67 protein-coding genes and 2 pseudogenes are annotated in these 55,616 nt (G+C 41.4%); 47 read left to right on the forward strand and 22 right to left on the reverse strand.

Features of this window, described 5'->3' with window-relative positions; genetic code table 11:
- From L4D09_RS19650 to L4D09_RS19670, 5 genes and pseudogenes are all read right to left on the reverse strand, one after another.
- A pseudogene (locus L4D09_RS19650) lies at window positions 1-354 on the reverse strand (hypothetical protein); the annotation flags it as partial.
- Between the two features lie 14 nt (window positions 355-368).
- Window positions 369-716: an antibiotic biosynthesis monooxygenase family protein gene (locus L4D09_RS19655; RefSeq protein WP_428459227.1), complete on the reverse strand. Its 348-nt coding sequence runs from the start codon at window positions 714-716 to the stop codon at window positions 369-371.
- Window positions 717-1,257: 541 nt separating this feature from the next.
- Window positions 1,258-1,785, reverse strand: a complete 528-nt coding sequence (locus L4D09_RS19660; protein ID WP_428459228.1) for a cytochrome b — start codon at window positions 1,783-1,785, stop codon at window positions 1,258-1,260.
- Between the two features lie 891 nt (window positions 1,786-2,676).
- Window positions 2,677-3,466 (reverse strand): annotated as a pseudogene (locus L4D09_RS19665) (helix-turn-helix domain-containing protein); the annotation flags it as partial.
- A 159-nt stretch (window positions 3,467-3,625) separates the two neighbouring features.
- Window positions 3,626-3,877: a transcriptional regulator gene (locus L4D09_RS19670; protein ID WP_428459229.1), complete on the reverse strand. Its 252-nt coding sequence runs from the start codon at window positions 3,875-3,877 to the stop codon at window positions 3,626-3,628.
- 145 nt (window positions 3,878-4,022) lie between these two features.
- Between L4D09_RS19670 and L4D09_RS19675 the strand changes: the two genes are divergently transcribed.
- The 25 genes from L4D09_RS19675 (at window position 4,023) to L4D09_RS19795 (ending at window position 18,154) form a co-directional block, all read left to right on the forward strand.
- A complete protein-coding gene (locus tag L4D09_RS19675; RefSeq protein WP_428459230.1) occupies window positions 4,023-4,259 on the forward strand; it encodes a hypothetical protein in 237 nt (78 codons plus the stop codon).
- Window positions 4,256-4,528 (forward strand): hypothetical protein, encoded by a 273-nt coding sequence (locus L4D09_RS19680; protein WP_428459231.1) that lies wholly within the window; start codon window positions 4,256-4,258, stop codon window positions 4,526-4,528. Before L4D09_RS19675 ends, L4D09_RS19680 begins: the two co-directional genes overlap by 4 nt.
- Window positions 4,525-4,737 carry a hypothetical protein gene (locus tag L4D09_RS19685; RefSeq protein ID WP_428459232.1) on the forward strand — a complete coding sequence of 71 codons (213 nt, stop codon included), beginning with the start codon at window positions 4,525-4,527 and terminating at the stop codon, window positions 4,735-4,737. The genes L4D09_RS19680 and L4D09_RS19685 overlap by 4 nt, the downstream gene beginning before the upstream one ends.
- Window positions 4,730-5,143 (forward strand): hypothetical protein, encoded by a 414-nt coding sequence (locus tag L4D09_RS19690; RefSeq protein WP_428459233.1) that lies wholly within the window; start codon window positions 4,730-4,732, stop codon window positions 5,141-5,143. The genes L4D09_RS19685 and L4D09_RS19690 overlap by 8 nt, the downstream gene beginning before the upstream one ends.
- Window positions 5,143-5,298, forward strand: coding sequence for a hypothetical protein (locus tag L4D09_RS19695; protein WP_428459234.1), 156 nt, complete (start codon window positions 5,143-5,145; stop codon window positions 5,296-5,298). The genes L4D09_RS19690 and L4D09_RS19695 overlap by 1 nt, the downstream gene beginning before the upstream one ends.
- Complete coding sequence (locus L4D09_RS19700; RefSeq protein ID WP_428459235.1) at window positions 5,285-6,946, forward strand: rolling circle replication-associated protein; 1,662 nt, start codon at window positions 5,285-5,287, stop codon at window positions 6,944-6,946. Before L4D09_RS19695 ends, L4D09_RS19700 begins: the two co-directional genes overlap by 14 nt.
- Window positions 6,947-6,961: 15 nt before the next feature.
- Window positions 6,962-7,126, forward strand: a complete 165-nt coding sequence (locus L4D09_RS19705; RefSeq protein ID WP_428459236.1) for a hypothetical protein — start codon at window positions 6,962-6,964, stop codon at window positions 7,124-7,126.
- A complete protein-coding gene (locus tag L4D09_RS19710) occupies window positions 7,119-7,577 on the forward strand; it encodes a hypothetical protein (protein WP_428459237.1) in 459 nt (152 codons plus the stop codon). Before L4D09_RS19705 ends, L4D09_RS19710 begins: the two co-directional genes overlap by 8 nt.
- A gap of 24 nt (window positions 7,578-7,601) precedes the next feature.
- Complete coding sequence (locus L4D09_RS19715) at window positions 7,602-8,093, forward strand: hypothetical protein (RefSeq protein ID WP_428459238.1); 492 nt, start codon at window positions 7,602-7,604, stop codon at window positions 8,091-8,093.
- 59 nt (window positions 8,094-8,152) lie between these two features.
- Complete coding sequence (locus tag L4D09_RS19720) at window positions 8,153-8,755, forward strand: ATP-binding protein (RefSeq protein WP_428459291.1); 603 nt, start codon at window positions 8,153-8,155, stop codon at window positions 8,753-8,755.
- Between the two features lie 9 nt (window positions 8,756-8,764).
- Window positions 8,765-9,094: a hypothetical protein gene (locus L4D09_RS19725; RefSeq protein WP_428459239.1), complete on the forward strand. Its 330-nt coding sequence runs from the start codon at window positions 8,765-8,767 to the stop codon at window positions 9,092-9,094.
- A 369-nt stretch (window positions 9,095-9,463) separates the two neighbouring features.
- On the forward strand, window positions 9,464-11,629 hold the full coding sequence (locus tag L4D09_RS19730; protein WP_428459240.1) for a hypothetical protein: 2,166 nt from the start codon (window positions 9,464-9,466) through the stop codon (window positions 11,627-11,629).
- A 268-nt stretch (window positions 11,630-11,897) separates the two neighbouring features.
- The gene (locus L4D09_RS19735) at window positions 11,898-12,731 is read left to right on the forward strand and encodes a major capsid protein P2 (protein WP_428459241.1); all 834 of its coding nucleotides are present in this window, start codon (window positions 11,898-11,900) and stop codon (window positions 12,729-12,731) included.
- Window positions 12,732-12,740: 9 nt separating this feature from the next.
- A complete protein-coding gene (locus L4D09_RS19740; RefSeq protein WP_428459242.1) occupies window positions 12,741-13,016 on the forward strand; it encodes a hypothetical protein in 276 nt (91 codons plus the stop codon).
- Entirely contained in the window at window positions 13,016-13,168 is a 153-nt protein-coding gene (locus tag L4D09_RS19745) for a hypothetical protein (RefSeq protein WP_428459243.1), read from the forward strand. The genes L4D09_RS19740 and L4D09_RS19745 overlap by 1 nt, the downstream gene beginning before the upstream one ends.
- Window positions 13,165-13,371 carry a hypothetical protein gene (locus L4D09_RS19750; RefSeq protein WP_428459244.1) on the forward strand — a complete coding sequence of 69 codons (207 nt, stop codon included), beginning with the start codon at window positions 13,165-13,167 and terminating at the stop codon, window positions 13,369-13,371. The genes L4D09_RS19745 and L4D09_RS19750 overlap by 4 nt, the downstream gene beginning before the upstream one ends.
- Window positions 13,371-13,790, forward strand: coding sequence for a hypothetical protein (locus L4D09_RS19755; RefSeq protein ID WP_428459245.1), 420 nt, complete (start codon window positions 13,371-13,373; stop codon window positions 13,788-13,790). Before L4D09_RS19750 ends, L4D09_RS19755 begins: the two co-directional genes overlap by 1 nt.
- 3 nt (window positions 13,791-13,793) lie before the next feature.
- Window positions 13,794-14,066, forward strand: coding sequence for a hypothetical protein (locus L4D09_RS19760; protein ID WP_428459246.1), 273 nt, complete (start codon window positions 13,794-13,796; stop codon window positions 14,064-14,066).
- Window positions 14,066-14,620, forward strand: coding sequence for a chemotaxis protein (locus L4D09_RS19765; protein WP_428459247.1), 555 nt, complete (start codon window positions 14,066-14,068; stop codon window positions 14,618-14,620). The genes L4D09_RS19760 and L4D09_RS19765 overlap by 1 nt, the downstream gene beginning before the upstream one ends.
- Window positions 14,617-15,369 carry a hypothetical protein gene (locus L4D09_RS19770; RefSeq protein ID WP_428459248.1) on the forward strand — a complete coding sequence of 251 codons (753 nt, stop codon included), beginning with the start codon at window positions 14,617-14,619 and terminating at the stop codon, window positions 15,367-15,369. Before L4D09_RS19765 ends, L4D09_RS19770 begins: the two co-directional genes overlap by 4 nt.
- Entirely contained in the window at window positions 15,366-16,541 is a 1,176-nt protein-coding gene (locus L4D09_RS19775) for a hypothetical protein (protein WP_428459249.1), read from the forward strand. Before L4D09_RS19770 ends, L4D09_RS19775 begins: the two co-directional genes overlap by 4 nt.
- Window positions 16,542-16,549: 8 nt before the next feature.
- Window positions 16,550-17,074, forward strand: coding sequence for a virion protein (locus tag L4D09_RS19780; RefSeq protein ID WP_428459250.1), 525 nt, complete (start codon window positions 16,550-16,552; stop codon window positions 17,072-17,074).
- A 94-nt stretch (window positions 17,075-17,168) separates the two neighbouring features.
- Window positions 17,169-17,369: a hypothetical protein gene (locus L4D09_RS19785; RefSeq protein ID WP_428459251.1), complete on the forward strand. Its 201-nt coding sequence runs from the start codon at window positions 17,169-17,171 to the stop codon at window positions 17,367-17,369.
- A gap of 9 nt (window positions 17,370-17,378) precedes the next feature.
- The gene (locus L4D09_RS19790) at window positions 17,379-17,570 is read left to right on the forward strand and encodes a hypothetical protein (protein ID WP_428459252.1); all 192 of its coding nucleotides are present in this window, start codon (window positions 17,379-17,381) and stop codon (window positions 17,568-17,570) included.
- Between the two features lie 113 nt (window positions 17,571-17,683).
- A complete protein-coding gene (locus L4D09_RS19795; RefSeq protein WP_428459253.1) occupies window positions 17,684-18,154 on the forward strand; it encodes a hypothetical protein in 471 nt (156 codons plus the stop codon).
- Window positions 18,155-18,204: 50 nt separating this feature from the next.
- Here L4D09_RS19795 and L4D09_RS19800 read toward each other — a convergent pair whose 3' ends face one another.
- From L4D09_RS19800 to L4D09_RS19810, 3 genes are all read right to left on the reverse strand, one after another.
- Complete coding sequence (locus L4D09_RS19800; RefSeq protein ID WP_428459254.1) at window positions 18,205-18,669, reverse strand: phage protein; 465 nt, start codon at window positions 18,667-18,669, stop codon at window positions 18,205-18,207.
- Between the two features lie 530 nt (window positions 18,670-19,199).
- Window positions 19,200-21,305 carry an ATP-binding protein gene (locus L4D09_RS19805; protein ID WP_428459255.1) on the reverse strand — a complete coding sequence of 702 codons (2,106 nt, stop codon included), beginning with the start codon at window positions 21,303-21,305 and terminating at the stop codon, window positions 19,200-19,202.
- A 3-nt stretch (window positions 21,306-21,308) separates the two neighbouring features.
- Entirely contained in the window at window positions 21,309-22,487 is a 1,179-nt protein-coding gene (locus L4D09_RS19810; RefSeq protein WP_428459292.1) for an FIST signal transduction protein, read from the reverse strand.
- A 154-nt stretch (window positions 22,488-22,641) separates the two neighbouring features.
- Between L4D09_RS19810 and L4D09_RS19815 the strand changes: the two genes are divergently transcribed.
- Window positions 22,642-23,364 carry an SDR family oxidoreductase gene (locus L4D09_RS19815; RefSeq protein ID WP_428459256.1) on the forward strand — a complete coding sequence of 241 codons (723 nt, stop codon included), beginning with the start codon at window positions 22,642-22,644 and terminating at the stop codon, window positions 23,362-23,364.
- A 69-nt stretch (window positions 23,365-23,433) separates the two neighbouring features.
- Here L4D09_RS19815 and L4D09_RS19820 read toward each other — a convergent pair whose 3' ends face one another.
- On the reverse strand, window positions 23,434-23,877 hold the full coding sequence (locus L4D09_RS19820) for a hypothetical protein (RefSeq protein ID WP_428459257.1): 444 nt from the start codon (window positions 23,875-23,877) through the stop codon (window positions 23,434-23,436).
- 274 nt (window positions 23,878-24,151) lie between these two features.
- Between L4D09_RS19820 and ccoN the strand changes: the two genes are divergently transcribed.
- The 10 genes from ccoN to uspE all read left to right on the forward strand — a co-directional run bounded on the left by ccoN (window position 24,152) and on the right by uspE (window position 33,266).
- Window positions 24,152-25,579, forward strand: coding sequence for a cytochrome-c oxidase, cbb3-type subunit I (ccoN, locus tag L4D09_RS19825; protein ID WP_428459258.1), 1,428 nt, complete (start codon window positions 24,152-24,154; stop codon window positions 25,577-25,579).
- An 11-nt stretch (window positions 25,580-25,590) separates the two neighbouring features.
- On the forward strand, window positions 25,591-26,202 hold the full coding sequence (gene ccoO / locus L4D09_RS19830; RefSeq protein ID WP_428459259.1) for a cytochrome-c oxidase, cbb3-type subunit II: 612 nt from the start codon (window positions 25,591-25,593) through the stop codon (window positions 26,200-26,202).
- Window positions 26,203-26,211: 9 nt separating this feature from the next.
- Entirely contained in the window at window positions 26,212-26,394 is a 183-nt protein-coding gene (locus L4D09_RS19835) for a cbb3-type cytochrome oxidase subunit 3 (protein WP_428459260.1), read from the forward strand.
- Complete coding sequence (gene ccoP, locus L4D09_RS19840) at window positions 26,391-27,371, forward strand: cytochrome-c oxidase, cbb3-type subunit III (protein WP_428459261.1); 981 nt, start codon at window positions 26,391-26,393, stop codon at window positions 27,369-27,371. Before L4D09_RS19835 ends, ccoP begins: the two co-directional genes overlap by 4 nt.
- A gap of 119 nt (window positions 27,372-27,490) precedes the next feature.
- Window positions 27,491-27,982, forward strand: a complete 492-nt coding sequence (locus tag L4D09_RS19845; RefSeq protein ID WP_428459262.1) for a FixH family protein — start codon at window positions 27,491-27,493, stop codon at window positions 27,980-27,982.
- Entirely contained in the window at window positions 27,979-30,372 is a 2,394-nt protein-coding gene (locus tag L4D09_RS19850; protein ID WP_428459263.1) for a heavy metal translocating P-type ATPase, read from the forward strand. Before L4D09_RS19845 ends, L4D09_RS19850 begins: the two co-directional genes overlap by 4 nt.
- A complete protein-coding gene (gene ccoS, locus L4D09_RS19855) occupies window positions 30,365-30,553 on the forward strand; it encodes a cbb3-type cytochrome oxidase assembly protein CcoS (RefSeq protein ID WP_428459264.1) in 189 nt (62 codons plus the stop codon). The genes L4D09_RS19850 and ccoS overlap by 8 nt, the downstream gene beginning before the upstream one ends.
- Complete coding sequence (locus L4D09_RS19860; RefSeq protein WP_428459265.1) at window positions 30,553-31,230, forward strand: sulfite exporter TauE/SafE family protein; 678 nt, start codon at window positions 30,553-30,555, stop codon at window positions 31,228-31,230. Before ccoS ends, L4D09_RS19860 begins: the two co-directional genes overlap by 1 nt.
- A gap of 74 nt (window positions 31,231-31,304) precedes the next feature.
- Window positions 31,305-32,060: a fumarate/nitrate reduction transcriptional regulator Fnr gene (fnr, locus tag L4D09_RS19865; RefSeq protein WP_428459266.1), complete on the forward strand. Its 756-nt coding sequence runs from the start codon at window positions 31,305-31,307 to the stop codon at window positions 32,058-32,060.
- Between the two features lie 264 nt (window positions 32,061-32,324).
- A complete protein-coding gene (gene uspE, locus L4D09_RS19870; RefSeq protein WP_428459267.1) occupies window positions 32,325-33,266 on the forward strand; it encodes a universal stress protein UspE in 942 nt (313 codons plus the stop codon).
- 71 nt (window positions 33,267-33,337) lie between these two features.
- Here the strand turns inward: uspE and L4D09_RS19875 are convergent, their stop codons facing one another.
- The 3 genes from L4D09_RS19875 to L4D09_RS19885 form a co-directional block, all read right to left on the reverse strand.
- A complete protein-coding gene (locus L4D09_RS19875) occupies window positions 33,338-33,685 on the reverse strand; it encodes a hypothetical protein (RefSeq protein ID WP_428459268.1) in 348 nt (115 codons plus the stop codon).
- 159 nt (window positions 33,686-33,844) lie between these two features.
- Window positions 33,845-34,120: a hypothetical protein gene (locus tag L4D09_RS19880; RefSeq protein ID WP_428459269.1), complete on the reverse strand. Its 276-nt coding sequence runs from the start codon at window positions 34,118-34,120 to the stop codon at window positions 33,845-33,847.
- A 166-nt stretch (window positions 34,121-34,286) separates the two neighbouring features.
- Window positions 34,287-35,207, reverse strand: coding sequence for a LysR family transcriptional regulator (locus tag L4D09_RS19885; protein WP_428459270.1), 921 nt, complete (start codon window positions 35,205-35,207; stop codon window positions 34,287-34,289).
- 397 nt (window positions 35,208-35,604) lie between these two features.
- Between L4D09_RS19885 and L4D09_RS19890 the strand changes: the two genes are divergently transcribed.
- A complete protein-coding gene (locus L4D09_RS19890; RefSeq protein ID WP_428459271.1) occupies window positions 35,605-36,315 on the forward strand; it encodes a hypothetical protein in 711 nt (236 codons plus the stop codon).
- A gap of 51 nt (window positions 36,316-36,366) precedes the next feature.
- Here L4D09_RS19890 and ttcA read toward each other — a convergent pair whose 3' ends face one another.
- Window positions 36,367-37,260 (reverse strand): tRNA 2-thiocytidine(32) synthetase TtcA, encoded by an 894-nt coding sequence (gene ttcA, locus L4D09_RS19895; protein WP_428459272.1) that lies wholly within the window; start codon window positions 37,258-37,260, stop codon window positions 36,367-36,369.
- A 205-nt stretch (window positions 37,261-37,465) separates the two neighbouring features.
- A complete protein-coding gene (locus L4D09_RS19900) occupies window positions 37,466-38,635 on the reverse strand; it encodes a serine hydrolase (protein WP_428459273.1) in 1,170 nt (389 codons plus the stop codon).
- Window positions 38,636-38,962: 327 nt separating this feature from the next.
- On the opposite strand from L4D09_RS19900, the gene L4D09_RS19905 reads away from it, so the two are divergent.
- Window positions 38,963-40,450 carry a carboxypeptidase M32 gene (locus L4D09_RS19905; protein WP_428459274.1) on the forward strand — a complete coding sequence of 496 codons (1,488 nt, stop codon included), beginning with the start codon at window positions 38,963-38,965 and terminating at the stop codon, window positions 40,448-40,450.
- Window positions 40,451-40,591: 141 nt separating this feature from the next.
- On the forward strand, window positions 40,592-40,870 hold the full coding sequence (locus tag L4D09_RS19910) for a hypothetical protein (RefSeq protein ID WP_428459275.1): 279 nt from the start codon (window positions 40,592-40,594) through the stop codon (window positions 40,868-40,870).
- A 59-nt stretch (window positions 40,871-40,929) separates the two neighbouring features.
- Here L4D09_RS19910 and L4D09_RS19915 read toward each other — a convergent pair whose 3' ends face one another.
- The 3 genes from L4D09_RS19915 to pepT form a co-directional block, all read right to left on the reverse strand.
- Window positions 40,930-41,625: an RES family NAD+ phosphorylase gene (locus tag L4D09_RS19915; protein WP_428459276.1), complete on the reverse strand. Its 696-nt coding sequence runs from the start codon at window positions 41,623-41,625 to the stop codon at window positions 40,930-40,932.
- Complete coding sequence (locus tag L4D09_RS19920; protein WP_428459277.1) at window positions 41,626-42,030, reverse strand: MbcA/ParS/Xre antitoxin family protein; 405 nt, start codon at window positions 42,028-42,030, stop codon at window positions 41,626-41,628. It lies immediately after the preceding gene.
- 182 nt (window positions 42,031-42,212) lie between these two features.
- Window positions 42,213-43,442, reverse strand: a complete 1,230-nt coding sequence (gene pepT / locus L4D09_RS19925; protein WP_428459278.1) for a peptidase T — start codon at window positions 43,440-43,442, stop codon at window positions 42,213-42,215.
- 393 nt (window positions 43,443-43,835) lie between these two features.
- On the opposite strand from pepT, the gene L4D09_RS19930 reads away from it, so the two are divergent.
- A complete protein-coding gene (locus tag L4D09_RS19930) occupies window positions 43,836-44,237 on the forward strand; it encodes a hypothetical protein (RefSeq protein WP_428459279.1) in 402 nt (133 codons plus the stop codon).
- A gap of 74 nt (window positions 44,238-44,311) precedes the next feature.
- Here the strand turns inward: L4D09_RS19930 and L4D09_RS19935 are convergent, their stop codons facing one another.
- From L4D09_RS19935 to L4D09_RS19945, 3 genes are read right to left on the reverse strand one after another with little or no spacing between them, the layout of a single operon-like run.
- Window positions 44,312-44,983, reverse strand: a complete 672-nt coding sequence (locus tag L4D09_RS19935; RefSeq protein WP_428459280.1) for a DUF2987 domain-containing protein — start codon at window positions 44,981-44,983, stop codon at window positions 44,312-44,314.
- 3 nt (window positions 44,984-44,986) lie between these two features.
- Window positions 44,987-45,835: a glucosaminidase domain-containing protein gene (locus L4D09_RS19940; RefSeq protein WP_428459281.1), complete on the reverse strand. Its 849-nt coding sequence runs from the start codon at window positions 45,833-45,835 to the stop codon at window positions 44,987-44,989.
- The gene (locus L4D09_RS19945; protein ID WP_428459282.1) at window positions 45,832-46,638 is read right to left on the reverse strand and encodes a hypothetical protein; all 807 of its coding nucleotides are present in this window, start codon (window positions 46,636-46,638) and stop codon (window positions 45,832-45,834) included. Before L4D09_RS19945 ends, L4D09_RS19940 begins: the two co-directional genes overlap by 4 nt.
- Before the next feature lie 387 nt (window positions 46,639-47,025).
- Here L4D09_RS19945 and potA point away from each other — a divergent pair, with 387 nt between their 5' ends.
- The 5 genes from potA to L4D09_RS19970 all read left to right on the forward strand — a co-directional run bounded on the left by potA (window position 47,026) and on the right by L4D09_RS19970 (window position 52,301).
- Window positions 47,026-48,144, forward strand: a complete 1,119-nt coding sequence (potA, locus tag L4D09_RS19950) for a spermidine/putrescine ABC transporter ATP-binding protein PotA (RefSeq protein ID WP_428459283.1) — start codon at window positions 47,026-47,028, stop codon at window positions 48,142-48,144.
- Complete coding sequence (gene potB / locus L4D09_RS19955) at window positions 48,128-48,985, forward strand: spermidine/putrescine ABC transporter permease PotB (RefSeq protein ID WP_428459284.1); 858 nt, start codon at window positions 48,128-48,130, stop codon at window positions 48,983-48,985. The genes potA and potB overlap by 17 nt, the downstream gene beginning before the upstream one ends.
- Window positions 48,985-49,755: a spermidine/putrescine ABC transporter permease PotC gene (gene potC / locus L4D09_RS19960; RefSeq protein ID WP_428459285.1), complete on the forward strand. Its 771-nt coding sequence runs from the start codon at window positions 48,985-48,987 to the stop codon at window positions 49,753-49,755. Before potB ends, potC begins: the two co-directional genes overlap by 1 nt.
- A 114-nt stretch (window positions 49,756-49,869) precedes the next feature.
- A complete protein-coding gene (locus L4D09_RS19965; protein ID WP_428459286.1) occupies window positions 49,870-50,901 on the forward strand; it encodes an extracellular solute-binding protein in 1,032 nt (343 codons plus the stop codon).
- Window positions 50,902-51,278: 377 nt separating this feature from the next.
- The gene (locus tag L4D09_RS19970; protein ID WP_428459293.1) at window positions 51,279-52,301 is read left to right on the forward strand and encodes an extracellular solute-binding protein; all 1,023 of its coding nucleotides are present in this window, start codon (window positions 51,279-51,281) and stop codon (window positions 52,299-52,301) included.
- A gap of 60 nt (window positions 52,302-52,361) precedes the next feature.
- On the opposite strand, the gene L4D09_RS19975 is transcribed toward L4D09_RS19970, so the two are convergent.
- Entirely contained in the window at window positions 52,362-52,709 is a 348-nt protein-coding gene (locus L4D09_RS19975) for a hypothetical protein (protein ID WP_428459287.1), read from the reverse strand.
- 552 nt (window positions 52,710-53,261) lie between these two features.
- Window positions 53,262-54,140, reverse strand: a complete 879-nt coding sequence (locus L4D09_RS19980; RefSeq protein ID WP_428459288.1) for a LysR family transcriptional regulator — start codon at window positions 54,138-54,140, stop codon at window positions 53,262-53,264.
- Window positions 54,141-54,239: 99 nt separating this feature from the next.
- Here L4D09_RS19980 and L4D09_RS19985 point away from each other — a divergent pair, with 99 nt between their 5' ends.
- Window positions 54,240-54,662, forward strand: coding sequence for a PACE efflux transporter (locus L4D09_RS19985; RefSeq protein WP_428459289.1), 423 nt, complete (start codon window positions 54,240-54,242; stop codon window positions 54,660-54,662).
- A gap of 332 nt (window positions 54,663-54,994) precedes the next feature.
- The coding region (locus L4D09_RS19990) for a winged helix-turn-helix domain-containing protein (protein ID WP_428459290.1) at window positions 54,995-55,616 on the forward strand (622 nt) is incomplete at its 3' end.

The following is a 55,616-nucleotide window of genomic DNA, read 5'->3' on the forward strand; positions in this document are numbered from 1 at the left end:
CTTGGTGCCAATACTACGTACTTGATTAACACTTACAACATTATTTTCAAAGAACGGGAGTGGTTCAAGGCGTTTCAACACCTGATCTGCTGAATCGGCTTCCATAACAAAATTGATAATTGGAAACTGTTTATCGTTCACAGTTGAGTGTCTAACATACAAGTCATGTATGATGCCTTCTTTAACTAAGTCCGAAAACGCAGCTCGTTGGGCATTCATACCTTCATATATGATTTGATCGTCATCTGTTTTCCATTCAAGGCTTACTCCGTAAGCGGCACTATAAGCATTAGTGGCCGTCATCAGTAACCCTAGTGATAGTGTTAGGCATTTTATAGCTTTTCTCATCTTCATTTCAGCACTCCTTATTAGTTTCGAATTACTTCATATAATGCAGGGTAGTTTTCAACACCACTTACGCGAAGGGGGGCTACGTTTGTTTTCATACCCATAATTGCCGCTTTGAAATAATCTTCTGACTCCCACTTTGCAACATTGATGTACTGAAACTGGCTATCTGGCTGTATTGTGCGGTGTAAGCTAGTTGATATGTATCCAGGTTGAGTTTGAAGGTAGTCTCTTGCTTGTTCCCAATATTTGAGAACCGTATCGCTGTGCTCTTCAGGTACAACGAAAGGATTAATTAGGGTAACTTCTGCTGTTGTAGGCGCAGCAAAAACCGCTAACAAAAAGGCTGACAGAACTTTGTTAGTCATTGTGTATTCCTTGTTTTATTGTTGTGACGAAAACTATCACAACCGTAAAAAAGAAAACGGAGTTAGATAATTAATTAATATGAATTATCTAACTCCGTTCTTAAGTGTTTGATAAAAAGCGGTTAGTTATTTCCAGTAATAGCAATTAAAGGATGTTTGCTTATTGCTAGTGCACCATAATTTTATGTCTTTACAGACAAATACAATATGCACAGTGGTGATTAAATGTAAAAGAAATAATCATCTTTAAATCGTAACGTTGATGGGGGAAGCTAGTTGTACATCTCAATAAGGCTACATTAGATCGTAAGAGAGGTTGGTATTGCTCCTATGGGATGCTAGTCCGAATAAAGCCAGCAGGGAGGAGTGGTTAGTGACGCTGTAACAAGGGGGTTGAGAGGGGGGAAGGCATACCACCATGAGAGTTACGATGTCCTTTACGACAATGCAGATAGAAAGATAAATTAAAGCGGCCTATGAATGACCGCTTTTGAAAGAAAATAGCTGTTGAATAATTTCCCTTAGTGTACTTTTAATTACTTTATTGTAGGCTTAATATACGGGTTACACTACCATCTTTGTCTATAAATTGGTGCTTTAACGCCGCTAATATATGCAGAGCAAGCGCAGCAATTATTATATTTATTGATTGCACGTGAATAAAGTTACCAAGGCTACTTAACCATTCAATCTTTTCAGTTGCTGGAATTAGTACAATGCCAAAAACGTCAGTCGCTCTATCACCACCGATATTCATCATTAACCCCGAAATTGGCATTGCTATGGTTGCGAGTAGTAATGAAAAATGGATAACTTTGGAAAGAAGCTCTTGCCATTTTTTCAATTTAGATAAGCTCGAGATTTGACCTTCTTTAAGACGCCAGAATATTCTAGCTGTTGCTATAAATAAGACAACGATGCCTAAAGATTTATGCGTTCCAAGTAGCTCAAATTTTTCTGGGCCTCTTGGCAAGCTTCCTATATAAAGCCCAAATCCTAAAACTGCTAGAAACATTAGGCCTGTTACCCAATGAAAAAGGATGGTTGCTTTTGACAAATTCGTACTCATGTAGATAGCCCTATTTGGTTATGGATTTGTGGTAATTTTTGTTGAAATTTTGAGGTGGATGACGGTAAATTGTTAGTCATCACGTGCCCCTTGTTTGATTGTTGTAGCGAAAACTACCATAACCCAAAACAATAAAACGGGATGAGGTGATTAATTAATATTAATTATCTCATTAACAACTTAAGCTCATGATAAATATAATGTTATATGGCTCTGGCTGCTTTTTATATTACCGGCTTAAACACCTTGATTGGCTGGTGTTAAGGTATCAATCTAGGTGACTACGAAGGCTAGAAGTACTATCAAAATATACATCACTGTCTAAGGTTATATAGTCAATAGCTCATTGGTTTGGTATCTAAACTAATAAGCTTTATCCGGTTAGAATCGGAGAAAAGAATTTCTTACCCTGCTTAAGTTGCCATCTCAGGATCTCAAGTAAAAAGTCGTGATTATAAAAGACTATGATGTGCGGACTATGTAGCATATTTTTCTATTTGAGACATAACAACCATCATTCTTTGGATAAGATTTGAGAACAGACAAGCGGTAAGAGTATATACAGTTACGCTTCTGTTAACTAAACCCGTAAAGTCGTTATGATTTTTGCCTGTAAATTAATCTCTACATGAGTGATTTCGTCGGTGTTGATTACTTCGTCACGCTGTAACACTTTAATAAAGTGAGTTTAGAATAAGTCCGTATCCGTGCGCTATAGTCTACGCCAGTGAATGTGACCGTAGGTACATCACCCGTACAGCATAGAGTTAAAAATATGTTCGCTGCTGCGGTTGTCCAGTTCCCAAGGAAAATAAAGGCTAGGGGACTTAGGTGGATGTTGACCCAAACAAACGAGGCTACCGGTTTTCTTTCCCTCGTTTATCACAGTGTCACTTCTTTTGGTTCATATGCTGGATTAGTAAAGCCGGCGGTTGAAACCAGCGATGAAGTCGGGGAGCCAAGCATTCGCTTGTTCAATGGTACCAATGTGTTGTAATCGCATTTCTTTTACTAAGCGATCCTGTAACGTTTTATTCGCACGTTCAACACGACCTTTGGGCCTGTGAACTATTCGCACAGATGAGCTCGATGTTTAGATTTTTGAGTACACGACCAAACTGGGTTAGCCGTTCGGTTTGTGCGTCACGTTTACTGACATGGAATACCGCGTGACGATCACTGTAAAAGGCTGACGGTTTTCCGACTTGTCGCTGTGACCTTCAAACCAATCATGATGGGAGCTATCGATTTGAATTAATTCACCCCGACAATCTCGGCGATGACGTGGCTGGTAAATCCGAGGTTTGCGTTTAACGTAAGGTACCCACAAGCCATCTGCAATCATCCATTGCCGGAGAGTTTCAACGGCAACGTGGATACCATGAAGCTCCGTCAGTTTTTCGTGAGCGAGTGTCGGCCCAAAGTCAGCATACAGCTGATGGAGCAATGCCAGTGTTTGTAATTTTAGTTTGTCATCATGACGGTGGTTGCCAGGCTGACCGCGCTTACGTGAAATTAAACCCGCAGAGCCCAATTCAGTGAAACGTCGGGCCAATCGATAAACTTGCCGTGTGCTAAGTTTTAGCAAACGGGCCGCTTCAACACCAGTGATCCGTTTATCACAGATATCTTGGACGAGCTTGATTCTCATTAATTCATTGTCAGTCATGGTCAATAACATCCACAGGCTCCAAACACGGCAAAACAAAGGTGCTTAGAGGCTAGTTCAACATGACATTTCAATCTGGCTCAAACATGACACTTCTAATTAGTTCTTACACCCCTCAGTACGCATTATGTATAGTGTGGTAAAACAATAACTTACGTGTAAATAAGGGGGTTATTTACATAACGCATTGATTAGGCGGGGGTTTTCGTACTTATCTTTGAGTAATCCATGCACTACAATCTGATCATCAATTTCAAGTAAATCAGCAACTTGGAACGCCATATCCCAGTCCATAGAGTTTAGCTCTTTTCGCCATTTATACAAACGCGAATCATGGACACCTAATTTCTGAGCCAGCTTATACTCTGAGGGCAGGTTGTACTTGGCTTTCACCTCGTTCAATAGCTCATTTGTGTAAGTCATTAATAGCCCCAGAAATTCTTTAAGTTGTTAAATAATAAGCGATCAAAATGATATTTCCCATCCCCATGGGTGGGTTGTATACATCTGAAAGTTGGTTAATCCTATATATGCACATGCATTTACTTGCTTATAGGGATACTAGCAGATGAACACATTGATCGTTACACCGAGCAGCCCAATACATCGACCTTGCCCAGATATGGCTGGATGCTCCAACCCGAATCCAGAACTAACCAAGAATTCACTAAGCATTGTTCGCCAACTTCGTAGCAAGTTTGGTTTCAAAACCACCGAACAACGCACCAAGCAGCATAGCCAATACCTCAAAGATTTAGCCGCCTACCAATACAAGCGTGATTTGATGGTTGGAGGTGCACGATGAAATTTCATTCAATGCGAGAGCTATATAAAACCTTCTATGGGCTTCAACGTGCCAGCTTTAAAGGTAACTTTTGTTACGGTAACTACTCGGAATTGACTGGTTTAATCGGTAAAGCTTTTTGCTATCGCCGTGAAGTAGATACCATCGCTTTGTTATTTCACGCAGATTGTGCCGCAAATTCCGTAATGATAAATCGACGCCAAGCTAATTTACCGCAATCACCAAAACTACAGGCCGCCTTAGCGAAATTTCATAAGGGGGCTGCATGAGCATTGTAATGAACTGCCAGTCTTGTAATGAGCCTGATGCATGCCATGAGCATCAAACCGATGATTCAGTTATTTGGATGTGTGACGGTTGCGCAAGTGAATCAACAAAGTGTACCAGTTGTGGCGTTATCACTGATTATTACGATCACGACGAAATGGGTTTTATAACATGCCATGACTGTTTGGGTAAGGAGGCAATACATGAATAATCTTGTACTTTGCCAAGACTGTCTAGCAGTGAAATCTTTTACAGCAGCTCGTCATAACGCTGATGAACAATGTAAGTGTGGCGGTGACTTTTGTGGTTGCGACCATTGCCAAGAGCAAGCTAAACACACTCGAATCCCTAAGCAAGTGACCAACGCCCCCAAGTTGGGGGCGGCGGTTTCTTCCATGCCATTGCATGAAGTAACTATTCCGTTAGATAAGTCGGTTACTGCCGATTACATGGCAAACCATGCTCGTAACGAGTGGTGTCAAGCCATGACGTTAGCACGACATAATCGCCTAGACGGAGATAGTGAAGGTGCAGCATTTTTCCTTAATGATGCCGCAGAGTATCGTCGTATCTTCATGGCTTTTCGTCAGGCGATCAATGTGATGGGAGGCTTGTAATGGCCTTAATGATTGTTCGTGTGTATCAATGCAAACGATGCCATCACGTTGATGATAAAGCGGTTGGGGCATTTGCATCACCGCCATTATTCGCAGTTTGTGAAAACTGCGGAGGTCGAGCAAATCTACTGGGGGATGTTGATGATCTCAACTAACGATTTGCTCTATGTGGCTGGTTCCGTCCAGCCACATGACCGCACTAAAAAGAACCTAGCCAGCTATGAAGCTGGTTTTTTAGGTTCCGATTTCGAGCAATGGGCAAAATATGAACAGGAAAAACTTCATCATCATGCTCAACGCCACTATGTGCACACCAAAGACATTGACACCGAACACGCCCGCGAAGCGGCGGCACGAAGTGACGAAAAGAGTAGTCTCGTCCAAGGCTGCAAAAGTCCGACACGCCCGAAGGTGGTTAGTTTATCGTCCAGAATCAGCCAGCTAAAAGCCGCTAAGCGACGACCGACAGAGTTAGGTAGTACCGAGGCTTTCTTTAATCACGATGCCTTGTACGATCTTGCAGAGCATCCAAGTGACAAGCGGTTATCCACAGTTCGATTGATGCACCGCGAATGGTCGGGGACTTATCGGCTAATTCACCATACACAAACCCGCCCAAGTGACGCGCCAGAGCCACAAAGTGGTGAACGCTATACCGAGAAATTAACCCAACGTGCCGTGACCAAAATATTTGAGTCGGGTGCATACGTTGCTTCGTGTGAAGGTGGCTTTACCACGTTCTTGACCCTGACGTTTACCGAGCAACAACGGTTAGCCGTATTTGGTGGTGAAAGTACCTTGGGCAAAGAAGTATCCCGTTTCTTAGATGGCATCAAAAAGATGTATCAGCGTGGCTGGCAAGGTGTCGACCAAGACGGTGAACTGTTTGAGCTTGAACCCGTTGAAAATCCCTTCCATTACATTTGGGTAGCAGAGTGTCCAGCCAATGAAGACGGTGAACCCAATCCACATGTGCATTTACTCATGAACTGGAAAGTTGAAAAGCAGCACTTCAAAGCATGGGCTGAACGGTTAGAGAATATCTGGGGTAACGGGTTCGCGCACTTAGAGCGCATCCGTGAACCGAAAGCCGCAGGCACATACATTATAAAAGCCGTGGGTTACGCCGCGAAAGGTGATAACGCTGATCAAGGTTTGATTAAAGGAAACCGTTACAACATTGCCCGTTGTAGCCGCGCACCAGGTTGGGATTGTTTAGCCAATTTTGAATCGCATAACATGGCCGCGATCATCAAAGAATTTGGCTATTTATTGGAGCAGTGGAAAAAACCGTTAAACCGAAGCCTTTATCGCCTTGAAAAGCAAAAGGCTCAAACCATTAAGGCCAAAGCGATAGCGAAAAAAGCTAACAAACCAAAGTCCGCGATTTATAAGCTCAATGCCCGTCTAACAAGGCTTGAAGCCGAACAGAAAGCCATTAATGACCAAATAAAAAACCGAGGTATTCATGCCTCGACGAAGAACCGCTTTTGTATCTCCTTTGATGGCGAATTAGCCGAAGACAAAGCCTATGATTTTCTGCTTTGGGCGGCTGGGGCTAGAGGGTGGTCCATGCAACCCAAAGGCGATGATCCTGACTACTTACAGTCAGTATCCGAAGCGAAAGAAATCGCACAAGAAGAATACGCCAATAGCTACCAACGTTTTTTACTTAAACGTGAATACTGGAAACACGTATTAAGTGATCCGCTTATTAAACCCAATGAAGAACCTACCGAACTGGAATGGTCAGCACATATGGCCGACCGAGAAGATTACGCAAACCTGCAATTAGCAGCTTAAAGGACTGGAACATTAATGGAACTAGACAAAATCACGGCGGAATTAAAAGCCGAACTCGATAAGGCCAAAGGAAATATGTTCATCAACAAGGTGCTTGCACCATTGCGGTTGGTACTGGTTTGGATGAATGGCGTTAACCAAAAACTCATTGAATTAGAGCAAAGGGGGAAACATGGCTGATGTAATGCCCGTTCGTACCTCAACCAACAAGGTTGAAGGCATAAACCGATGTGAGTGTGGCAATGTTCGCACCATTCACCGCGCAAGGGGAAAGCGGTCTAAATACCTGTATTCGATTTGTGATGATTGCGGGACTAACCAGCAAACAGGCCAATTTTGGCAGTCACGATTTAAAGTGAATTTTGCCACTTTGGAAGAATTGCATCAAAGCGAACAACCCGCAGTGGAACAGGCTTTAGAACCCGAAATGCTACCCGAATCTGATACGGAAGTTGAACCACAGCAAACCGAAATCATAACCGAACAGGTGGAGCCACAAAGTGAACCTGAAACCCAAACCAATAGTGAACAAACCGAACCCGTAGCCGAAAAGAAACCGAGTGCATGGCGTGCCGTTATTGCTGGCCTTGTGCTTGGTGGCTTAACAGGCGGTTTAATTACCCGATTTTAACCAAAACAAACCAAAGGAAATGGAATGAATACCGAAACACAAGCCGCCAATGATGGCGAGATACATGATCAACTTGAAAGCCATACCGAGCAAGATGAAAGCACCTTTGTTAATAGCCTTGACGGGGAAGATTTCGACCCAACAGCCGTCGATAATCAAGCCGAACAGCAAGCGTTAGAAGTGGAAGCCGCCGCAGGTATCGTCTTTGTTGGCCTAATGACCATTGAACAGACCATGAAAACAGTAGTGCACCATAACTTTGCATTTGATCCCCAACAATCAGAGTCCGTTGCTACTAAAGTTGCGCCGCTTATCGTGAAATATGGCGGTAATCCGCCACCGTGGTTAGCTAAATACATGGATGAGCTAATGGCCGTTGCTGCCATTGGGATGTTAGGTATTTCCAGCTATATGCAGGTAAAGAAGTTAAACGCGGATGATATTGCCGCAGCCAAAGAGAAAACCAAACAGGCCGCGAATGATGATCACCATAAAACCGTGGGAGCCGCTGCGTGAACCTTCAACCTATCAACCAGAACAACGCGCTAGATAACAATCATGCGTATGCGGTTGGTATGTCAGGCTGCGGGAAAACTTCCGCAGCCAAGAAGCTGTTTGTAAAAGCCACTGACCAAGTGGCTATTTTCGACCCGCTCAGTGACTACCAAGGCAAATTAGCAGGGCGCGTAGTTCGCACCTATACCAGTTTGAAAGAGTTTGCCAAGGCATTGATTGCCGGACGCAAAACCAACCAAGGTTTTAAAATCGCCTATAGCCCCAAGCACGAAACTACCGAAGAAGACTTTGATAAATTCTGCATGGTGGTTTGGGGCGTGGGGAACGGCAAACATAAAAAGTCATTAAAGGTGATCTGCGAAGAAGTGGCCGAACACACCAATACCGCAGGTAAAGCAACTGGGTACCACGGCAAGATTTTGAGGCTAGGCCGCAAGTATGGCCTACACTCAATCAATATGTTCCAGCGTGGGCAAGAAGTGTCGAAAACCATCATTGATAACTGTCAGTTCGCGTGTGTCATGATGCAAAAAGCCGATGACAGTGCCCGTTATTTACAACAAAAAACAGGGATACCAGCTAGTGAGATAATCCCGTTGAAGAAACTCGAGTACATCTTGCAAGATGGTAAAGAGTGGAAAAAGGGAGTTATTCGCTGGTAGTGTAAAGCCATGATTAAGCCAATTATTACTAGTGAGTTTATGCAGTTTTACAATAGCCAAATGGAAGAAAAACAGGCTATTGAATATGGATACAAACTACTAAACTCACTGGATAATATTGCCAATATTCTCAAACTTGAGGTGGGTGAAGAGGGACTTGAACTGTTAACGTCTTATCATTCAACCCGCTGGGCGTTACTTCGCTATTTATCTTACCTTGAACAATCAAACGAAATGCTTACTGTCCTAGACGCTGAAATATTTGCGACCTACTTGTTCACCAATTTACGTGATTTGGAGCAGTTAATTGATGACGAATTCAGCGAATATGGATTTTGATTTAGGAACAAGTCTCAAAAAATTAATACAGACAATATTTTCTGTTAACAATACTGGTATAACGAAATTAATGTTTATTGCTTCTGGTTGCATATGGTTATGTTGTTTGAACCCCGGATTGTATTTAAGCCATGTCCTGAATGTGGTCAGGACGAAGACTTTTGGATTGATGAAGAGCTACAAACAGTTACATGCAAATGCGGTGAAATTATCACCAAGCCTATCTACCATTAATTAAGTTAGAATAGTTTGGGAACAAAGAATTGACTAAATCACAAATATTAAAATCAATATTAACTTACGGACTGAGCACCTAGCTGCTTATGGTACACTTATGATCGCCTTTCTTTATAATTTTGGTGTACTAAGATGAGTGAGTTAACCGTAAGATTTGAAAATTGTTATGGTATAAGTAAGTTAGATGAAAAGTTTGATTTTTCTGTGAAAGGACGCTCAAATAAGGCATATGCCATATATGCACCAAATGGCTTAATGAAGACATCTTTTACTAGAAGTTTTGAAGACATATCCAATGGAAATATACCCACTGAAGAGCGCTTTGGTCGATCTAGTGATTTTGATGTTAAGTTGAATTCAACAGAAATAGATGCAACTAAAATTTATGTTCTCAGATCAGAAATAGATTTAAACTCTGATGATGTCTCAGTATCAAACTTATTGATAAATAGAGAGAGTAAATCTAAATATGACACTCTAATGAATGAAGTTGAGAAACATAAATCCAAATTGATTTCGTCACTACAAAGAGCTTCTAAGGTTAAAAAAAACGATATCGAAAGACAGCTCATAAAAGACTTCAATGCAAAAGACTTCATTGATGCTATATACAAAGCGAAGAAAGATGAAAAACAATATAATTATGATAAATTTTATTATAATGAATTGTTTGACCCAAAAGCCAGCGACATATTTAATAGCCGAGAATTTATTTTAAAGGCAAGGGAATTTGTCGATAGATATGATGAAGTTTTTAATGAGTGTGGTGGACTATATATAAAAGGTGTATTTAATCCAACTAAGGCTAATAATAGCTGTACTGCACTAGAGAAAAACTCATTCTTTCAAGCTGGTCATTCTATTCAAATTAATGGTGATAGTAATGTCATTGGTTTGGATGAATTTAAAGGGAAAATGAATGACATTAATAAAAAAATTGATAGTGATACCCAACTAAGTACCCTTAAAAAGTCATTATCAAAAAATGCACAAACACTGACTATTCAGCAGCTATTAGAGAATTGTACTTCAACTGAAGTCGATACGTTAATTAGCCGTGTAAACCCAAGTAATCAATCTTTATTTAGGCAGGAATTATGGTCTTTCTACCTTAACTCATCTAATGAAGCCGCTGATTACTTATCTTCATGGGATGAAAATAAGGCCGAAATAGAAAAGATTGAAAAAGAGGCGGCTGAAGAAGCTCCAAAGTGGGCCGATGCGATAAAGCTTTTCAATTCTAGATTTGTTGATATGCCTTTTAAGTTATCTCTGTTTAACCAATCTGATGCGGTGTTAGGTAAGGCAAGAGCAGAACTAAAGTTCATTTTTGAAGATGGGCAAGATAAAAGTGAATGTACTCGCTCTGAGATCAAAGCTTTGAGTCAGGGGGAAAAACGAGCTTTATACTTATTGAATTTTATTTTTGATGTTGAGAATAAAATTCAAAAAAATGAAGAGACCCTATATATCATTGATGATATAGCAGACTCTTTCGATTATAAAAATAAGCATGCTATTCTTCAGTACTTAGAAGATTTAACATCGATAGACAACTTCTATCAAATAATATTAACTCATAACTTTGACTTCTATCGTTCACTATCGCAACTATTTGTGAATAGAAATCGGTGCTTAATGGCAAATAAAGATGTTGATTCCATTAAGCTGGTTCCTGCAGAGGGTGTTAATAACATATTCATAAAGTTATGGAAAGGGAAGGTTAATAAGGATGATTCAATTTTATATTCCTGTGTCCCGTTTACTCGAAATTTAATTGAGTACATTAAAGGCGAAGATGATGCTGGTTATTTAAAGCTGACTAAGTTGTTACATTGGAAAAAGGAAAGTAATACAATAACTAAAGGTGATTTCTTTAAAGTTTACAATGAAACTTTTAATACAACTCATGATGAAACAAGTAGTGAACAACTTTTAGATATCCTTTTTCAGACAGCAGATAAAATAGTTGGATTAAATAAGTTTGAAGGCATAAACTTGCAAGATAAAGTTTTAATGTCAATTGCAATTAGGATTAAGGCTGAGAAATATATAACTGAACAACTTAGATTAATAAAAGGGGATGTTTCATATTGGAGTGACAATAAAATGTTTGGTCGGCTTCTAGGTGAGTATGAAAGTGAAGTTTCAGGTGTAACTCCTGCATTGATAAGTTTGAAAAAAGTTAGCGTAACTGTCAGTTCTAACATTCATTTAAATTCTTTTATGTATGAGCCTATCTTAGACTTATCAATTGTTCATTTGAATGAATTGTATAAGGAGATAAGTGCACTTTAGCTTTGTTAGAGTTTGACTTAGGTCAAACATAGAGTAGCCCGCTAACCTATAGCTTTAGCGGGCTTTTTTGTGCTTGCCTTAAAACCGAATCACTTGCTTTTCTATTGGTGAATTACTCACATTCACTAATAGAGAGCAAACTACATGAGTGCAAAAACGAAAGGCTATGTGATCACAGGTGTGATTGCGGTACTGGCTGCGGGGCTAGTTGTCTGGGCATCAAATAATGTTGATGCCGTTGAAGACGCGATTGGTTAAGGGGTAGAGCATGGAACTACTTCAAACCAAATTCGCTCCGCGCCCTAAAGAACTCGATCCCGTTGAAGGCGTGGGTTGGGGCAACCGCGCTTCACTGCGTTTGGTATCGGGTCCCACTTATCACAGCATTGAGCTAATCACCGATATTACCGACGCAAAAGACATTGAACGTGTCGAAGTCTCCTTAAATGGGTCGGCTAAAATCAGCGTTAGCGGTGAAACACTGGTTAAGCTGCAAGCCCACCGCAAGAACTACGCCGAACAAGGCCGCTACATTCTTTCATTTGGTGATCCAACACTCCGCACTAAAATCGGGGTACGCCAAACCGACCTTGTTACCCTTGGTGGTGAAATCTGGTTTATTCATATCACCTTGAAAGCCAAAGATGGTGACGTAGCAACGCCAACCATTCGTGCCCGCGCACATGTTCTGCCAGCACAAGCAACGCGTTACTACATGCCGCGTATTTATGAAATCACTTGGTTCGCTGCCGCCACAGGTCGAACGCCATTTGATTTTGCTGAGCGTAGTCCAGCCTTAAACCTTAAGCGCATTCACTTCTTAGATGATTCAATTGATCGTATTCGTGTAGTGCGTGACACCTTCGAAGAAATCAACGTCACCAAAATTGATAACGCCTTTGACTTAGCCCAATCGAAGAAAGAACAAAACCAAGGTTGGTTTAGCCTCGACTTCATCCGTTACGGCTTTGGCGCTGATGGCATGTTGAATACTGCTGCCCGTAGCCAACTGACTTTTGAGCTAGATAAAAACAAAGTCGGTAGTGTGCCGGTGATTGTTGAAGCCGTTGAACAAGTGAACGCCTTACCAACTAAGGCATAAGGGGAAGCCATGGATCTATTCGATAGTATCGGTGAAACCTTGGGTGGTGTTTGGGATTCTGCCAGTGTTGGCGGTGAGCAATGGTTAGATTCTTGGTTTGATCACGAAGCTGAAAAAGTGGCTTCGGCAGCACCCGAAGAAAATCGAGTGCCGCAGAGGCAAGAGCCTGCGAAACAGCCAACCGGACAGCCGATTTATACAGGTTCGAACAACCAAACCATGATGATTGGTGGCGGTGTTGTGGTCGTCATGATGTTTATGTTTTTGATGATGCGGGGTAAATAATGCCATTACTTTTTTGGCCGTTATTGGCTGGCACTGTTGGATACATATCAGGCTTATTTACCAGTGAGAAAGTCGGGCAGACCTTGCGCGTGTTGGTCACGGTGCTGATGGGATTGTGGTTGTACGACATTGTTTGGGGGAAGAAAGCATGATGGAGATACCAGGTCTCACCAACAATGGTTCAATGCCGATTAATGCGGGGGGCGGTGCTGCCGCTCCCTCGGGGGTAAATGCCAGTAATGAATCTGGTTTCCGTATTGGTAGCATCAATATGGGCGGCGGTTCGCTGCCCACTTGGTTAACCGTGATGCTAGCTGTTGGTGTGTTGTGGTTTGTGGTTAAAAAGGTGGCCTAATGCATTTTCGATTAATCCGCCCAAATGCACCCGACTTTCATGCCCACTTATCACTGATTAAGCCTGCTTTTTCGGGGTCGGATATGCCCAAAGCTGAACTGGAAGAAGTGAAAACCTTGGTGTGTGAAGGCCAAGCCAGCTTTTATCTGTTAACAGGCAAAGGCATCAAACTTTGGTTTATTAGCCGAGTAGATGGAGACCGTTATCACATCATTGCTATGACTGGGCGCGGTTTGGTGGAGGCGGCTAACCATATTATTGAGCGTGTCATCGACTGCGGTTATCAGTCAATTAGCTATCACACGTATCGCAAAGGCATGCGCCGCATATTGGATCAGTTTGGTTTCAAGCAAGTCGAGCAAATTAGGGAGTTCGACAGCAAGCAAGAAACCGTTCACCAATTGGCGTTAAGGGAGTAACCAATGGGAAAGAGCAAACCTACTCAGAACAAAGGCAAAGGTAAATCCGGTGGTGGCGGCAAAGGATTTAACCCACATAAAAGCGGTACCTCAACCCGAAAAGTAAAACCGACCAAGCCGAATCCAACGAACAAGGTGCGTGGGAATTTATCCAAGCCTCAAAAAGTGAAACGGCATCCATCTGCGGTGATGAATAAACGCGCAGAAATGGGCGAGCTGAAAGCAACCAGCGTTCAGCGGCGTAGTGGTGGCAAATCTGGCGTGAGGAAAGGTTAATGGGTAAAGGTGGCAGCAGCAAAAGCAGCAATAAAACCACGAACACCAATACCAGCGGTCAGAATGCCATTGATGGTGACAACCTTGGCGTTGCCATTTCGGGTGTGAATGATTCAAGTATCAATGTGACCATGACCGACCACGGTGCCATGGAACGCGCCAGCGAATTAAGTGAATTGGCATTAATCACAAATGCAGACGTTTCTATGGCCGCTTTGGAAATGGGCGAAAGTTCAGTTAATTCCGCCATGGACTTTGGCAGGGATGCCATCACCGATGCAATGGATTTTGGCCGTGATGCGCTACTGGCAAACAGTGAAGTATCAACGTTGGCGATTGAAGAAGTCAGCCAAGCCCACGGCGAAAACCTGCAAATGTTGGCGGGGCTAGCTGGCAATCAAGCCAGCCAGAATACAGAAAACTTGGAGAAGATTTCCGAACTGGCCGCGATGAAAGTCGATGGCGGTCAGGTCGCAACCTCTAAACAAATGACCATTGCGGTTGGCATGGTGATGGCGTTCTTAGCCGTAATGATGATGAAAGGGAAATCATGAGTTTTTACCAAATGATGCAGCCCCGACAACGTGCGCAATTTCAGGCAGTCGGTGAATTTCTGTATATCGAGAGCTGTAGTGGTTCGGTCAATGTGACTACCGAGCGCGGCGATTACAAGCTTAGGGAAGGCGCGCAGATCATTGACCCGCAATTGGCTGGACGCATAACGGTTGAAAATATGGGCGAGGCGGGAATTGTCTCAATCATCTGCGGCTTCGGTCGCTACATACCGCCCACGGATGGGCAAGAAGTGGCAGTGACTCAAATGCCAGCAGTGACCCTGTCACCCAATCAACAAATCAACATTGGTGAAATGCCACAAGTGGCTTTGGTTGATGGGCAAGCGGTGGTGATTAGCCAGCTACCCAAAATGGAATTAGCGGATAACCAACAAGTCACGGTGTCACAAATGCCAGAACTCACCGTTAGTGAACTGCCAAGGGTGAAATTTGAGAGTGGTCAGGCGGTTAGAGTCTATGCAACCACGCCACTTTTGACCAAACCCGTGGGGGGTGACGGCATTTTAGCTCGCAAGCTAACCATTGAGGGCGGTATTTCATCAATAATCGCCAATACGTCACGCTGTCACATTTTAATGAAAGCGGGTTTAGCAAACACTCAAGCAATAGTTATAAACAAAGGTTGGGAACTGGCCGCAGGCGAACAGTTAAAACTCGAATCATCTGCTGCTTTGGAGTTCACGGGCAGCGATGGCGACAGCATTGAATTAATAGAGGTCACTCGATGACAGATAAAACTTTGCGCGAACGTCTACCGATTGGCAGCGCACGAAACAAGATTGAATATTTGGCTGATGAACTACAGCTTGGTGCTGATAAGTTGGCGGCACTGGAAAAACTGTTAAGCGGCGAGCCCGTTGTGAACTTAATCCATAACGGCGATTTTGTTGCACCAGCGGTTCATCCCGCGTTCAACACCACGGCGACGTTCACACCCAAAGAAACGGTATTTGATAAAACGGCATTCAGTGAAGCCGCCTCAAGTGCTGCAATGTTTCCTACAGGTTGGGGCGGTGAAGTGATTGGTTATGACAACATCTACCAATCAAGCTTTGGGGTACGTGTCGATTATCGCGGGGCGAATATCACCAATCGAGATTATGTCACGATTGGCGAACCCGAAGGCGTGAAAGCCGCCATGGTATTTCATGGACTCGCTTATAAGGCCGTTGCACTTGCACCGTTTTCACCACAACGAAAAACCACCATTGATATGAAATACGGCAGCCGCAACGAATATGTCACAGTCACGGCATCGGTACGCCTTGGCAGCAATTGTAAGTGGGGCTTATTGGAATTGAACCCATCGACGGGTGAGATTGAAGACGTTGTCTTTTGTGAATCCTTTAGCGGATATCAATCTAATCATTCCATCTTGCGTAAGGACGGTTTGATATTGGATGAAAACAAAAGTTATGCCTTGGCATTCTATGACGTTCAACAACAATGGGGCAACGGTGCTGATGGTTTGGTGATTGGTTGGGCAGCGGCGTTTTTCAATGACGAACAAAACCCCGAACTATCTCCAACGGTTTGGCCGACTGGCAACAATGATGAATTTCATATTCTGAAAACGATGGACCATACCGACATAGCGAATGGTGTAACGATTGATACCCATCGCTTTACGGGTTCAACCAATAAGCCAACTAACCATGCGGTGCTGCGTATCTGCGGATTACATAGTTCGGATAATAACTACAACGGTGAAAAATCCATTGTTACCGAAGCCCAAATAGGTAACGAAGTCACTATCACGATGGCGGACGCATCCAGCTTATTGGAGTACGCCATTTGCGCCAAGCTTACACCGTATCCACAACGGGTTGGTTTCTTTAATGCCGATGGTTCGAGTGCATTCGATACCTTGGTTGAGTACCAATCACCATACGCCGAATAGGTTCGACTATGAAATGGCTATTAGCGTTAACCATTATTTTGCTTTGGCTAACTAGCCGCAATAAACAGGCCGCCACAACCAAACCAAGTAGCGGCCTGTCATGGAATGAATTAACTGGGATGACGAACGACATGACAACCGGACAACCACGCGGTATCCGTAACAACAATCCGCTAAACATTGAATACAAAGCAAGTAATAAATGGCGCGGCCAAGTCGGTAGCGATGGCCGATTCTCAATTTTCGAAGATGATAAATACGGTTTTCGTGCCGCCGCCCGTGTACTACGTAGCTATCAAAAACGTGGTGTGAACACCATTGATAGCATTGTGCATACCTTTGCACCTAGCCATGAAAATGACAGCGACCATTACGCAAACATGGTTTCGCAATGGACGGGATACGGCAAACACCAAATGCTTGATGCCAAGAATAACGACACCGTTGCAGTCGTGATTCAAGCAATGGCTCGTATGGAAGTTGGCCGCCAATATCCACTAAGTGAAGTCATGGAAGGAGTGAAATTGGCATGACAACCAAGAAAGCCGTTACTTCAATCGCGCTCAGTGTCACAGGGGTTGTGATTGGCGCATACACACTCAAGTATCTACGTAAAAAAGGATGGTTATGATTGATTTGAAACAGACGAGCACCAAAACAGGCTTGATGTTGCTAGGCAGTGTTGCCGTAGGTTTGTTCACTGGTAATAGTGATCTCGTTACCGTGACAGTTGGTGAATCTGGCGCACAACTTGGTGGCACGATTCCAATGTTAGCCGCTGCGTTTATCGGTTTATTCGATACGGTTCGCCGGGAAAATAAAGGCTAGGGGGCTTGTGTGGGAGAACTCATTAAGCTGTTTTCAGAGCTAGGGGTTACGCCTCCAACGTTGATTATCTGCTACTTACTTTTCCGTTCGGTGAAGGCTCATGAGTCGGTGTTAGGAGAACTAAAGAAAATGTTAGCCCAGCATGAAAAACGGATTATGAAGTTAGAATGGAGAATGAAAGACAACATTGATGATCGCTAGGCTGTGTTGTTCCAGTAACTTGTTGAGTAACTCGCATAGTTAATAATTTGGTTTTTCATTATAAATCATCAATGTACTGTTCTAACTTGCTATAGATAAACGCAAGGAACAGCATGAAACGATTTATACTCACGTCATTAATGATTGTCAGCTTTAATTCCTTAGGCTCTGACTTATCGGACAATGGTGAAATATCGATGTTAGATATTTTAAAAAGTACACCTGTAACGTCATATGAAATCGGAAGATTACGATTAGAAATTGCGACAAAACTTTCAAGCCAAGAAGTTTCAGGCAAGCGAGTCAAAGGAACCAAATTCAAAGTAAAAGGTATTAGTCTAGTTGAGCGAGAAGATAGCTTGGGAATGTCGATTTCCTATATAGGTAAATCGAAATACGTAACCAATGATTATTGTAAGCAACTTCAAGCTGTCACTAAGGAACGTTTTAGAACAGATAGAATGGCAAAAGACTTATGGCCGATGCTAAGTGATAATAAATTGAAACTGGTAGCGGAAGATTTATTTGTAAGTACTGTGCTGGTAGATGAAAACAACGATCAGTTATTTAGACAATGTGATTAAAACCCTAAGCCCGCAATCGCGGGCTWTGTCATATATAGAGGCTAGGGAAGTTAACGGTTCGCACGCTTAGCTTGCTTCTTACGTGCAGCTTTCTTTCTCTCTTTTGTCACGGTGTCACTTCTTGCTTCTTTAAGTCGTCGGCCGCCACGGAATGGCAACGGTGTGACCACGTTGGTACGAACCGGAACGTAGTCCAGCTCATAAAGCCGTTTTAATGCGTGGTATTCATCATAACGCAACGCCCAAGAATCCAATTCCTTTGGACTAAATCGACGTCCTTCAGGGGTAATAATGGCGCAGCGATATTCATCAATCCGAAAACCTTGCCAACGGGTATCATCGGGCAAATAGCCACGGGCACGGATAATTAGCAGTTTTTCAGCCATCGGATTCACATCAATCCAGCCGGATAACCAACGTTTGACGGTGATGGGTTTGACATGAAACCACGCCGCAGCTTCATCAAGGGAATCAAAATGTCGCCAAAACAATTTCACAAACGATTCGTGGAGCATGATATACCTCGCAAAAATTCATCTCATTAAAAGTTTTTTCCAATCAATAAAGTGCCAACCAATCGGTGTGGCCGATAAAATCGAGCCAGCAATGTTTATCGAGTCAGTCAGCACGTTTTACAAAGCTCAACGCTAATCAAGTTCTAGTTGGGTGAAAAGGTTCGTACTTTGATTTAACTAGCTGTTTCCAGAGACTAATTTGATGGGATTAATGGACGTTTCGTTAGTGACGCATTCTTGTTAAATTTAGACCCCTCAGTACGCATTATGTATATTATGTTAAATACGATTTGGATGAGTCTATATTTCATATCTATTTGATACCCCACCACTTTCCACTGTATTGCTAGGTTCGTTAATGACTAATGCTATTTAACAGTATTGGCTATTTACCATAAAATAGGTAATTAGCACTTCTTTGAAGTATTGCTGCAAATGGTCAGTTTGCCTGATACTTCAAACATAGTGCTAATTACAGGCTTGGTTTACCAAGCCTAAAAAAACGCAGAGCTATAAGCTCTGCGTTTTTCTCATAATGAGATAGCCATTCTTTCACTGGCTATCAAAGCTTGGTACTTGGTTAACACGCCATCAAGTTCAGCGGCTCTTATTGGTTTTGCTACAAAGTCATTCATGCCGGCTTTGAAGTACTCAATTTGATCGGGCTGCATAACGTTCGCTGTTAAAGCAATAATTGGAATTGTGTTTCCTGCGGCTCTTAAGATCTTGGTTGCCTTCAAGCCATCCATTACTGGCATCGAAATATCCATCAATATAATGTCATATTGAACATCATCCGCATTTATCATCTCAACGGCTTCTTCACCGTTGTTTGCAATGAATACTTGATGGCCACGCTTTTCTAACATTAGTCTGGCGACAAGTTGATTTGTTGAGCTATCTTCTGCAACTAATATTTGTAATGGCAAAATATTTTCATGATGTACGATTTGCACTTCAGGTTGTTTCGTTGCTTCTGTAGGTTCAATGATCGGAATATCAACGCAAAAACAACTGCCAGTGCCCAGTTCACTGCTGAGGTGTATTTTACCATCCATTTTTGAGATTAAATGCTGACTAATGGCGAGCCCCAATCCGGTGCCACCATATTTCCTAGTAATGCTACCATCAGCTTGAATGAATGGATTAAATAGTAGCTGCTGTGCTTCTTTAGAAATGCCTATGCCAGTATCAATAACTGAAAGTTTTAATGTGTCGTCGTTACGGCGAACATCAACAGATACATGGCCTTTCTTAGTAAATTTAATTGCGTTACCAACAAGGTTAAACAGCACTTGAGAAATACGATTTTTATCACCAATGATTAACCTAGGTACATCATCATCAATGGTTGTCTTTAATGTAATTCCTTTTTTAAGTGCTTGTTCCTGAAGCTGTGTGATGACGAGATCAATGCTGTCTGTTAATCGCATTTCAGCATTAAACAACTCAAAGTTACCAGATTCTATACGCGACAAATCGAGGATATCATTGATGATAGTCAGCAGTAATTGAGCTGATTGATCCATTTGATTAACCCAAGACATCTGCTCTAATGATAAACCTGAAGTCGCTAAAGTATCCATTAAGCCAAGTACTGCATTTAATGGTGTGCGAATTTCATGGCTCATCATCGCTAAAAATTCTGATTTCGCTTTGTTCGCGGATTCCGCTTGCTTGCGGGCTTCTTGTAATTCAAACAATCGCTTTTTACGGTTAGATATGTCTTTTGCAGTGCCGCGATAACCCAGTAAATGGCCATGCTTATTAAAATACGGAGTACCACTAAAGCTAATCCACAGACCACCTTCACTTTCAGGAAGTTGCCACTCTAAGTCTTCAAAATGGCGATTTTCTGCAAAAATAGCTCTTAATTTGGTTTGAAGTTCTTCTTTCTCAATAAAAACATCAAAGATATTATCTGTATCAACAAGATGGCTGGCAAGATTTGGCGATGAAATATAAGTGAAGCGGTAATCGGTATCAACTTCCCAAAACCAATCGCCCACTGTTTTAGCAAAGTCTTTAAAGCGTAGTTGGCTGTGGGTCAATTCTTGAGTTCTTGCTGTAACCAATGACTGTAAGCGTTCGCGGTAATCAATATCGATAATTGCTCGCTCAAGTAACGGTCTAAAACGTTCTAGAACACGGCGACATTTAGGGGTGAATTGCCCTTTATCTGAATTGAAAAACAATAATAGCGCATCGCCTGAACTAACTTTCACTCCTGTTAACAACACAGATTTACAGTAGTGCATCATTTCTTCTGGTAAATTTTGAAACTCGTAAACCTGGCGAGGATCAAACAAGGCGATGCTTTCACCATTCATTGAGCGAATAAAGGTATTACCAATAGACCAAACGCTCGATTCAAAATATCGACAGGTGGTAACCAGCTCTTGTAATGGCGACGTTTCGTCTTCCCTTGTTAAGACCAGTGCGTGTTCAAAGCCGATATACTTCCTTAACACAGAGAGTAAGCTATTGAATACTTGGCGCTTATTGTTCGCTCCAGCCATCGCAGACATACCCGCAAGAATAGCGGTATTTTCATCTCTTAGCTGCTTCTCTCGTTCTTGGCTTCGTAGAAGTTCAAGCAACGTTTCTTGTAGCTTTTCAGACTCATATCTGGGCATGGTTTAATCTCTATGGAAAAGAACAGCGGAAATCATCAGGTTACCATGGGCATTTTCACCACCAATAAACTGCCCTTGCTCACCAAATGTAAATGGACAAACAAAAGGAGCATGGTGCATGGCTTTATTCACGTATTGAGCGACTTCTTCCATGCGCTCTTGAACCCGTAACATACAACCAGCGCAATAAATGGTGATGCCTCCGATGGGATCAAGCTCTCTGCTATTACTACCAATATCGAATGCAGAGTCAATTACCCTGCCCGCTCTTGATATTAAGCGCTCTTCGGTTCCAGCCATGAAGAATAAGGTTTCTCCTTCTTCAATGGTTGAAAACAGTTCTATACCGCCCTTTTTCGTCACCTTTAGTGGGTGCGAAAGCTTAAAATAAGGAAGTTCATGAACTGTACCTGCTATACGGCCGAGTGGATTCAAATTACTTTTTGAAACAATACTGTTTTGATCTGTCAGTTTTTGCCCGATCCAAGCTTGGTACACATCAATCGCGGGTTTTCCATCGAGTTCAACAAGTTCACGGCCATTCACTTTTGTGGCGACAGCACTAAACCCCGTACTGGCATAGCCAGAGTGGAATGAATAGCTGATATTACAAGATGGATAGAAAACACTGATACCAACACCATTCACACAACGTTGTTCATGTGTGAATATTTTCCAATTCCCCTGAACTAAATCATCAGCAGCACTACCGCCAATGATAGGCACTGAAATACCAAGTTCATCTTCAATGCCTTGAATTATTTCTTCTTCATTACCTGGGCTAGCATGGAGTAATATTAATGACGGTAATTCTCCAGAACGGCCACTACTAGAAATCGCCTTTAGTAATGCCTGCTGTGCCATAGCATAGTAAGGCTGATGAGTAGACACAATCGCGCTGCCATAGGCACCGTTGTAATCACTAATTGCCCATAAAGCAACACCACTACCTCGGTTATAGCCCTCATCCGTCATCACACCTTGGCAAGAGGAACAACCTAATACTTGTGCTCCGGGGAATGCTTCAAAAAGTGCCTGTTGGAATATGCTCTCATCATGATGCTCTGAGAAGTATGCCAATACAAGCTTGGGGTTTGATACCTTCAGGGATAACTGCTTAATAGCTGCGTCTATAGCTTCTTTTTCTATCGGGGCTGCCGAAAAACTTGTTGCGATTTCCATCGTGAGTATATTTATAATTATCTGTTGGGCAATAATAGACATTATTCACACTCTAATCAGCAACATATACATTTTTTTTGTAAATAGAATTAAAATTGCTATTTTAGTGGTCGTTAATTCACCATATATATTTCTGGTAAGGCAATACGGAATCATGGCCAACAAAGTAGTGCTCGTCACTGGCGGCGCAAAAGGGATAGGAAAAGGAATTGCAAACCATCTTGCTTCAGAGGCGGTTGTGATTACCGTCGATATTGATAGAGATGCAGGTTTTGATCTTGTTGCAGAAAACCCATTAATCAGATTCAAACATATCGATGTTACTAAAGAACAAGAAGTAATAGCACTTATCAGTGAGATAGACGATCAATTTGGCCGACTAGATGCCATTATTAACAATGCTGCTATTGCTGATCCCTACAACCCTCCTCTTGAAGAGTTAGAGCTTCATCAGTGGCATCAGATTTTATCTGTTAATTTGACTGCGCCCATTATTGTGTCGAAGTATAGTCTTCCACTGCTTAAAAAATCACAAGGCTCTATCATTAATATCGGCTCTACCCGTGCCTTGCAGTCTGAGCCCAACACTGAAGCGTATAGTGCTTCAAAAGGTGGGCTGACAGCCCTTACTCATTCTTTAGCCGTTAGCCTTGCTCCCAGTGTGAATGTTAATTGTATTTCTCCAGGGTGGATTGATACTACAAACTTGCCACTTCGAGATATTGATCACCAACAACACTTAAGTGGCCGTGTGGGCAAGGTTGAAGATATTGCTTCAATGGTGAGTTATTTGATATCGGATTCAGCCCGCTTTATTACAGGGCAAAATTTTGTCATTGATGGCGGTATGTCGAAAAAAATGATTTATCAAAACTAAGGAAAATGTGGGGTTGAATTATCAACCCCATCTAAATCACAAAGTTTAAAACTAACAGCCTGCTTTAATTCATTTTTTAACAGCAAAGCTCGCAATAATACTTGTATCACCTTGCTTAATAGTAATCTTCCAATTCATTTCGTCATGTATGCATTCCGGAACAGTAAATTCCCCCGCCCAGCCTGATGCTGTTTTATTAAACAATACAGGTATTAATCCCATATACATATCAACACCTTCAACAGTCGCCGATGGTTTAACATCTGTGTTATTAATTTGTAGTGTTAATTCACTTTCTGCCTTGGCTGGATAAGGGGTTAATGCGATATCCATTACCTTTTTATTCTCAGAATCTAAGCAACTATCTGCTGATAAAGTGCAGGTTATTGCAGTCTTTGTTTCCGAGATTGAGTTGTCATAGGTAACTGTTCTCCATACAAAAGCGGTGATTAATACCGCCATAAGGAAGAGAATTTGGATTAATCTGCCCTTCGTAAGCTTTTCTGCTGCCATGATTTACCGTGCCTCTCGTGTTACAGAGGTCAAAGTTTTCACATAAATGTTGCTTAACCGTAAACATCGTGTGGTCTTGACTCTGTCAATCACATGTTAACTAAAGTAATATGTCCGCTGAAAATGCCACTTTTACAACAAAATAGCAATTTAATTGCTGAGCTGGTTAAAAAACCAACAGAGTGATTTTTGAAGCTTTGGGTGGCATTGCGACAACTTGTTGTTCGCACAAGGAAAGAGTGTAGTTGAACAATTAAAATTGGAAGCATGCAACATGAGCCAAGTAAAGCAGCTTGAACAAAACTACAACTATACGGTCGTCCGTCAATTCACCCTAGCTACCATATTATGGGGAATTGTTGGAATGAGCGTTGGTGTATTAATTGCCGCTCAGCTGGTGTGGCCAGCGCTAAACTTTGATACCCCTTGGTTGACATACAGCCGTCTGCGTCCGCTGCATACTAATGCAGTTATTTTCGCATTTGGTACTAGTGCACTATTTGCTACGTCTTATTACGTAGTACAGCGTACTTGTCAAACAAGGCTTTTCGGTGGGAAGTTAGCTGCGTTCACCTTCTGGGGTTGGCAAGCCATAATTCTATCCGCGGCAATTACATTGCCAATGGGTTGGACGACCGGTAAAGAATATGCAGAACTGGAGTGGCCTATTGGTATAGCCATTGCTGTTGTCTGGATAGCCTATGCCATCGTCTTCTTCGGTACGATGATCAAAAGAAACACGTCACATATATATGTGGCTAACTGGTTCTTTGGTGCCTTCATACTAACAGTAGCAGTCCTTCATATCGTCAATAACCTTGCGATCCCTGTTTCGATGAGTAAATCATATTCAATTTACTCTGGTGCAGTCGATGCAATGGTTCAGTGGTGGTACGGACACAATGCAGTAGGCTTCCTTCTTACTGCTGGCTTCCTTGGGATGATGTACTACTTTGTACCTAAGCAAGCAGGTCGACCTGTTTATTCTTACCGTTTATCAATTGTTCACTTCTGGGCATTGATTTCGCTATATATTTGGGCTGGCCCACACCACCTACACTATACCGCACTACCAGATTGGACTCAGTCTTTAGGTATGGTGATGTCACTGGTTCTATTCGCACCATCCTGGGGTGGTATGATTAACGGAATCATGACGCTTTCGGGTGCGTGGCACAAACTTCGATATGACCCAATCCTTCGCTTCTTAGTGGTTTCATTGTCTTTCTACGGTATGTCTACGTTTGAAGGCCCAATGATGGCAATTAAGACTGTTAACGCCCTATCCCATTATACTGACTGGACTATCGGTCACGTACACTCTGGTGCTTTAGGTTGGGTTGCGATGGTTTCTATCGGTGCGATTTACCACCTAATTCCTAAACTATTCGGCCAAGAACGTATGTATTCAATTAGATTGATCAACGTTCACTTCTGGCTAGCAACAGTCGGTACTGTATTGTACATCGTTGCAATGTGGATTTCGGGTGTAATGCAAGGTCTGATGTGGCGCGCGGTAAACACCGACGGTACGTTGACTTATAGTTTTGTTGAGTCACTACAAGCATCTTACCCATTCTACTTTGTTCGCTTTATTGGCGGCTTAATCTTCCTATCTGGCATGTTCTTACTTGCGTATAACACGTATAAGACCATCTCAGCACCGAAAGAAAGCCTAAAAGCCACAGAGCAACCAGCATAGGAGTTCCGACAATGGCAAAGAATCGTCATGAAATTGTAGAAAAAAATGTCGGCCTTCTAGCGATCCTAATCATTATTGCGATTAGCTTCGGTGCGTTGGTTGAAATTACCCCGTTATTATATCAAGACCAAACAACAGAGCCTGTAGACAACCTTCGTCCATATACAGCTTTGGAAATGGAAGGTCGCGATATTTATATCCGTGAGGGCTGTAACGTATGTCACAGCCAGATGATCCGTCCATTCCGCTCTGAAACCGAGCGTTATGGTCACTACTCACTGGCGGGTGAAAGTGTTTGGGAGCACCCATTCCTATGGGGTTCTAAACGTACAGGTCCTGATCTAGCGCGTGTTGGTGGTCGTTACTCTGACGACTGGCACCGAGTTCACCTTCGAGACCCACGTGCAGTCGTTCCTGAATCAAATATGCCGGGCTTCCCTTGGCTAGAAGAGAACGTACTTGATGGTAAGTTAACTTCTAAAAAACTCGCAATTTTCAAAAATAACTTTGGTGTCCCATACACTGATGAGCAAGTAGAAAATGCAGGTGAGGAAGTTAAAGGTAAGACTGAAATGGATGCAGTTATTGCTTACCTTCAGTCTCTTGGTCATGCGATGAGATAAGGAGATACCATGGATATTGGAACCATTCATAGTATTTGGACTGTTGTGCTGTTCACAAGTTTTATCGGTATTGTCCTGTGGGCATACAGCAAGCGTCAGAAGTCGCGTTTCGATGAGGCGGCTAACCTGGTTTTTGCTGACGAAGATAACGATGTGGCAACCCGTGAAAACGACAGGAGCAAGGAAGCATGACTACATTTTGGAGTCTATGGATAACAATCATCACCATTGGTACCTTGGTCGGCATTGCTGCCCTGCTTGTTTGGTGTAGTAAAGACAAAATGGGTGTCGAAGAAGGTGAAGACATGGGTCACGAATACGATGGTATTCGTGAATACAATAACCCACTACCTAAGTGGTGGTCATACATGTTTTGGGCTACTTTGGCTTTCGGAGTGGTCTACCTAATTCTTTACCCTGGTTTAGGTAACTTTCAGGGAGTGCTTGGTTGGCAGAGCTCTGATCAAACCGTACGTTCTATGGATGAGTCTAAAGCATCAATTGCAAAAGCTCATCAAGAGAAGCGTCTTGATCAATATGCTCGAGAGCTAGACGATGCGAATTCAAGGTTTGGTGAAACATTCAAACGCCTTGCTTACGACGAATCAGGTTCAAACCTTCGCCCTATTACTGAAATTGCTGGTGATCCTGAAGCCATTAAAGTTGGTCAACGTTTGTTCATTCAAAACTGTGCTCAATGTCATGGTTCAGATGCGCGAGGTCAGCTTGGCTACCCTAACTTAACGGATGATGCTTGGTTATACGGCGGTGAAGCTGAAACAATCAAAACGACCATTATGCAAGGTCGCCAAGGTGTAATGCCTGGCTGGGTTGAATCACTAGGTGAAGACGGTGTAACGGAAGTTGCAAGTTACGTTCTTAGCCTTTCTGGCCGAAAAGTTAACGTTAAAGAAGCAGCTGCGGGTAAACAAAAATTTGTCGTTTGTGCTGCTTGTCATGGTACCGATGGTAAGGGTAACCCTGCTTTCGGGGCGCCAGATCTAACTGATAACACATGGTTATACGGTGGCTCACGCCGCGATGTTGAAGCTACGATTACACATGGCCGTCAGGGTGTGATGCCTGCATGGAAAGATATTCTTGGAGAAGAAAAGATCCAGGTGATATCTGCCTATGTTTGGGAACTGAATAACGATACAAGTAATTAACGAAAGTCATTATATTCAGTTACATTTAATGCTGTGAATTAGTATTAAATACTGAGACTTAACACCTAGCCCCTGTTATCTTCAGGGGCTAACTTTTCCAAAGTTCAAAGGTAATCAATATGGGTAAACCATGGTATAAGCAGTTTTGGCCCTGGTTCGTTTTTGCCATCCCTGCAACATCGATTGTCTATAGTTTGACAATAGTTTATATCTTCTCTCAAAACCAAGTTGACCTCGTTGCTGAAGACTATTACAAGAAAGGTAAAGCAATAAACCTTGATTTATCACGCCTTCGAGTCGCAGATGCACTTGCTTTAAAAGCACAGATTGCTGTTGACGGCGACAATATTGAGGTTAATTTCAATAAAGGTGATCTGGAAAGTAATCCAAACTTGCGTGTCACATTTACTCACCGTACTCTTCCTGATCAAGATTTTACGCAAATGGTTAGTGGCGATCTTTCTGGTAATTATCGCTTCAATTCAGCAGTGGCGCTTACAGGGCCTTGGTTTGTTGAACTTGAACCATTTGATGGCGACTGGATGTTACAAGGACGAGTAAACCTACCAACATCCGACCCGATTTCGTTATACGGGCAGATTAAGGAATGACAAAAGACTGTTATCACTGCGGCGACCCTGTTCCACAGGGTTGTCAACACCATGTAGAAATACTGGGTAAAATTCGCGACATGTGTTGCCCAGGCTGTGAAGCCGTTGCAGAGACGATTGTTGAAAGCGGCTTAACGTCTTATTATGAATACAGAACTGCGCCAGCTGAAAAAGCTGATTTAGTCCCACAACAGTTACAGTCCCTACTCCTCTATGATCACGATGAAATTCAACAAGAATTTGTTCGTGAAACTGAAAAGAGTAAAGAAGCATCTCTGTCACTTGATGGTGTGTCTTGTGCCGCTTGTGCATGGCTGATTGAAAAGCAGCTTATGCGTGAAGACGGTGTCATATCTATTAGAGTGAATACAACAACTCACCGTGCACTCCTTTCATGGGATCCGGAGAAAGCCAAACTCAGTCATCTCTTAGGCATTATTCATAAATTAGGCTACAAAGCTGCACCATTCGAAGCTGATGCACAAGAGCAGCAATACCACCGCACAATGAAAAACTACTTATATCGCCTCGGTATTGCGGGTATCGCAACGATGCAGGTTATGATGTTAGCGGTGGCACTCTACTTTGAAATATTCGGTGATCTCGACGCAGAATTCAAAAATTACCTCCGCTGGGTCAGTTTGATATTCGCAACCCCAGTCATGCTCTACTCGGCACTGCCATTCTACCTCAATGCTTGGCGTAACCTGCGTGCAAAAACATTAGGGATGGATGTCCCAGTTTCTATTGCCATGTTATTTGCTTATGTGGCAAGCCTTTATGCAACAGTAATGGAAAAAGGCGAAGTTTTCTTTGAGTCGATTTCGATGTTCGCTTTCTTTTTGCTACTTGGCCGTTTTCTTGAAATGCGGGCAAGGCGCCATGCCGCTGCCGCCAGTGCCAACTTACTAAAATTGGTCCCTGCAATGGCAACCTTAGAAGACGGTTCACAGGTCGCTGCCAAGACATTGAAGGTCGGCGATATTGTGACGGTACTACCCGGTGAAAGTTTACCGGCTGATGGTACTATTCTTCAAGGGCAAACAGCCATTGATGAATCAATGCTGACTGGTGAGCCAATGCCAGTTGCTCGTCTTGTGGGTGATGGTGTATTTGCTGGAACAATTAACGGCGATGGCAATATCACGTTGAAAGTAACAAAAGATCGCCAAAACTCATTAATTTCAAATATCGTCCGCTTGCAAGACGAGGCACAAGTATCTAAACCAAAAGTTGCGGAAGTTGCTGATATCGTCGCTCGCTACTTTGTGGCAGCAATATTAGTTATTTCGGCTTGTACTTGGTTTTATTGGTATCAACATCGACCAGAAGATGCTCTATGGATCACCCTAGCGGTATTAGTTGCAACCTGTCCATGTGCATTATCGCTGGCGACGCCAACGGCTTTAACTTGTTCGACGTCCAGCCTAGGTCGCCTAGGTATATTATTACGGCGAGGGCATGTATTAGAAACACTCTGCAACGTAAACCAATTGGTTATTGATAAGACAGGCACATTAACGGAAGGAAATGTTCGTCTTGTTGAGACTAAAGTATATGGCGATATCAATGAGTTGAATGCTCTACATTATGCAGCTGAACTTGAACGTTTCGCCAACCACCCTATAGCCCGTGCATTTTCGTCCTATCGATGTGATGAGCGCTTATTTGATGATGTTGAAAATGTTATCGGTAGTGGCTTGATAGGCAGACTTGGTACTAATGAATGGCGTATTGGTAAAGTCAATTTTGTTCTTGAAGCAAACAGTGACGCAACATCTATTCTTGCCAACTGCGATCCGCAATATCAGGTGTGGTTAAGTTGCAACGGCGAGTTAGTTGCAAGCTTTAAGCTTGATGACCCTATCCGAGAAGACAGTAAAGAGTTAATTCAACAGTTCCAAACTGCTGGGATTAAAGTCACCATGCTAACCGGTGATAACTCCGTTAGTGCTAAAGTTGTGGCCGATAAATTAGGTATTGATAGTTTGAAAGCTGGTGTATCGCCAGAAGGGAAACTCGATTACCTACGTAGCCTTGATAAAAGTCGTGTCGCTTTAATGATTGGTGACGGTGTTAATGATGCCCCTGTTCTTGCTGGTGCACACCTTTCGGTTGCGATGGGTGGAGGAACTGAAATAGCCAAGTCATCAGCCGATATGGTATTACTCAGTGACCAGTTATCACGGATTCTTCGTGCGAGAAAACTAGCCTTGAAGACCCGGAAAATCATTCGTGAAAATTTAGCCTGGTCACTTGGCTATAACTTGATCATATTACCGCTGGCTGTGGCTGGTTTTGTCGCGCCCTATATTGCGGTTGTTGGAATGTCTGGTAGTTCTATCATTGTTGTTTCAAATTCTTTAAGGTTATTAAAAGAAAATGGATAGTCTTTACTTATTAATACCAATTGCGATCATTTTTGTCTGCATAGCGGTTGGCATATTCCTTTGGGCTGTTCGCACAGAGCAGTTTGAAGACCTTGAACGTCAAGGCTACGATATTCTATTTGATGAAAATGAGCCTCAAAAAACGGGTAAAGAAAAAGCATCGGAAAGTGAGGCTAAGTAATGAGCGCAGATCTTTATGCCGCTTTTTTTATTGGCCTTATGGGTGCGGGGCACTGCCTTAGCATGTGTGGTGGCGTCGCAGCGGCGATCACGCTTGGTTTACCCGGCCAGCAACAAGCTAAGCGGTGGCCTTATCTTGCTTTCTATAATCTCGGACGGCTTTTCTCTTATATGATAGCGGGCGCTGTAATTGGTGGAGCATTCGCAGGTTTAGCTAACTTTAGTGGTTATACTTCCGCATTAACCTACCTACGGTTGCTGGCCGCTATCATGATGATTTTACTAGCACTTTACTTAGGCCAGTGGTGGTTTGGCATTACAAAAATAGAGCGTATAGGACAAGCCGTATGGAAACATATTTCTCCAAAAGCGAAATCGCTACTACCCTTAAAGTCTCCCTTTAAGGCATTGCCATTTGGCATGCTTTGGGGATGGCTTCCATGCGGCCTTGTATACTCAACATTAAGCTGGGCTGCTGTATCTGGTGGGATGTTTTCAGGGGCTGGTATTATGCTAGCATTCGGTTTAGGCACGTTACCCGCGATGATTGCCGTTGGCTCTATGGCACAACAACTGCAATCGTTGCTGAAGAACCTTTACTTCAAACGCGCGAGTGCCTTGCTGTTATTGGTGTATGGGGTTCATACTGGTTATATCGCAATCAAACAAATATTGTAGTGTTTTTAATACTCGTCACATTGCTTCATATTATGTTAAAATATTGACCTACATCAAATTGGTTAGACAGGCTTATGATTTCAGACAAACTTACAACCAAACGTGTCCAATCAGGCGGATGTGCAATCCACTGTCAGGATTGCAGTATTAGTCAGTTGTGTATTCCTTTTACGTTGAATGAGTCTGAGCTAGATCAGCTAGATCAAATTATCGAACGTAAAAAGCCTATCCAGAAAGGGCAAGAGCTTTTTAAAGCCGGTGATGAACTTAAATCACTGTATGCTATCCGTTCGGGTACGATCAAAAGCTACACTATCACAGAACAAGGCGATGAGCAGATTACGGCTTTCCACTTAGCAGGTGATTTAGTCGGTTTTGATGCTATCAATGAAATGATGCACCCTAGTTTTGCACAGTCTCTTGAAACATCTATGGTTTGTGAAATTCCGTTTGAGATTCTTGATGATCTGTCAGGGAAAATGCCAAAACTTCGTCAGCAAATCATGCGCTTGATGAGTAATGAAATTAAAGGTGATCAGGAAATGATCTTACTGCTTTCTAAAAAGAACGCAGAAGAACGATTAGCTGCTTTCCTTTATAACCTATCACTTCGCTTCTCACAACGAGGCTTCTCACCACGTGAATTCCGTTTAACGATGACTCGTGGTGATATTGGTAACTACCTAGGTTTGACCGTTGAAACTATCAGCCGTCTTCTTGGTCGTTTCCAAAAGTCTGAAATGTTAAGTGTGAAAGGCAAATACATCACCATTTTAGATCATGACGAGTTGGCTAAGCTTGCAGGTGTAAACAAAAACACCATTGCTTAGGTAAACCGTTGAAAAAAAGTGATACGAGCTATGCGCCGTATCACTTTTTTTATATTTAATTATTGGAACATCTCCCCTAAACCCCTCCTATACGTTACAGTTATTACTGTCTAACGAATTATGCTTACTTATTTATAGGCAACTCGTTAACTTGGATAAAGCCTTTTAGTATGGAAAGGATACTGACTCTCTTACAGAGAGTAATATTCCATGATGAACTATAGGCCGGTCTTGATGCCAACACAGTTGTGTAAGGGGGCAGTTATGAACAAGTACAATAATATCCTCGTTGTTGTCGATCCAACTCAAGATCATCAACCTGCATTATCTCGCGCTATTCATCTTGCGAAGCGCAATCCTGAAACCAAAATCACGCTCTTTTTAGCCATTTATGACTTCTCGTATGAAATGACCTCTATGCTTTCGGCTGATGAACGCCAAGCTATGCGGCGTGGTGTGATCTTGCAACGAGAAGAGTGGTTAAAAGATATTACCCGCCCTTATATTGATGAAGGGTTTGACATTCAATTAACCGTTGTATGGCATAACAGGCCTTATGAAGCGATTATTGCAGAGGTTTTCAGTCAGCATCACAACTTATTGATAAAGGCGACTCATGACCACGATAAGATTGGTTCAGTCATCTTTACTCCAACAGATTGGCACCTATTGAGAAAGTGCCCATGCCCTGTTCTCATGGTAAAAGATCATAGTTGGCCAGAGAACGGAAAAGTTCTTGCTAGCGTTAACCTTGCCGCTGACAATGAAACACATGATCTGCTCAATGATACGATCGTAAATGAAGCAAGCGCTTTTGCTGGCCTGCTCAATGCGGAAGTGAATTTAGTAAACGCCTACCCTGCTACACCCGTCAATATTACGATTGAGTTACCTGAATTCGATCCAGCTTCATATACTGATGCAGTACGAGGCCACCACCTCACATCAATGAAGTCCTTGCGCCAGAAACATGGTCTCGCACAAGAGCAAACCCATGTTGTTGAAGGGCTACCAGAGGATGTTATCCCTCAAGTTGCTGAAGATTTGGATGCTGAACTCGTTATTCTAGGTACAACAGGCCGAACAGGTTTGTCCGCTGTTTTCATTGGGAATACTGCTGAACATACCATTGATAGCTTAAACTGTGATTTACTTGCCTTAAAACCAGCAGGTTATGTGAGTCCACTCAGTCCAAATATTGAATAAAATTCAGAACCTTGAATAAACAACAAAGCCTCTTTACGAGGCTTTGTTGTTATATGGAAATAGAACCACAATTAGTTTAGTTGAACTGGCTTAGCCTGCTTGCTTTGAGGTAACTCTTCAGCATCTGCTAACTTTTTTAAGATTGATGTAATGAATAGCTCTTCACGAATTTTTTTACAGTAGCCTTGGCTAATACCACGTCGGCTCCATTCGCTAGCAATCGCAACTCTAGTATGCGTTGCATTTCGACCGTAGGCGTATGTTTCACAGAGTTCAAGGTTAGTCATTTGCTGCGGAGTTTTTGTCACTGTGCTACTACGCATCCCCATTGATTGAGACTGTTGAGCTGAACATCCAGCAAGAGAAAAGGCAACAACGAACGTTATAAAAGGTTTTACAACTGTCTTTCTGTTCAACATAAATTTCAACATTTCAATCATTTTAACTAAGAAGCGATTTTTCTATTATATCCTGCCGCTACCGATTGCCAAAACATTGTTTTCTTTCAATATATAAACAGGGGTAACTAATATGGCATTGCCATTTTAGTTACCCCTGCTTGAAATTTTAAATGCTAATTAGTTAGCTGTATTGAAATGGTATTCAAATACAGACTGACTGTTGTCATTTACTTGCGGATTACCAGCATGACCAGCAGGCATCGATTTGTCACCAGATGTATGCAATTGCGCTTCAAGTACATTCATTGAAGGTGTTGAAACTTCTCGAACAAGCTGTGTTGCCTGTGCTGAGCGTTCACCAGCGGTTGCCAAGTGGTTATCCATCACGTCATTAGCCATTACGTGTGATGAAAGAAGAAGAGTACCGATTAGAGCGAAAGCTGATTTTTTCATAATATACCTCATTATTATTTAGGCCCATCTTCCTTGATGTTCGATGTTCCTATCGATGAGTTTTGAACCTCATCACTTTATGTCTATATAATAGGTATTCGAGTGTCTTAAACCCATGGCACAAATGGATTGTGTTAATATCAAATATGCATCTCTGAATGGATGCTTAATACAGCTTCGCTCTTGCTTTCAGCTTTTTCATTTCATTTTCTAGCCATTGGTATTTCTCCGTATTCCAATATCGCTGGTTGTATGCCATCACAATGTCCATCTCACTTCGTATAATAGCCTGATCTGATTCATCCATTTCAATGAACTTAAACGTATCTTGATCCACTATTTTATACAGATCAATAGGTGCAATAAAAAGCATATCTTCTTCTCTTATCGCATTTAATATGGGGTTCACGTGCTGACTTCGAAAAGCAGGTTTCGTATTTACCTTTGCGAACTTTTTCACTCTTGCCATCTGTTCATTGAAGGCAGGGACAATCAATCCGGTCCACCGATAGTTATTCAGCTCTTTAATTGATATTGATTGAGTCTCTGTCAAAAAGCCTCTACGACAAAGGAAACCAAGTCGACTTTTAGCTATGTTACGTTGGTAGACTTCTTTAGGCGTGTTGAGCGGTTGATAAGTAATAGCTAAATCACAAGAACCATCTATTATCTCATTAATAGTGTTAGTGCTGAAACTGTAAAGCTCTAACTCAACATCAGGGCATTCTCGTTTAAATAACCGATAAATTTCTGTTCCGTAACTTTCTATTAAATAGCCATTTAGCGCAATCCGAAACCGCCCTGCCATATTTTGTGGTAGGAAAGCCTGCTTATCTAAGGTGCTTTGTAAATCGGCAAATATGTACGGAAGTATCTTTGCAAGCTCTTCTGCTCTCGGCGTAAGCGTTAGCCCGTGATTACTACGAACGAATAATTGATCGTCCAATGCAATACGTAGTTTTCCTAATGCACGACTTACCGCAGGTTGGCTAGTATCAAGTTTATCTGCTGCTCGGTGAGTATTCGGTTCTTCAAGCAGAACGATAAGCACCTTGAGCAAATTTAAATCTAGTTTTAAAACATCCATCACTGGCCTTTTTAATAACGTGTATCTTTCTTTGCTATATCCCGAGACCTGCCACTAAATTGATTTTCACTTAAGTATCTGTATCAGCAAGTAATAGTCTTACTTTATAGCTTAAAGATAAATGCCATTTAAGTATATCTATATATTTTAGCCAGAGATCGTTTATACACTTGAGCATAATTTATGGATTAGTTAGCTAAACCCAAGCTGACAACGGGTGAGATATGTCTGACACTGCATTCCAAAAGTGGATAATATTCATTATAGTACGGTGTTTTTTATATTTTGATGTAAGGGTATAGGCAATAAAGGGAGCCATGCTATATCACCCAATCAAACATCAAGTTAAGTTTTTATCACGCAATGCGGATGTATTGGTGTGAATTTTAGGTGTGTAATGAAGAAAGTAATTCTTTTAGGCTTAGCTATTTTTGCTTTAAGCGGCTGTGACAGTGATGATATCGACCCTGTGCTCAATGAGCAGTACTGCGCTTCTGTTAAGCTCTCTGATAATCAATACAAAATTGACAAAATAAAATCAGATTACTACAGAGAATATTTACCTCTGGGTGAAGAATATTGCGAGAACTATAATAAGTATGTTTTCAATAATTTTGAATTCGATGGGAAAGAGAACATTCTTACCTATGACGCACCTTTTTTAGTCTCTGGGTTTGATGATGTTTTTTACACTATCGGTTACTCGTTAGAAAACGAAAACAAAACTGATATAACAGCACTCGTTTTATCATCTGACTTCAATATTGATAATATAGATGCACGACTAAAATTGCTGGTTAAAAAAGCCCCATTATTTCCGTGGAACCCAGTTAAATACCCCTATTACGACATTAGCCTTCTCGACTTAGTTGGTCTGTGTGAAGATGAAAATATAGATTGCCAAGGCATTGATTTTGAAAATATCAACATCGAGATAATTTTAAGAAACTTAGGGGAGGTTTTAAGATTGCTTGAAACATTCAACCTTCTTAAACCCAACCATACTTTCGACTCTGTAGAAGAAGCCGTTATGTTTGACCCTCACTTCTCAACATCGCTCAATGCAGAAGAACTGTCAGATTTATACCATAATATTATTAAGTTCTAATAAAAAAGGCGACCAATCGGTCGCCTTTTTTATATCGAATTCAGAGGAACGCTACACGTTCGTCACATCAATAAACATTGACTCATCGATATTGCTTGATGAAACCGTCGCTTCACTGAACGCGTACTCTTCTCTCTCACCTTCACGATCTAAAGGTAAGTTAATGAAGTCGAAAAGATTTTTATCCGCAAGTTGGCTTGGGCTAATATTCTGAATTGATTTGAAAATACTCTCCACGCGACCAGGCGTTTTCTTATCCCAGTCAATCAACATTGCTTTAATGTTCTGACGCTGCAAATTCTCTTGAGAACCACATAGGTTACAAGGAATAATCGGGAATTCTTTATGCTCTGCATATTGAATAAGATCTTTTTCACGGCAGTAAGTCAGTGGACGAATAACAACATTACGACCGTCATCTGAACGTAGTTTTGGTGGCATTGCCTTTAATCGGGAACCATGGAACATATTCAAAAACATGGTTTCAACAATGTCATCCATATGATGACCTAGTGCAAGTTTAGTCGCACCAATTTTCTCAGCGAAAGAATATAACGTACCACGGCGTAAGCGAGAACATAGGCCACAAGTCGTTTTACCTTCTGGGATCTTTTCCTTAACCACAGAATAGGTATCTTTATCCACGATGTAGTAAGGGATACCCAACGTTTCAAAATATTCAGGAAGAATATGGTCCGGAAAACCTGGTTGTTTTTGATCAAGGTTAACCGCGACAACATCAAACTTAATTGGTGCTGCTTTCTGAAGGCCCAGAAGAATATCCAACATCGCAAATGAATCTTTACCGCCACTAATACAAGCCATGACAACATCATTTTCTTCGATCATGTTGTAATCAATAATAGCGTTCCCAACATTCCTTCTTAGGCGTTTCTGAAGTTTGTTGTATTCAAGTGTTTCTTTTCTTGTATCGTTCTGTTTCATTGCGACTTCTCACATGTCGAACTGCATCGACAGTAGTTGAACTGTTGGATAATCAGGGGCAGGATTATACGGTTTTTCTGATAAGGAGTGAAATAAAGATGATAAATACCTGCTTTAAAACAGGTATTGGTACTCACTCTATCGCATAATCCAGAAGGCAAAAGAGCCGCCGAAGCGACTCTATTATCTTCGTTAGTGGTCGAAATTACTTAAATAAACCAATAACGAAAAGTTTAATGTAATCAATCAGACGGCTGAATAAACTACCCTGCTCAACAGATTCGAGAGCAATCAACGGAGCTTCCGCAATATCGTCACCATCTACTTGATAAAGGATCTTACCAACAATTTCACCTTCACTGATAGGTGCGACTAATTCATCATTAAGCTCAACAGTTGCTTGAAGATTTCTCGCAGCATTACGTGACAGCGTCACATAAGTGTCTTCCATTGTACCTAAAGAGATCGAGTCTGTTTCTCCCATCCATACTTTTTCATTCAGTACTTCTTCACCTTCTTTATGTGGAGAAACTGTTTCAAAAAAGCGGAAACCGAAGTTAAGTAGCTGTTTGCTTTCTGCTTCTCGGCTCTTCGTACTGGTTGATCCCATAACCACTGAAATTAAACGCATGTCGCCATCAGTCGCAGAACTGGCCAAGCTGTAACCTGCGCCACTTGTATAACCTGTTTTCATGCCGTCAGCATTTAAACTGCGATCACCAAGTAAACCATTACGGTTACGTTGTGTAATGTTGTTATAAGTAAAAGAGCGCTCACTGTACAACGCGTAAATGTTTGGTAGGTCATTAATTAAAGCTCGACCTAACAGCGCCATATCATATGGTGTTGAGTACAGTTCATTGCTATCTAACCCGTGTGGGTTAGAAAACGAACTATTGTTCATGTTTAGCTTCTTTGCCCACGAATTCATTAGGCTAACAAATGCGCCCTCGGAGCCAGCGACATGCTCTGCAATCGCTACACTTGCATCATTACCTGATTGAATAATCAACCCACGATACAAATCCATCATGTTTACTTCAGTATTGACTTCAATGAACATCTTGGAAGAATCTGGGAAATTTCTCGCCCAAGCATTGCGGCTAATCACAACCAAATCGTTTTCTGTAATATTGCCTACTTTCATTTCTTGACCAGCGACATAACTTGTCATCAGTTTGGTCAAGCTTGCAGGGTTTAATTGATCATGTGCATTTTTTTCAACTAAAACTTTGCCAGTATAGTAATCCATCAATACATAACCTTTAGCTCCTAAGGCAGGCGCATCAGGGATCACTGTGGGTGCAGTGTAGGCAGAGGCCGAAAATAAGATTGAGCTGGCAAGGATTGTACGAAGTGTACGCTTTAATTTCATAGTCATTTTACTAGTTTCAATAAAGTWGATGTTGGCAGTATAACGAACCGGTTCCATAAATCTTGTGACCTTTACGAAGTCTTACGATAATGTAAAAAGCGTTACATCATGCCTCATGACAATTATTCTACCCCATAAGTAACAATTAACTCATATCAATCTTGTTTCAATAAATTTCTATTACGTTCATCGCAGAAAATTATGAGTGAAATCACATAATTTCCATCTACCGCACTTCTGTTGCACTGTTAACAATTATGAAATACCACTATTCTGTAGTGATACAGCATTTTCATATATCAATATGAGTCAACATAAGGATAGGTAATGACTTTCTATCAAAAACTAGAACAACATCATAAGAAGCTTTCTAAGTTAGAGCACCTTGCTTCTATTTGCGGTTGGGATCAGGCTGCAATGATGCCTGAAGGTGGAAATCAAGCTCGTTCAGAAGCAATGGCAGAGCTCTTGGTCATGCACCATAAGCTTGCTACTACACCGCATATTGCTGATTGGTTTGAACAGGCAGAAAGAGAGTCACTTTCACCAGAACAACGCTCAAGCCTTCAAGAAATGAAACGCAGTTGGCAAGCCGTTAATATATTACCCGCAGATTTAGTTGAATCGAAATCGTTAGCTGGCTCGAAGTGTGAACATGCCTGGCGTTCACAGCGACCAGAGAATGATTGGCGTTCGTTTAGTAAAAATCTTGAGGCTGTTGTTGAATTATCGCGCAGAGAAGCACAAATACGGGCAGAAGCAACAGGTCTAAGTCGTTATGATGCATTATTGGATTTATACGAACCTGGCATGACAAGCAAAGAATTGGATGTCTTATTCGCCAATGTTAAAACCTGGCTACCTTCCCTTATTAGTAAAATCCGTGACAAGCAGTCAACTGATGAAGTCATTCAGCCGTTAGGACCTTTCCCTATCGAGCAACAAAAAGTACTTAGCCTTGAGCTAATGACTAAGTTAGGATTTAACTTTAATCATGGCCGCCTTGATGTAAGCACGCATCCATTCTGTGGCGGTGTACCGACGGATGTTCGTATTACTACTCGCTATGATGAAGACGACTTTACGTCGGCATTAATGGGCGTTATTCATGAAACAGGACATGCTCGCTATGAGCAAGGGTTACCAAAGAAATGGGCTGACTTACCCGTTGGATCTGCTCGCTCAATGGGGGTTCATGAATCTCAAAGTTTGTTCTTTGAGATGCAGCTTTCGCGTAGTGAGTGTTTTATAAACATCTTAGCGCCTTTAGCCGCTGAAACTTTTAAGCGTTACGATGACCCATCATTGACGCCGGAAAATTTAACCCTATTAAACACTCGCGTAAAGCCAGGGTTAATTCGAGTCGATGCTGACGAAGTTACCTACCCAGCTCACGTTATTCTGCGCTATGAAATCGAGCGAGACCTTATTGAAGGCAATATTGAGGTCGCTGATATCCCAGAGCTATGGGATAAGAAAATGACAGAATACCTTGGCATTTCAACTAAAGGTAATTTTACAGATGGCTGTATGCAAGACATACACTGGACAGACGGTGCGTTTGGCTATTTCCCTAGCTACACGCTTGGCGCTATGTATGCAGCGCAGTTTATGGCTGCGATGCGCAAAGAGATGAATGTTGAAAACCTCATTCGTGAACGTAATTTACAACCTATTTTCAACTGGTTAGATAAGCATGTATGGAAGAAAGCGTCGACGGTTTCAACCGATCAACTTCTAATTGACGCAACAGGCGAACGTTTAAATGCTGACTATTTAAAAGCCCATTTAGAAACACGCTACCTGAACGCATAAAATATTTTCTGCTAAGCCACTAAGCCGTTGCGACTTGAAGCAACGGCTTTTTTTTAGGTAAAGATAACAAACAAAAGGCATCTACTCTATCTAGTCTGCTTCTATACTCTATTCAGGACTATTAAAGCTCAGAGGCAAGTCATGAAGAAATACCAAGCTCATGATTTAAATTACAAAGGTGAAGACTGCGGTGTGCATAATTGGATAACGGATCAAGGTCATAGCTTTTACTGGCACCCTGATTGGCTTCATATTGCAGAGAATGAAACAGGTTTACATGCCAAACAACAACTTGATGTAAAAGATAACGAGAAAGGAACCAAAGAGCATGCTGTTGTTGCGATTTTAAAGCATTTAAATGATTGGATAGTGGATGAAATAGATAAGCATCCAGAGATCAAGAACCAACCAAAACTATAGCTTCTTAATATACTGGATAAGATTGGTGGAGAGCCTATTGATGAGCTCTCCGACCCCATTTAGATTAAATTTACTTCCAAAATAGAATTAACCGAGTCCCCGTTCCACTTATAAGTAAAATGCTTACTTTGGCACACCTTCGTCACAACATTCGGTTTAAATAATGCATAGCAGTCATGTCCTTGGTGTCGAACTGACTGGTAAACCACACCATCAGCTTTACTTGTTTTTAAATCGCATGCTAATGCTTGCGATTGATTGTAATTTGTTGGGTGGTAAAGGGATGAGTCAAGAGCCTCTTGTAAACGCAAATCAATTAAGTCAGCAATAAACCAAGCATCGATGCAGCGCATTTGAATATCTTGTGCAGGTTCATTGGTGAAGCCCATCACGCGTTCCATATGATGAACAGTTTCCTTGATCGCGGTATTGATATCAGGTGCGGCATAATATGCCCCAAAATCTGCAGTATTAAATCTCGCACCATCAGGGTTTACATGAGTAAAAGCTGCCATAACGAAACTGCAATGTGGAATACCAACGAGTCGCTCGTCAGCAGGAATACGGCTGAAATCCCCAACTTCTTCTGAAAGCCGAGGATTGGTGATAGCTTCTATCGCAAATATTGCTTCTAACTGCTCTGGTTCACAGACATCTTCATACAAGTTTATTGGGGGATACTTGGACGGAATTAAACGATAGCACTGCTGACTATTAAACGACACCTTACTGTCTTTTACACTTATAACGTCCATTTATGACCGTCCACCTCGCCATGCATTTAGCCGTGAAGCAACCTGATACAGGTCAACAACTTTTCCTTGGCACATAATATCCATTGCCGAGCGTCCAGCGAAAAATGGGTGGTTATTGGGTTTTTGTACCCAGTTGTACACGCTTTCTTCTGCGGTAAACATGATGCGAAGGCATTTATGAATATTAAGGATATAACTCATTCTTTCTAATAGATCTTTAGAAACTTTTGCGGAATCTGGTTGGCTACGGTACTTATTGAGTGTCGAGCGACTATTAATACCAAGTAGCGCCATTTGCTGGGCTTGAGTACATGACCACTTATCCAGAATATTAAAAACCACTGGCAACACGCTATTGCCTGCATTAACCAGCTGTTGAGCCTGTTCTGCTTTAGAGGTATTCATAATCACACCTACGTTTTGTCCATATATAGACAGAGTAGCACCTTTGGTTCGTAATACCAATTAATGGATACGCGGTGTTATCAACGAAAGATAAAGGTTGAGTGTACTTTTTAGTAGCTGACATACAACAAAGCCAGTCCATATATGAACTGGCTTAAGCATTGAGGCATGACTCCATGTTGTTACTGTGACTGTTTAGCCGTGTTTTCTGCCAATTTAACAATCACTTTTACTGCCTGCTCCATACCTTCTATCGTAATGAACTCATGAATACCATGGAAGTTGTAACCGCCAGTGAAGATATTAGGACAAGGTAAGCCCATAAATGACAAACGTGCACCGTCAGTCCCACCACGAATTGGTTTGATGAGCGGCTGTACATCACATTCAATCATTGCTTGTCGTGCACATTCGATAATATGCGGGTGAGGCTCGACCATTTCACGCATGTTGTTGTAGCAATCGGTTAATACAAGCTCTACACGCCCTTTCGGTAGATCTGTATTCAACTCATCAACCTTTTGCTGCATGAACGCTTTACGCTGCTCTAGTCTTTCACGATCAAAATCACGGATGATATAACCAAGTTCAGTTCGCGCAACACCTGCTTCCATCGATTTAAGGTGATAAAAACCTTCATAACCTTCGGTGCATTCAGGCGTTTCTTCGGCAGGCATCATAAGTTGGAACTTTGCAGCAATGTTCATTGCATTTACCATCTTATTTTTTGCCGTCCCTGGGTGTACATTCACACCATAGCAAATCACATCTGCAGACGTTGCATTGAAATTTTCGTATTCCAACTCACCCACTGGCCCACCGTCGATAGTATAAGCCCATTGCGCACCAAACTTTTCGACATCAAACAGGTTAGCGCCACGGCCAATCTCTTCATCGGGGGTAAAGCCAATGCAAATGTCACCGTGTTTGATCTCTGGGTTTGCTTTCAGGAAAGCGACGGCAGTAATGATTTCGGCAATACCCGCTTTATTGTCAGCGCCTAATAGTGTTGTACCATCAGTGGTGATAATGTTGTGGCCGAGTAATTTTTTTAGGTCTGGATATTGAATAGGAGATAGCACTTCATCACCGATGCCTAATGCAATATCACCGCCTTGATAGTTTTCAACAATTTGTGGAATAACATTTTTACCAGAAGCATCTGGTGCCGTATCCATATGAGCAATAAAGCCAATTGCTGGTACGGTGTAGTCTACGTTCGATGGTAGGCGTGCCATCAAATAACCATTATCATCAAGTTCAACACTGTCTAGGCCAAGCTCAATTAATTCTTGTTTCAGTTCTTGTGCTAAAACTCGCTGCCCTTCAGTACTTGGACAGTGGGCATTGCTTGGGTTTGATTGAGTCTCAAAGCTTACGTATCGAAGAAAACGCTCAATTAATTTATCCATGTGCCACTCTTTGCGTATTTTGTTGTATAAAATTCCTAATAAGTATCAAGGCATGAGTAATAAAATGAATTGCGATGAATCATTTTTTTGTGGATTTAATATGGTTTATCTCGAACTCAGACCAGTTTTTATTATGTAAATCACATCATTATCAGAACTTTTATTCATTTATTCACCGTGAACAGCAACTTTTATCACTCTTATCAATACATAAAAATGAATAAAAAGTATGTCGAATTGTAAAAACTTGACACCCTGCCGTAGAACTCACATCTTGTTTAGCAAGCATTCAGGTTGTGTGACGTTCGCTAAGAATATATTTCAGGAGAGGCTATAAGATAGGGTTATTGATCAGTTACTTAACGTTTGAGAAGATCGCCAAGGAGGCCTCTCATGTTGGAAACACTATTTTTACCTCACAAAACAATTGAGCAAACATCGGATATCAACATTCCAGTAATAAACGGAAATATACCCGCCAAGCTCAAGTTGCACTACCGACAAGGAAAATTAAAAGCTAACCTGCATATCTGCACTAAAGAAGGCAAAGACAAACTCAATTTATTCTACCCACAAATAGCTTCAGAGTTTAAACGCCAAGCTCACCAAACCTTCAACCAACATTGCCAATCACGTTACTTACCCAACTCTATTATCACTTCTGAAGTATCTAAATGGCTTAGCAACAACGCACAACTGTTCGTTTCTTATGAAAGTAGCAATGGTTTAAAACTAACAGAACATAAGAAGGGAGGCGTAAGGGTTAAGGCCAAAGAGCAAGATTTAAATTTTTAATTGTTAAGCACGAAAACTGGTTTCCAAAAACAAAAAAGCCCGGCAAGCCGGGCTTTAACTTATTCTCTAACGAATTACGCTCTTGGAACCCAAGGTGTCACTTTAACAACAGGCTGCTCAAGCGTTAGCAGCTCATTTTCACCTAGAGAAGACAGCGGTAATATCAGCGTTTTACCTTGTACTTCTGCTTGTTGGCCATTGGAAAAGGTAACAGGCTGGCTCAACGGTTCGGCAAAATGCACCACAATGCCGGCGACTTCTGGCATAAACCAACCAGAAAACATTCCACCTAGATCAGAAAGTAGCTGGTTCATTTGAGGTGTAAGTACAGCAACATCTGTTTGACTAATTTGATTGCCATACGATCCTTTTGCGATGACTTGCATTGAGACATCGCATGTAATGCCCTCATCAATTACAAAAGTCACATCAGGATTCGCTTGGCGTAAGTTATTATCAACGGGTACGGACATTTCGTTACTGGCAGGAATAGATAACTCTTCATAATGGGCATCTTTTCTCATTGATGCTTTATGAATTTCACACACGCTACCATCGCGCTGATCTAACAAGAAGAAGGCTATTTTTACATCATCATGGCCTTCTTTAACATTCTGTTTTAACTTGCCATAGAGAGTGCTGTATCGCATCTCAATTTTTTGTGTTGCAGGTTCAATAACATCCTGTTGAGCATGTAGCGAAGTGCTGGCAAATAAACCAGCAAATAGCCAATGGGTTAACTTCATCCTTTATCCTTGGCGCCAATATTGATTGTTATGCTTGATCATGGCTTGTATTTCTTCGATATAAGCATGACCTCGCTCAGAGTATCGAATCAACCCCTCTGCAAGTTTAGAGCCTTCAATAGTATTTCCAGCTTGCCGCTGTGCCGTTCGAATATCACGAAGATCTTGATAAGCACGGTTACGATTAACATTCATAAAGTACGCTTGAACAGAGAGATAAGCTGAGTCAAAAACGGCAACTTCATGTGTGGCATCATCTTTTCGAGAGGCGGGGATTAACCCACAGCCTTTACGATAACACCATTGGCCAAAATAATTGTTACCTTCAACAGCAAAGCGTGATGTACCCCACCCTGATTCATTTGCGGCTTGGCTAAGCACTAATGATTCGGGTAATMCATCCACTCGATTAAGCATTTCTTCTAACCAACTTTCCGTGACAATGTCACTAGCCAAATCATAGCTATAATTTTTACCTAGCTTTTTAGCGTAAAATACTTTTTCGCTTTCTAATTTATCGCCAGACTGGATAAGCTTTTGCAGCTGCACTAAAAATTGTCGCTCTTTCTCAACACGTCTATTTTCATGCTCGACAGCCGGGCGAAGGTAGTCAAAAAATGCGGTTTTCTTTTGGTTTACATCAGCAATGCTTGCAAAGTCAGGTTTACCTATAGCCTCTCCCCTGTTTTGTTCCATTTGCGTCAATTTACCAAGAATGGCATTTGTATCAGCTTTAAGCTGATCCTGTTCCGAGATTTCCGCACTCATTTCTGACGTTGGGGTCTCTCCACAGGCCGTAAGGCCACCCAATAATACCATCGCTATTACACTGTTTTTTGCTCTTGTTATCACGCGTCGAAAACCTTTGAATCTGTTGATTTAGATTGAGAGTCATCATCACTATCACTGCCTTTTTGTACAGTGCTAACCTGAAGAGTAATACCAAATAGATTACGGTAGATAATCGCTTTTGCATTGAAGAAAAATGGAATGGTCCAAATAAGGCCGATTCCCGCCGTTGCAAAAGAAATAATAAACATCGTCATAATCGCAATGAAGATTGCACTCATTGGTAAGATCTTACGCCCTGTCGCCATTAGAGAGTATTGTATTGCTTTTAATGGCGTAATACGCTTTTCGCATACGAGAATGATCGCGAAGCTAAAAGCCATAGATAAAAACAACCCAACAACTGGGAACAATGCATTACCAATACCTTGTAAAGACGACGTTAGCAAAACAGTGACAATTGAAACCAAGGCAAATGGGAAACCTTTTACTAGATGACTAGGCTTACTTGGCAGTCCAACCGCATGATTAAGTGCCATCAAGCTTATCCCTGCATATAAGGGAGCGCTTAATACATCAGACCAAAAATTGGCCATGTAACCCGCCTCTATCACCTCGGCCGATATTTCACCACCTTGAATAATTGAGTCGAAGAACATGCCAGCACTGCCAAGTTGCACTTGTAATCCAAGCAGTAATAGCGCTACTTGCGCTAAAAACAACCCAATAACCGCAGGCAAAAAAGTGAGCAAATTTTTGGCTGTTACCCGCCACGCTTCTTGAAGAACAGCTAAAGATTGCAGTTCGCTCTCGCCTTTCACTGCTTTTTCAACCGAACCACCGACATGGAAAGTTTTGTTATTCATTCTGTTTTCACTAAATCTTAAACATTTGGGGTGCTGATTGTACGCTAGGTGAAGCCGATATAAAAATAGATGTGTGTTATTAACTGATTGCTGCACCTCCCCTTTAATTACAAAAAGTCAAAAAACGCGAAAATACATGATCTATGCTTAATAGATTGCAACGAATGAACAGTGAAGCTTTATCTTTGTTTTTTAAGCCTTTTTTTAAAAGCATAGGTTAACGCTTAGTCAACTGTAAGCAAGCATATAAAATAGTGGGCAATTCATTCTAAAAAACAAGAAAAAAACGCTTTAATTTACGCGGTTAGGGGTCTATCATGCGCCTCCTAAAAATTAGCCTAAAGTTGGGGATGACCTGTTAGACCCCAAGGTGGAGATAACGTAGAATTGAACGCTGCACAAACAACTAAAGCACCAGTGATTCAGCTTAAAGGGCTGAGTAAGAGTTTTGATGGAAAGCAAATCATCACTGGTCTCGATCTGAACGTTAACGATGGTGAATTTCTTACCATTTTGGGTCCTTCTGGTTGCGGTAAAACCACTGTTTTGCGATTGATCGCGGGTTTTGAAAATGCCGATGCCGGACACATTGTTATCGCTAACAGCGACGTTACCCAAATTCCTGCAGAACAACGCCATGTCAACACGGTTTTCCAAAGTTATGCGCTTTTCCCGCACATGACTGTATTTGAAAATGTTGCATTTGGCCTTCGCATGCAAAAAGTTGCCGAGCGTGATATTGAGCCTCGTGTAATGGAAGCATTGCGCATGGTTCAGCTTGAGCAATTTGCACCGCGTAAGCCTCATCAATTATCTGGCGGCCAACAACAGCGTGTAGCCATTGCTCGTGCAGTCGTTAACAAACCCAAGGTCTTATTACTTGATGAATCGCTCTCGGCACTTGATTACAAATTACGTAAACAAATGCAGATCGAGCTTAAGCAGCTTCAGCGTAAACTGGGTATTACGTTTATCTTCGTTACCCATGACCAAGAAGAAGCTTTGTCAATGTCAGACCGTATCATCGTGATGCGTGACGGGAATATAGAGCAAGATGGCACGCCTCGTGAAATTTACGAAGAGCCTGCGAACTTGTTTGTTGCTCGCTTCATTGGTGAAATTAATGTCTTTGATGCTGTTGTAAAAGAGCGTTTAGACGAAAGCCGTGTACTTGCAGATGTTGAAGGCCGCTCTTCATTAATTCACTGTAAGATAGCGGTTAAAGCAGGCGATAAAGTAAAAGTACTACTGCGCCCTGAAGATATTCGGCTTGAAGAGATTAACAACGGTGATGATGCAAAAGGCATTATTGGCTACGTCCGAGATCGTACTTATAAGGGTATGACACTCGATTCGGTCGTTGAGCTTGAAACGGGTACATCAGTAATGGTAAGTGAATTCTTCAATGAAGATGATCCTGATGTAGACCACTCTCTTGATCAAAAAGTTGCGATTACTTGGGTTGAAAGTTGGGAAGTGGTGCTGGCAGATGAACAAGAAGCTTAATCTTCAAAACATCATCATTACAGTTATTGTTGGTTGGTTATTGGCGTTTGTATTTATCCCAAACCTAATGATCATCGGTACCAGCTTCTTAACTCGAGATGATGCAAACCTGATTGAAATGACCTTTACATTAGACAACTACACCAGGTTGTTTGATCCGCTTTATGCAAAGGTCATGATGCACTCGTTTTATATGGCATTGGTAGCAACAATGATCTGTTTGCTCATTGGTTACCCATTTGCCTACGCGATTGCAAAGATGCCAGAGAAATGGCGTCCATTTATGCTGTTTTTAGTGATTGTTCCATTTTGGACTAACTCGCTAATTCGTACATACGGTTTAAAAATCATGCTAGGTACGCGCGGTATTTTTAATAATACCCTTCTGTATTTAGACATTATTGATAAGCCTATTCGTATTATGTATACCGAGTATGCTGTCATGATTGGTTTAGTCTATATTCTTCTACCGTTTATGGTGCTACCACTGTATTCGGCAATTGAAAAATTAGATCACAACTACATCGAAGCGGCTCGCGATCTTGGGGCAAATAAGTTTCAAACATTTGTAAAAGTTATTTTCCCACTAACGATGCCCGGTATTATTGCAGGTTGCTTGCTTGTACTTTTACCCGCGTTAGGCATGTTCTATGTTTCTGACCTGTTAGGTGGTGCAAAGAACCTACTTATCGGTAATGTCATTAAGAGCCAGGTATTAAATGCGCGAGATTGGCCATTTGGTGCAGCAACGAGTATCGCCCTTACTATGGCAATGGCAGTAATGCTTTATGCCTACTACCGTGCAGGTAAGTTGCTTAACCGTAAAGTGGAGCTGGAATAATGGGACGCATATTTAAATTCAGTTTTATGACTGTGGTGTATGCCTTCCTTTATACGCCAATTATTATTTTGATAGTTAACTCCTTTAATGCCAGCAAATTTGGTATGAAATGGGGTGGCTTTACAACCCAGTGGTATCACCAACTACTTAACAACGACAGCTTAATGCAGGCCGCATGGCATTCATTAAATATTGCAGTTTTCTCTGCAACTGCCGCTGCAATCATCGGTAGCTTAACGGCTGTTGCCCTATTCCGTTATCAGTTTAGAGGCAAACATTTCGTTAACGGTATGCTGTTTGTGGTGATGATGTCGCCAGATATTGTAATGGCAATATCACTACTGGCATTGTTTATTCTGGTTGGCGCTGAACTTGGGTTCATGAGCTTGCTCCTTTCTCACATCACGTTTTGTTTACCATTCGTAGTGGTAACCGTGTATAGCCGACTAAAAGGCTTTGATGTGAAGATGCTTGAAGCCGCACGAGATCTTGGTGCGAGTGAGTGGGTGATTTTAAAACAGATTATCCTACCATTGGCAAAGCCTGCGGTTGCTGCAGGCTGGTTACTGAGCTTCACCCTTTCACTCGATGATGTGATTGTTAGCTCATTTGTAACAGGTCCAAGCTATGAAATATTACCGTTGAAAATTTACTCAATGGTTAAAGTGGGTATTTCCCCAGAAGTAAATGCATTAGCTACAATTATGCTAATCGTGTCATTGGTGCTGGTGGTTTGTTCACAACTTCTCGCTCGAGAGAAAGTTAAGTAACGAAATATAAGTTCTAAAATTGGCATTTGTGCCATGAACCGCAAGTGATTAATCGAAAGGTTAATCACTTGTTTTTTATCAATACCCTAAAGGGGTTTTGGAGATGATAAACGAATGAAAAAATGGTCCGCTTTTTTAACCGGTACTGCATGCGCTGCTGCAATGTTTTCTTCTTTTGCGAACGCTGCAGACAAAGAATTAGTCTTTATGAACTGGGGTCCGTATATTTCGTCGGAATTGCGTGAACAGTTCACAAAAGAAACGGGTATTAAAGTGATTTACTCGACTTACGAGTCGAATGAAACGATGTACGCGAAGTTAAGGGCACACCCTAACGGTTACGATCTAGTTGTTCCATCAACTTACTTCGTGGCTAAAATGCGTGATGAAGGCATGCTACAGAAAATTGATAAGTCAAAGCTTTCAAATTTTCAGGAGCTTGATAGCAATTATCTCGACAAGCCGTTTGACCCTAACAACGATTACTCGATTCCACATGTTATCGCAATGACAGGTTTAGCAGTAAATACTGATATGTATGATCCTGCTGATTTTGATAGCTGGGCGGACCTATGGAACCCTGAACTTGAAGGCCAACTAATGCTAATGGATGACACACGTGAAGTGTTCCATATTGCATTACGCAAGCTAGGATATTCAGGCAACACTACTGACCCGAAACAAATTGATGAAGCTCATAAAGAGCTTAAGAAATTAATGCCAAACGTGTTGGTATTTAACTCTGACAACCCTGCTGCACCGTACTTAGCTGGTGAAGTTGGCCTTGGTATGCTGTGGAACGGCTCAGCCGCTGCGGCGCAAAAAGAAGGTTTGCCTATCGAGTTAATATGGCCCAAAGAAGGCGGCATATTCTGGGTAGATAGCCTAGCTATCGCAAAGAATGCAAAAAATGTTGAAGCAGCCCATAAGATGATTGATTTCTTGCTACGCCCTGACGTCGCCGCAAAGATTTCTGAAGAGACGGGTTACTTAACAGCCATCAAAGCATCAAATGCAAAATATAAAGACAACCCTACACTTTTCCCACCACAGGAAGATCTTGACCGTGGTGAATGGCAAGATTCAGTAGGCGAAATGAACATTCGTTATGAGAACTACTTTTTAGAGCTAAAAGCCGGACAGTAAATAGCGTTGAGCATTCGTCTTTATGGCAGCCTATTTAGGCTGCCTTTTTATATTAAACATCACCATTGCACTTAACCCTCCATGTAAAATGGCTATTTATAACTCACACGATCATCAAAAGCCGATTATTCTTCTATAACAACAACTGTTCCCTGCTATAATCCCTACGTATATTTGGCATTTCTGCCTTATTTTTATTTACCATTATCCGTAAAAGTCACTTAGCTTACGCTAAGCTCTTTTATAACTTTGTAGGAGAAGCGGTAAAGTACTCATGGCCGATATGTATTACATATTCACGAGTACATTCGCTAGAGAACACTCTCAAAATTCCTGTTACTTTGGAGCATATAAAAATGAAAAAATGGTCTTCTTTAATGGCCGGTGGTGTTTGTGCAATGGCGATGCTTTCGGGCATGGCAAACGCTGCAGACAAAGAGCTTTATTTCTATAACTGGTCTGAATACGTTCCTAATGAAGTATTAGAACAGTTTACGAAAGAAACTGGCATTAAAGTAATTTATTCGACTTACGAGTCGAATGAAACCATGTACGCAAGACTTAAGACTCATAGCAGCGGCTATGACTTAGTTGTACCGTCGGCATACTACGTATCTAAGATGCGCGATGAAGATATGCTTCAAAAGATCGACAAATCAAAGCTAGAGCATTTTGCCGATCTTGATACAAACTTCCTATACAAAGAATTCGACCCAAAAAATGATTACTCTATTCCATACATTTGGGGTGCAACGGGTATCGGTGTAAATACCGACATGATGGATAAAGAAGAAGTATCAAGCTGGGCAGATCTATGGGACCCTAAATGGGAAGGTCAGCTAATGATGATGGATGACGCACGTGAGTTTTTCCACATCGCACTTCGTAAGCTTGGCTACTCGGGTAACACTCAAAACCCTGAGGAAATTAAAGCGGCTTACCACGAACTGCAAAAGCTAATGCCGAATGTATTAGTTTTCAATTCAGACTACCCTGCTAACCCATACATGGCAGGAGAAACATCACTTGGTATGCTGTGGAACGGCTCTGCATATATGGCTCGTCAAGATGGTGCAGAAGTTGACATCGTTTGGCCAGAAGAAGGCGCTATTTTCTGGATGGACAGTATTTCAATTCCAAAAAATGCTAAAAACATCGATGCTGCACACCAGATGATCGACTTCTTGCTTCGCCCAGAAAATGCCGCGAAGATTGCAATGGAGATTGGTTACCCAACACCAGTTAAAACAGCTAAGAAGCTACTTCCTGCAGAATTTGTTAACGACCCAAGCATCTACCCGCCACAAGAAGTGATGGATGCTGGTGAATGGCAAGACAGTGTTGACTCAGCAAATACTATCTACGAAGAATACTACCAGAAGCTAAAAGCAGGTCAATAACGACTTAGTACGCTATCGTCTAGCCCGAGCTTTTGCTTGGGCTTTTTTATTTATGAAAAGCTAGAGCTTTGGAACATTAAGCAACACACGAGATAACAGGTTATTAGCAATTTTCAGCCGAAGTATATGCTTTTCATAAGCCAAGACCTTCGCATCTAACGATACTCTGCCTTTCTGCGCTTTTGGTGGGGCTAGCATTTTTTTACCTGATTTTTCAGCAAGATATTGATGTATATATTGTAATTTTCGAGTTTCATAAATTACATAATCAAGGTCGCGTTGAGTATAAATATCAACATGATTCCCCTTCAATCGGCTTTTATGGTATCTAGGAGTAATAACTTTATCTACCCCATACTTTTTCCATTTGAATATATCTGCTATTTGTTCAGTTAATGTTTGGTTCATAATATTTAGTCCCAAAAAGAACCCCTCACAACAAAGTAAGGGCTTGTGAGGGGGCAATCAAAAAAGGATTAATTTTCTTTGGTCAACACCAAAGAGCCTAGGGTTCAATTAAAGAGTTCTGCTAGGTGTTAATGCAAAAGTTTAAACAGCTGGTTGTTAATCTAGCAATCTGCATAAATATTTAAATAGCATCTGTTTTTATAAAATATTACTCTCTGCTAAATAAATGCTTAGTTAGGATGAACCTGTGTCAAAAAAGAGTGAACAAATCGTAAACTCACCCGTAGGAGAAAGGAGGGGGATAGAAAATAAAGTCAATAAAAACAATATCTTATTTTGATATCGCTACGGTATTTTAAATTATCACTAACTTAAGGTGAGCGAGCCGAAGACATCAGAATCATTTTTATTGATTAAAATGAGAGATTGTTAATCTTCATATCGTAGGTGATTCTTGGTGATCAGGAGGGTATATGCTATAAAAATGAATATACAGTCAGATGAACCACCTACCAGTTATTATTGGGATATTTTAATCTTAATTAGCAGTGATCAACCCAATAAACCGCTTAACGCATTTACTAGCCATTTTGCCGCAGGTCCAGCACTCAATGTTTTGGGTGTTATACATTCGACAGGGATCGACCAAGCCTTATGATCAAAAGTTACAGGTAAGATATGCAGTTTATTATCCTGATTTACTTTTTCGACAAGATATTCTGGCAAGTATGCCCACCCTAGCCCACGCTCAACATAGCTCATCAATGTCCGATGATCATTTGTCCACCATATATGCGAAGAAAAAGGCTGCATACTCGATTGTTGCTTACCATTAACCCCTCTTACCATTAATTGGCGATAAGGAATTAAGTTCGCCGAAGTAACATGCTTTAACTTGCGAAGGAGATGATCTGTACTGACTACAGGTACAAACGTTAAGTTGCCGATATAACAGATATCGACCTCGCGTGAGAAAGTCATATCATTAAGCATTACGCCAATATCTGCATTACCACGATTAACAAAATCAATAATATCGCTGCTGGCACACAGAACCATATTTAATGAAGTAGCAGCAAAATGGGTTGAAAATTGCTCGATAATAGTAAATAACCTTGATACTTGTAATGCATCATCTATTACCAACGTTAATTGGGTTTCTTCTTTATTACTTAATGACTTAGAGACACTTTCAAGTTCGTAGGCTTGTTGTAGTGTTGCTTCAGCGAAGGTTAACAAGTGCTTGCCTGATACAGTCAATGTCGGCTTTCTAGTTGAGCGATCAAACAGTTCAACATTCAAATCAATTTCAAGGCTAGAAATACCATGGCTCACGGCTGATTGTGCTTTACCCAGTTTTCGGGCGCACGCGGAAAATGAGCCAAGCTTTGCCGCTGTCACAAACATATTCAATTGATCAAGGTTATACATACTATCAACAAACCAGATAATAACTAACTAGATTTAATCTTATATCAAGATAGATTAGACGCATAGATTTACTTACATCATTATCTTGGATAAATAATCATGACAATAAAAGAACGTATCTTACACTCAGTGCTATTTGAGGTATTCGCCTTACTTATCATCATGGTTGGTACAAGTTTATTTACTAGCCATAACCCTGCTGAAGTGGGCGGCTTAGGCCTGATGATGTCACTTATCGCGATGGTATGGAACTATGTGTACAACTTAGGTTTTGATAAGGTATTTGGTGATGAGCGACTATCTCGCAAAATGGGGCTTCGTGTCGTGCATGGTATTGGCTTTGAGTTTGGATTGTTATTTGCCACAATCCCGCTACTAATGTGGATATTGCAACTCGACTTTTGGACTGTGCTGATTCTAGATATTGGTATCGTGATTTTCTTTTTGGTTTATTCGATTCTATATAACTTGGCATACGACCATGCTAAAGCTAGGTGGTTTAATAAGGCCCTCGCCGCTTGATTTTTTACTCACTAACGCTAAAGCTAAAGCCCCTGAGTAATACTCAGGGCTTTAGCGAAAAGTAATTCTTGCCGTTAAAAAAGCCCTACCAACAAATAACTGAGCCGCGTAACGTTTTTGTGCAGAGCTTTCCACAATATAGTAAACCCATAAAAATATATCTTGAATACAGTTCACTTAGGCATAAATACTGGTGAAAACAGTAATATTATGCTATTAATTAATACGTTACATATACAACTATCGATACATAAGTACTTACTAAAACATTTCGTTTTTATAACAATAATAAATGACACCTTATCAAGACTTCTTCCATGGAGGGTTTAGTCATGTTATATAAAATATCAGAAATTATTACTTTTAATGATAATGAAGGGAAAATAAACAGTTATAAAAAAGAGCAATGTTTAAACAAGTCTGAAAATGCCATACTTTCCTACCTCTGCACATATAGTGGAGAAGCCATACCTAAAGAAACATTAAAAAAAATAGGATGGCCCGATCAGGAAGCATCTGATCAATCTTTAACACAAGTCATTTATTCACTAAGAAAAAAGCTATATTTGTGCGGTGAAAAAGATATGATATCGACAATATCCAAACAAGGGTATCAAATAAATAAAATTAAGGGGAGCAACAATAAATCACGTAATTCCCTCCAGGCGAATAGATTAGAAAAAATCATACAAACATCGTCTTTAATGTGTCTATTTTTAGTTATGTTTTACTATTCATTTACTGTCGGCGATAATAAATCAACTGAAACGATGACGTTATCAATGCCAATAACGTATAATTACGGCAATCATAGAATGACAGTTTACTTTAATGATACTCTAAATGAAGAGAGGCTGTATGATATCGAAAGTATCTCATCGTACCTTACTGAAGAAAGTAATATAGTTTCATTTATAACCAAAAATAAAACATTTGTTATAACGTGTCCCATAA

This window comes from Photobacterium makurazakiensis, assembly GCF_050336715.1.
Lineage (GTDB): Bacteria > Pseudomonadota > Gammaproteobacteria > Enterobacterales > Vibrionaceae > Photobacterium > Photobacterium makurazakiensis.

Coding starts and splice junctions, on each gene's coding strand:
- L4D09_RS19935 (WP_428459280.1), bottom strand. CDS start 44,983: ATGAAGTTAACCCATTGGCTATTTGCTGGTTTATTTGCCAGCACTTCG.
- L4D09_RS19695 (WP_428459234.1), top strand. CDS start 5,143: ATGGCCTTAATGATTGTTCGTGTGTATCAATGCAAACGATGCCATCAC.
- L4D09_RS19890 (WP_428459271.1), top strand. CDS start 35,605: ATGAAGAAAGTAATTCTTTTAGGCTTAGCTATTTTTGCTTTAAGCGGC.
- L4D09_RS19945 (WP_428459282.1), bottom strand. CDS start 46,638: ATGAATAACAAAACTTTCCATGTCGGTGGTTCGGTTGAAAAAGCAGTG.
- ttcA (WP_428459272.1), bottom strand. CDS start 37,260: ATGAAACAGAACGATACAAGAAAAGAAACACTTGAATACAACAAACTT.
- L4D09_RS19750 (WP_428459244.1), top strand. CDS start 13,165: ATGATGGAGATACCAGGTCTCACCAACAATGGTTCAATGCCGATTAAT.
- L4D09_RS19700 (WP_428459235.1), top strand. CDS start 5,285: ATGATCTCAACTAACGATTTGCTCTATGTGGCTGGTTCCGTCCAGCCA.
- L4D09_RS19730 (WP_428459240.1), top strand. CDS start 9,464: ATGAGTGAGTTAACCGTAAGATTTGAAAATTGTTATGGTATAAGTAAG.
- L4D09_RS19800 (WP_428459254.1), bottom strand. CDS start 18,669: ATGCTCCACGAATCGTTTGTGAAATTGTTTTGGCGACATTTTGATTCC.
- L4D09_RS19705 (WP_428459236.1), top strand. CDS start 6,962: ATGGAACTAGACAAAATCACGGCGGAATTAAAAGCCGAACTCGATAAG.
- L4D09_RS19740 (WP_428459242.1), top strand. CDS start 12,741: ATGGATCTATTCGATAGTATCGGTGAAACCTTGGGTGGTGTTTGGGAT.
- L4D09_RS19880 (WP_428459269.1), bottom strand. CDS start 34,120: ATGAAAAAATCAGCTTTCGCTCTAATCGGTACTCTTCTTCTTTCATCA.
- ccoN (WP_428459258.1), top strand. CDS start 24,152: ATGAGCCAAGTAAAGCAGCTTGAACAAAACTACAACTATACGGTCGTC.
- L4D09_RS19725 (WP_428459239.1), top strand. CDS start 8,765: ATGATTAAGCCAATTATTACTAGTGAGTTTATGCAGTTTTACAATAGC.
- L4D09_RS19680 (WP_428459231.1), top strand. CDS start 4,256: ATGAAATTTCATTCAATGCGAGAGCTATATAAAACCTTCTATGGGCTT.
- L4D09_RS19905 (WP_428459274.1), top strand. CDS start 38,963: ATGACTTTCTATCAAAAACTAGAACAACATCATAAGAAGCTTTCTAAG.
- ccoO (WP_428459259.1), top strand. CDS start 25,591: ATGGCAAAGAATCGTCATGAAATTGTAGAAAAAAATGTCGGCCTTCTA.
- L4D09_RS19770 (WP_428459248.1), top strand. CDS start 14,617: ATGAGTTTTTACCAAATGATGCAGCCCCGACAACGTGCGCAATTTCAG.
- pepT (WP_428459278.1), bottom strand. CDS start 43,442: ATGGATAAATTAATTGAGCGTTTTCTTCGATACGTAAGCTTTGAGACT.
- L4D09_RS19715 (WP_428459238.1), top strand. CDS start 7,602: ATGAATACCGAAACACAAGCCGCCAATGATGGCGAGATACATGATCAA.
- uspE (WP_428459267.1), top strand. CDS start 32,325: ATGAACAAGTACAATAATATCCTCGTTGTTGTCGATCCAACTCAAGAT.
- ccoS (WP_428459264.1), top strand. CDS start 30,365: ATGGATAGTCTTTACTTATTAATACCAATTGCGATCATTTTTGTCTGC.
- potC (WP_428459285.1), top strand. CDS start 48,985: ATGGGACGCATATTTAAATTCAGTTTTATGACTGTGGTGTATGCCTTC.
- L4D09_RS19785 (WP_428459251.1), top strand. CDS start 17,169: ATGATTGATTTGAAACAGACGAGCACCAAAACAGGCTTGATGTTGCTA.
- L4D09_RS19710 (WP_428459237.1), top strand. CDS start 7,119: ATGGCTGATGTAATGCCCGTTCGTACCTCAACCAACAAGGTTGAAGGC.
- L4D09_RS19910 (WP_428459275.1), top strand. CDS start 40,592: ATGAAGAAATACCAAGCTCATGATTTAAATTACAAAGGTGAAGACTGC.
- potB (WP_428459284.1), top strand. CDS start 48,128: ATGAACAAGAAGCTTAATCTTCAAAACATCATCATTACAGTTATTGTT.
- L4D09_RS19845 (WP_428459262.1), top strand. CDS start 27,491: ATGGGTAAACCATGGTATAAGCAGTTTTGGCCCTGGTTCGTTTTTGCC.
- L4D09_RS19685 (WP_428459232.1), top strand. CDS start 4,525: ATGAGCATTGTAATGAACTGCCAGTCTTGTAATGAGCCTGATGCATGC.
- L4D09_RS19980 (WP_428459288.1), bottom strand. CDS start 54,140: ATGTATAACCTTGATCAATTGAATATGTTTGTGACAGCGGCAAAGCTT.
- L4D09_RS19810 (WP_428459292.1), bottom strand. CDS start 22,487: ATGGAAATCGCAACAAGTTTTTCGGCAGCCCCGATAGAAAAAGAAGCT.
- L4D09_RS19965 (WP_428459286.1), top strand. CDS start 49,870: ATGAAAAAATGGTCCGCTTTTTTAACCGGTACTGCATGCGCTGCTGCA.
- L4D09_RS19690 (WP_428459233.1), top strand. CDS start 4,730: ATGAATAATCTTGTACTTTGCCAAGACTGTCTAGCAGTGAAATCTTTT.
- L4D09_RS19795 (WP_428459253.1), top strand. CDS start 17,684: ATGAAACGATTTATACTCACGTCATTAATGATTGTCAGCTTTAATTCC.
- L4D09_RS19930 (WP_428459279.1), top strand. CDS start 43,836: ATGTTGGAAACACTATTTTTACCTCACAAAACAATTGAGCAAACATCG.
- L4D09_RS19755 (WP_428459245.1), top strand. CDS start 13,371: ATGCATTTTCGATTAATCCGCCCAAATGCACCCGACTTTCATGCCCAC.
- L4D09_RS19815 (WP_428459256.1), top strand. CDS start 22,642: ATGGCCAACAAAGTAGTGCTCGTCACTGGCGGCGCAAAAGGGATAGGA.
- L4D09_RS19760 (WP_428459246.1), top strand. CDS start 13,794: ATGGGAAAGAGCAAACCTACTCAGAACAAAGGCAAAGGTAAATCCGGT.
- L4D09_RS19920 (WP_428459277.1), bottom strand. CDS start 42,030: ATGAATACCTCTAAAGCAGAACAGGCTCAACAGCTGGTTAATGCAGGC.
- L4D09_RS19735 (WP_428459241.1), top strand. CDS start 11,898: ATGGAACTACTTCAAACCAAATTCGCTCCGCGCCCTAAAGAACTCGAT.
- L4D09_RS19985 (WP_428459289.1), top strand. CDS start 54,240: ATGACAATAAAAGAACGTATCTTACACTCAGTGCTATTTGAGGTATTC.
- L4D09_RS19660 (WP_428459228.1), bottom strand. CDS start 1,785: ATGAGTACGAATTTGTCAAAAGCAACCATCCTTTTTCATTGGGTAACA.
- L4D09_RS19860 (WP_428459265.1), top strand. CDS start 30,553: ATGAGCGCAGATCTTTATGCCGCTTTTTTTATTGGCCTTATGGGTGCG.
- L4D09_RS19875 (WP_428459268.1), bottom strand. CDS start 33,685: ATGTTGAACAGAAAGACAGTTGTAAAACCTTTTATAACGTTCGTTGTT.
- L4D09_RS19900 (WP_428459273.1), bottom strand. CDS start 38,635: ATGAAATTAAAGCGTACACTTCGTACAATCCTTGCCAGCTCAATCTTA.
- fnr (WP_428459266.1), top strand. CDS start 31,305: ATGATTTCAGACAAACTTACAACCAAACGTGTCCAATCAGGCGGATGT.
- L4D09_RS19850 (WP_428459263.1), top strand. CDS start 27,979: ATGACAAAAGACTGTTATCACTGCGGCGACCCTGTTCCACAGGGTTGT.
- L4D09_RS19670 (WP_428459229.1), bottom strand. CDS start 3,877: ATGACTTACACAAATGAGCTATTGAACGAGGTGAAAGCCAAGTACAAC.
- L4D09_RS19915 (WP_428459276.1), bottom strand. CDS start 41,625: ATGGACGTTATAAGTGTAAAAGACAGTAAGGTGTCGTTTAATAGTCAG.
- L4D09_RS19745 (WP_428459243.1), top strand. CDS start 13,016: ATGCCATTACTTTTTTGGCCGTTATTGGCTGGCACTGTTGGATACATA.
- L4D09_RS19765 (WP_428459247.1), top strand. CDS start 14,066: ATGGGTAAAGGTGGCAGCAGCAAAAGCAGCAATAAAACCACGAACACC.
- L4D09_RS19775 (WP_428459249.1), top strand. CDS start 15,366: ATGACAGATAAAACTTTGCGCGAACGTCTACCGATTGGCAGCGCACGA.
- L4D09_RS19805 (WP_428459255.1), bottom strand. CDS start 21,305: ATGCCCAGATATGAGTCTGAAAAGCTACAAGAAACGTTGCTTGAACTT.
- L4D09_RS19780 (WP_428459250.1), top strand. CDS start 16,550: ATGAAATGGCTATTAGCGTTAACCATTATTTTGCTTTGGCTAACTAGC.
- L4D09_RS19975 (WP_428459287.1), bottom strand. CDS start 52,709: ATGAACCAAACATTAACTGAACAAATAGCAGATATATTCAAATGGAAA.
- L4D09_RS19655 (WP_428459227.1), bottom strand. CDS start 716: ATGACTAACAAAGTTCTGTCAGCCTTTTTGTTAGCGGTTTTTGCTGCG.
- L4D09_RS19820 (WP_428459257.1), bottom strand. CDS start 23,877: ATGGCAGCAGAAAAGCTTACGAAGGGCAGATTAATCCAAATTCTCTTC.
- L4D09_RS19720 (WP_428459291.1), top strand. CDS start 8,153: ATGTCAGGCTGCGGGAAAACTTCCGCAGCCAAGAAGCTGTTTGTAAAA.
- L4D09_RS19970 (WP_428459293.1), top strand. CDS start 51,279: ATGGCCGGTGGTGTTTGTGCAATGGCGATGCTTTCGGGCATGGCAAAC.
- ccoP (WP_428459261.1), top strand. CDS start 26,391: ATGACTACATTTTGGAGTCTATGGATAACAATCATCACCATTGGTACC.
- L4D09_RS19885 (WP_428459270.1), bottom strand. CDS start 35,207: ATGGATGTTTTAAAACTAGATTTAAATTTGCTCAAGGTGCTTATCGTT.
- L4D09_RS19835 (WP_428459260.1), top strand. CDS start 26,212: ATGGATATTGGAACCATTCATAGTATTTGGACTGTTGTGCTGTTCACA.
- L4D09_RS19675 (WP_428459230.1), top strand. CDS start 4,023: ATGAACACATTGATCGTTACACCGAGCAGCCCAATACATCGACCTTGC.